This is a genomic window from Delftia sp. ZNC0008 (assembly GCF_000799035.1).
Taxonomy (GTDB): Bacteria; Pseudomonadota; Gammaproteobacteria; order Burkholderiales; family Burkholderiaceae_C; genus Comamonas; species Comamonas tsuruhatensis.
In genome coordinates this window covers 1-45,093 of sequence record NZ_JTKZ01000828.1, presented here as the reverse complement: position 1 = coordinate 45,093, position 45,093 = coordinate 1, and the positions used below count along the sequence as shown (strand labels likewise).

Below are 45,093 nucleotides of genomic sequence, written 5' to 3'. Positions count from 1 at the left end.
ATCCCACTGGCTGCGGACGTGGCCGCGCAAGCCGGTCACGCGGCCCGCCCCCGAGGCGCGGACTGCTACGCGGGCGCGGATGTGGCCGCGCAGGCCCGTGATGCGACCGCCGCCCTCGACAGTGACGGGCGGCGGTGTGCTTCCATCGTCGCGCCCGAACACCAGCGGCACGGGACTGCCCGTGTGCGGCGCGGAACGAAAGAGCAGCCTGGTGCCCTCTGTCATGACAGGGCCACCATGCCGAGCTGGACCAGGCCGCCCGTGTAAAGCATCGGCGATGACTCGCCCTCGGGCGTGGCGCCGCCGACGACGCGCAAGCCGCCGCCGTGGTCCATGTCCGTCACATCGCAGCGCGCCAGCACGGCGCCATCCGCCGCACGCCACTCGGCCCACCTCGGCAGGCCGTTGGACTGCACCATGGCGCCTGCAGGCGTCTCAACATACAGCACCAGGCTGCTGCCGATGATCGCGCCGCTGGGCTTGGCCAGGACGATCTCGGCCTGGGGCGCATCCGCATGCGGGTCCGTGATCAGCGCCGGCCTGGCTGTCGAGAAAAGCGCCAAGCTGGCCCGGCCTGGCCCGGTGTCTGCGCGTGTCAGCATCGCAGCCAGTTGCGCCAAGGCCGTCGTTTGCGTGATCTCCCAATCGCTGGCTGGCGCGCTCATGGCATCAGCTCCATTCCGCCCGTGACCAGGCTCAGGTTGTCGGCGATGACCGCGCGGTAGTTGTGCTCGTAGTCGTGGGCGATGACCGTGTAAGCGTGTTCGGTCTCGATGTACTGGAAGTCGTAGGCCCCGGTCGCTGCGTCGCTCCACTGCTGCTGGACGACCATCAGATCGATGTCGCGGAGCAGTGTCACGCGCCGGCGCAGCGGCACGTCTGCAGGCGACGCATCGCGCTCGACCGTGCCACGAATGCGGCCGTTGGCTGCCCTGTCGAACAAATAGTTGGTCCTGGACTTGCCTACAAGCCCGAGGAGAGTTTCGCCAGTCGGTGGCATAGCGCCGCCAGGTGAAGCTACGACAAACCCGGAAGACAAGGCTCGGCCTGCGACGCGGTTGAGCAAGATGGTCGATGCCTGGGCGCTGAGAGGCAATGAAGGCACAGCGAACGGCCCCGTGTACTCTGCGCGGGGGCTGAAGCAGACATCGTCGATCCAGCCGAGCCATCGGTCCGAAGAAACGCCATTGAACTGCTGCATACCGAGCGCGATGCTGCCGCTGGCAAACGCCGCAGGCCCTGCCGGACTCGACCCGGTAAAAGCCGCTTCGCCGTCCACGAACATCGTGTATATCGATCCCGCACGGACGAGCGCAAGGTGCACCCAGGTGTTGGGCTGCACGGCCCGCCCGGTACCAGGATTGAGCGTTGCCGAACCGTTGGTCGCATACAGCACGTACTTGCCGTTATAGACGCCGATGTTGGCCCGATTGTTGAGGTCAGAGCCGAGCTGAAGCAAGTGCGACCAGGTGGTTGCTGTCGGCCCCGTGAAGTACGACCATGCTTGTAGCGTGAAGTCCCCGCCTCCATAGCTGAATCCGTCGACCTGGATGCGGCTTGTATCGTTGCCTGCGAACCATGAAGCTGCGCCGAACCGGGCTTGTGCAGTGCTGCGGGCAGCTGACGAGCCGCCGTACTGGACAAGTTGAGCACCACCGAACGCCAGGTTGCGTGGCACCGAAGTATCTGCTTCAAAGTCGATGAGCAATTGCACAGCCTCGTTGGTTGGCGTGCGCGGAAAGCCCATGGCGCTTGCAGTCAGGGCTCGCGGGCCGGGCCATGCGATACCCCAGTAGCTGCATGCAGTGGTCCACAGCGCGCCATCGTCGGACCATTGCAGGGTCGCCATGAGAGAAAAGCGCAGCGGGTTGGCAGACGAGCCGAGGCGGATGTCTGTCACGTCCTGCGGCGACGCTCCAAAATCCCAGATCAACGTCACCCCGCGCGGCAGGCTGACCGACGAGACAGCCGAACCATCTGACAGCGCGGCGACGTTGGCGCCGTTGCTTGCCGTGAGCGTGGCTGAAGCATCCACGCGCGTTGTTCCGGCGAGAAGCTGGAACTCTGTCAGTTCGATCACCGCGCCGTTGTCGTAGGGCTCCATGCCCCAGGCGCGCCAGTAGCGATGTGCTGCCATGGTGTCAGCGCCAAGGCCCGGTCACGTCAATGAACAAGACGCTAGTGTTGCCGCTCGAAGAGGTGTTGTCGAAGTTGCTGCCGCCCGCGCCGTGCACTGCTACCAGAGTTTTTCCAGTGAGCGCACCCGTGCCGGGAACCTTGTCGCCATAGCGGAAGCTGTCGTAGCCGGCGGACTGCAGCATTTGATAGGACCCTGGGATCTCCGCCCTTGGCAAGTAGTTGTCAGTAGTAGAGATGACGCGTCGCGTCAGGTAGAGGCCGCCATCGATGGGGTTTGGAAATGCACCGTGAACGTTGGTGATGCCGCTAATTTGGGTAGGCGAGACACCCCCCGCTCCCCACACATTGAGCTTGTGCAGCACGCACGACCCAAGCCCCGAGTACGCGCGCGCGCACGCAGAAATCCCGGCCGAAGTGGAAGACAAGCAGTTGTCGTACTGGGAGTAGCTGGTGCCTGAAGTTGAGTAGTTGAGCAAGCAAGCGTATGCATCGCCCGATGGCCGTGTTACGACAGGATCACCGAACGCGCGGATATTCCCGATCTGCCGATTTGCAGCGTTGGCAGTGCCTGGCAGCGTTGAGATGTAAAAGAATCGACTGTCTGCCGCGAAAGCCCAGCCCACAGGATTGCTGTTGGCCGTGCTTGCCTTCGGCCAGTAGCCGCCGCCGCTTTGCTGGCTATCGAGTGGAAATAAGCCAGTGCCTGTGTTCGCATCTTGCATGGTCTCGAACCCGCGAACCCGCGCCCACTGGGCGCTTGTGTCATCGACGCGCAGCAGCATCTTGCTCGACTGCGGGTCCGCGCTCTGGTAAACGGCGATGTTCGTGCCTGTGTACGCCTTGATCCAGCCAGCTGGTGCCATCTTGATCGTGATCGTTCCCGTGTATGTGCCATCGGGCAGCGTCGTCGCAAAGCGCACCACGCCGGCCCCCACGGCCGTCACTTTCTGCTCGCCGTTGTGCCCGGCCCAGCCGGCCGGGCCACCAGCCACACCGGCAACAAGGATCACGGAGTCCACGATGGCGCTGTGCTGCCCGGGAAACGCAGCTGTGGCCACGCCGCCCAGGACCGTCAGCGACGTGAGCGTCTTGGTGTCAAAGCCGGTCACCAGCAGCGCGTCGAGCAGGGCGATGTACGAGCCGACGGTGCCGCTCAGCGCAGGGGCGCCGCTCATGGTGCTCAGGAAGTGTTTGACGGAGGTATCAACAGGGGATGCCATGGATGTGCTCTCTGAATTGATTTAGAAGGAGGCCTCGGGCGCGCGGCCCACGTCGCCGCGCTGGACAATCCAGCAACGGTCATCAATGCCTGCTGGGCTCGAAGGCTGCGTGCAGCGGACCATGTCGATTGCGGCCTCCGCGCCTATCGTGTCGATGAACACCACATTGCCCGAGACCCATCCCGCGCCCCAGCCCTCGGCACGCACACGCATGTAGGGCGCACCGGCCGCGCTGTTCATGGGCGCGAAGTCCACGTTGAGGCTGCCACTGGCGATCTGGCCCAGGTGCTGGCCAATCAAGTCAAACGTGCTGCCGTCTTGCCGGATGCGCAGCGCCCATCGCTCGGTGATGGCGCCGAGGTTGGAGACCTCGATAGGGAAATCGTTGTGCCGGTATGTGGCCGTGGCCTCGCCCTTGGAAGGGTCCAGGCCGTCATACCAGGTCGTGCCGTTCCAGCTCGCCTGGTCGTACACGCGGGAGACGCGGGCGAAGCGGTCGCCGAAGCGCAGCGCGGTCGAGAACACGGCCCCAGCAGGAAAGGCATAGCCCACGGGCTGCGTGAGCTTGACCTTGCCGTCGATGCGAACCTCTGCGATCTGCCGGTAGACCTCGGTGCGGCCGATGACTTTGACGGCGGCTGGGTAGCCGGCCAGGTCGGTGAATTTGACGGTGCCGGCGTCCAGGTCGGCGGTATAGCCCGTGCGGATCTCTGCGCCCGTGGCCGCGTCCAGCACTTGGACGAAGGACAGGCGCTGATGGCCCAAATTGAACGTCTGCCCGACTTCAGGGACGAACTGGACGCCGCCATGCGTGGTGCCGATGACGCACGTGTCACCAGGCCGGGCGAACGCGACGCGGCCGTCAGAGGGAAGCGCGGCCGGGTCGATGCCCATCAGCGTCACATCCACAGGCAGATAGATGTAGCTCACAGCGCTGTAGCGCAGCGTCGTCGGGTCCACCGGCCACGGCCGCCAGATGCGGCCTGGCTGGACGGCGCCCACATCGGCTGCGCTGTACCACCACTCGGCCTTGTCTTCGGCTGTGAGGCTGGTGTCGAGCACGAAGTCGCCGAACATGAGCTGGACGCCGCCACGGCTGAAGTCGACGCGGCCCCACATGTGCGAGCCCGTGATGTTGCCCTGCGCGTCGACGTTGGCCGTCAGCGTGTTGCCGCGCGTGTCCACCACCGTCAGCACGAAGCCGCCCGCGCCGGCCCGCAGCGGTGCCGCGTCCGTATTGAAAAACACGCTTGCGGTGGACCATTGCCCGGCCTGTGTCCACAGGCTCTGCAACTGAAAGTCCGTGGCCCCGGACCCACCCACGACATAGTCATACATGCCGACTGTGCCGGCCGCATAGTCGATCTTGCCGCTGGCAATGCCAGGATCGGTATCCGTGCGGCCGCGATAGATCACGCCCTCGAAGTCGACGTATGTCTGGCCCATCCAGCGAAACTGCACGCTGCCCGCGACGACGCGCTGTGACGTGTAGGGGCACAGGTCCATCGTGACCTCGGCAGGCTTGTATGTCTCGCTGTGGCTGTGCGGTACGCCGGCCCCGACGCGGTACCGCGCGACGATGCTGGAGCCCCCGAGCATCTCTTCCCCGACGCTTGCGGTCCCATATTCGCCGCCCTTCCGGCCGTTGTCCTGCCAGACGCCCGAGCCATCGCCCACCGCCCGCGAGAACTGTTTGGAGTCCTCGTAGTCGCTGCGGTAGGACTCCGTCTTGCGGTCGAACTCGATCATCTTGAGCGAGACCTGCTTGCCCGCATAGTCCACGGTGCCCAAGGCTGCGGCGAAGCGTCCTGCGCCGTCGTCGGTTACCGTCTTGATAGAGACCAGGCGGTTGTCGGCCGTGGTGCCACTCTGTTCAGAGAGGCTCGCGCTGCTGCCGTTTGTTGTTGTGACCGCCACGGGGCGGAGGATCATCTCGTAGGCCATGGGGCGTCCTATACGTATGCTGCACGAATGGCGATGTTTTGACCGGGCGACTGCGGCTCTTGCCATTCCGGCGTCGCTTTGAAGATGTAGTTCACGTCTGCGGTCTTGCTCGACGTCGTGGTGGTCAAGTTGCCGCCGGCGGTCTGGCTCACTGCCCGCGCGACGCACCACTCGATTTGCAACGTCCCGGCCGCAGGCTGCTGCGCAAGGCTGAAAGCGGCAATCCCTGTGGCGTCGGGCCCGGCATTGATGAACTCCGTCACAAGCGTTTCGAGCTGGCAGTCGACCTGCAGCTCAGCGCCGGGGTCTGGCATGAAGCTCGGCCGCAGCAGTACCGTGCGGCTGTGGTAGTCCACAACGCCCGTCGCGGCGCCCGCGAGCTTGCCCGCGCCGGCTTCTGTGACGGTCCGCACCTCGCCGCCGCTTGTGTACTTGACGACCAGGGTGCCCGGCACAATGCGGTCGTGCTTTGTCGCCTCGTCCTGGCCGCCCACAACCCAGCAGTACTCGGGGGGGCGGATGGCTGCGCCCTGGTGGGCGCGGTTGGTGTACGACACGCGGGCGCCATGGGTTAGTGCGATGGCACTGCCAATGTCCGGGATGGACTTGAGCGTCGCGCTGATGCTGCCTGTGAGGTAGTTGACCGCGCCGCCGCCCGCCCCCACCAGCTTGCCGTTGCCGTCATCGGTCAGGGTGTAGCGCTGGCCCAAGGCCCAGAAGTCGATGAAGATCGTGCCGGGCTCAGGCAACGGGTTGCATTGCCAGACGAAGGTCAGGCCCGCGCTGGCTTCATCGATCACATATCGCTGTGTATGAGGCGTGATGCCGACCTCCACACGGCGCGGCGCCTCTGCGAGCAGGACCGTGCGGCGCGCGGCCGGCATCTGGTCGACCGATGCAACTTCCGAGCGGCTGTTGGGCACGACCTGGGTGTAGATGCTGGCGAGCTGCAGCCAGGCGTCATTGATCTGGCTCGCCACGGTCAGACGAGTGGCGCTGTAAAAAAGGCCCGAGTCGCTGTAGACGGTCTCGCGCGTCAGCGTCTTGCCTGCGGCACGTGCGAAGGTGCGCGCTGCAGGCGAGCCCGGGAAGTCGTAGAGCAGGCCGTCGAACAGCTCGCACGTCGTGACCTGGGCCAGGAAGTCCACCAGCTGGCCACCTGAGGTCTCTGTGAACATGCGGGTCACGGTGTCCGTCGCTTTGATGCGAATGCGCTGCCGGCGCTCGCCGGCCTGGCCCTCGTTGTAGACCAGGACGAAGGTGCGCCCGATGGCCGGGGGCGGCATGCCAGGCCGCTGGAATATCTGGATGCTGCGCATCGTCGTGTAGTGGTTCTCAAGCAAGTAGCCAGAGAACTCACTGCCGGCAGCCATTCCCGATTCGATGCGCCTGGCGATATCGGCGCGCGTCGCAAAGGGGCTCTTGAGCGACAGCAGCGTGACAGAGACATTGGGGTCTGCAGGGGGCTCTGCCAGGATCACATTGCAGCCCATAAATGGCGTGCGATCCGTATTCCTGAGCACGCCGAAAACCTGATAAATCTCGACGCGGCCGGTAGTCCTGGTCTCTTCGGAAATGTCCGGGAAAATCTCGTTCGACCGGCCTGATGTGAGCAGTTGAGCGGATGGCGGGCCACCACCTTCGGGCACATCAGCCATGTTGGCTGATCGGGCAAAGCGAATGTCGCCAGCAAGCAAGGGCATTCTCAGATCTCCATGAACTTAAAGGACGGCACGTACTGCAGCTCTGCGGTGTGCTCGCCGTCGAGCAGGCGCCAGATGGGATCAGCCTGGAATTCCAGGAACAGCACGGCGCGGACAACGCCTCGGACAGTGAGCTGGAACGTCGAGCCAGGCAGCGCCTGCCAGGCACGGAGTTGGTCGCACAGCGCCCGGGGTATCCAGGCTTGAGAATCGCGGCCATCGAGCGTGATGGGCCGCCCGGCCTGGCGCAGGCCAACATGCACATGCAGCGCGCCGCTGGTGCTGTAGCGCGTCTCTGTGACGGCAGGACTCCATGCGTACTCATCTGTCCAGATGAGCCGGTCGGAAAGCTCAAGCGTCGTGCCTGCGCGGGTGAGCGTGATCATTGGGCCACTCCCTTGGCCTGGGCCAGCTTGCGCATGAGGTCAACTTCGGTATCGGCGCTTTGCTGACTGGTGTGGGTCGTCGTGCCACGCAGGAAGCCCCAGGGCTCGACACCGTTGATCGTGATGTTGTTGACGTATGTGTTGCCGCCCTGGCCAGGGGCTGGTGCTGGACCAGGTGCAGGTGCAGGTGCCGGGCCGGGCGCGGGCGTAGAGGGCTTGCCCTTTGACTGCTCCAGCATGTAGGCCGCTTCATGCTTACCGCTGTCGTCGTACTTGTAGTACTCGGCCATCTTGCCCAATGCTGATGCCAGCGTGCTGTTCCTGCCGCCCCACCGGATTTGTACGTCCGAGGCCTCGTAGGGCACGTCACCGTTTGCGTCGAGGAATTGCTTCGACAGCTCGACAGCGACCGCTTCATCAAGTCCGGCCTGCTTGAGGTAGTCGATGATCATCGCGCGCGTCCAGACGAACTGCGACTGCACATTGCCCTTGGCATCCGAGCTGAATCCGTCTTTGTTGCGGTACCCCGAGCCGATGCGCTGCACGCCTTCGCCCAGCTCCTCTGGCTTGTCGCCTTCGCCGGGCCGGCCATACTTTTCCTTGACGCGCTGCTGGTAGGCCGCCAGGGCGGCGTCCGCTTCCTTGACAGCCGATGCAACGCCCTTCCAGTCTCCGGCCATCGAGCCGCCTGCACGTCGGCTTGCATCCGCAGCGCTGCCGATGTTGTCGCGCACCTTGAGGACGCTCTTGCCAGCCTTGTCGACCTCCAGGTCGAAGCCACGGATGGCGGCTTCACTGCGGACCCATGCCGGTGCTATCCCGTTACCGGCCTCGATGGCGGCTTCCGCAGCACGCTTGAAGCCAGCAGACAACTCACGCGCGCTCGCCGTTCCGCTGGTGCGGATGACCTCATATGCTTCTTTTGAGGTAGCCGCCGTTTTCTTGAGACTCTCGTCGGATGTGATGCCCAACTGCTTCATCGCCTCGCGGACATCATCAATACCAGGCTTGATCTTGTTGATCGCGTCCTTGAGCTCATCGGCTTTCACCTTGGCCTGTTCAAGCAGGCCGTCGGCGACCTTGTCACCGAGTACCTTGCGCACCTGCTCAATCTGGGAGCGCACTGCCGACAGTGCCTTTTCTGAGTCTGCGGTGTTGATCGCCTTGGACAGAGACAACGACAACACGCGTCCAACATCCGCCCCCGTCTCTTTCAGACGGTCCAGGTTCTGGATGATCAGATGGGTATCGTTGATCGCACTTTGCGCCGCCTTGCCCATCCCCCCAGAAATCACATCGAAGTCGCCGCCGGCCCTGCGCACCGCTTCGCGCAAGCCCGCATCAATGATTTCCTTCAGGCGGCCAACGCCTTCCCACGTTTTGTCCAACGCACTGCGCGCACGCAGCTCGAAGTCGGACAGATCGATGTCCTTGAGCTGATTCGCCCACTCGTCGCGGAACTGCTTTGCAGTGATCTTTCCTTGCTGCAGCAACCCATCGAGCACCACAGCGGCATCACGTATGCCAGGGGCTGTGCTCAGGTCGAAGTCCTTGCCGATCTTGGAAAGTGCTTCGCTGGTTTTCCCGCCTTGCTCCATCAGGCGATCAAACGCCGTGAGCGCATCCGTAGCTTTGAAGCTGGTTTTTTCCAATGACGCGTTGACGTCTTCCACAGCTTTCTTGGGCTGGTTCGTTGCTGGGGGCGTCTCCAGCATCTTGCGAACTGCTGCATCACCTTCTTCCGCCGCACGCTTGGCGCGAAAGAACTCCTGAGCCAGTTCTGCTACCCCCAAGGCCAGGCCAATGCCCGTCAGCGACCGCAGTATCCTCAATGCAATCGCCATGCGCCCGCCAGCGGCAGCCGCAGCGTCCATCTGCACTGCTGCCGTGGCGCTGGCCACCCCAGCAGCCGTCATGCCGGCGCCGGCAGCACGCGCCCCGGTGGCCACGGCCCACAGCGTTTGCGCGGCATTGACAGCTTTCAGGGCCAGCAGCACCTTGACGCCCAGTTCGATGGCAGGCGCCATCGCCACCAATGCCTGCGTTGCCGTTTCCGCCATGGTGGCCAGTTGCAGGAAGGCATCGGCAATCTCCTTGGCCTTCTTCTGCAGCTCGCCGCTTTCCTTCATCCGTTCGAACTCAACCAGCAGCTCGCGCACCTTGTCGGTCAGCCAGTCGAGCACTCCGGCTTGCGCCACCATGTCAAAGAACTCGGCCAGCGCGTCCTTGGCATTTGCGACCGCACCCGCATAGGTGCGCATCAGCCTGTCGCTGGCACCCTCGTTCATGCGACCCAGCTCGTCGATGAGTTTGCTGATCACGTCGCGGCCCAGCAGTCCGGCCTCGCTCATGCGCTGCAGCTCGGGCACGGTTCGCCCTGTCGCCCGCGCAAGGGCATCCCATACCGGCACGCCGCGTTCGGCCAGCTGGAGGATTTCCTCTCCCTGCAGCTTGGTCTTGGTCCATGCTTGGCCCAGGGCAAGCGTCACGCCCGTCAATTTATCCGTGCCGCCACCCAGGTTAGCAGCGACATCTGCGATGGAGCGCATCTGCGCCTCGGTCGGCTTCATGCCGAAGGAGGTGAGCGTGACAAACGACTCGGTGAGTCCTGCCACATCGAATGGCGTGGAGGCGGCCAACTGCTTGAGCATCCCAAATGCTTGCGTTGCCGACTCGGTGCTGCCCAGCAAGTTGCTCAGGCGCACCTGGAGGTTTTCAAACTGGGACCCCGTCTCGACGACACTCTCTGCCAGTGACTTGAGTTGGCCGAGCCCGACCAGGGCTCCGCCCCAAGCCGCCGCCTTGCGCGCAGCATCGGCCATGGAGGTGCCCGTGTTCTGCGTGGCAGTGCCCAGTTGCTGGGTGGCATCGGTCGTTTTATCGGCCTCAGCGCGCAGTTGCCCTATGCGCTGGGTGAAGGCGGCTACGGCGGCAGCCTTGTCCGCAGGAAGAATGTCCGCCGAGTTGCGGATTTGCGCCAACGCCACCTGCAGTTCGTGCACGGCAGCCTCGGCCTGACGAACACCGCCCATGCCCAGCTTGCGAAACGCCTGCTCCAGGCCTGCAGGTGCCTGCACGCCATCCATGCCGAGCTTGCGCAGATCCTGCTCAAACGCCCGCGCCGCCTGGGCTGCATCTGCCTGGCTTTGCGCAATGCGCCGGGCGCTCTGTGCAGCGCCTTCAAGACCCTGCTGGGCCTGACGTGAGGCTGCGTCCACCTGCTTTTGCGCCTCGCTCAGGCTGGTGGTATCCAAGCCCAGCTGGCGGGCTACCTCGCGCGTCGTCTCCATGGCCCGGCGTTTGTCGCCCAGGGCTGCCGATGCCTTGCCGGCAGACTTGGTGGCACCGTCGTACTCGCGCTGCAGGGCCTTCTCTTCGTCAGCCGCCGTACGCGTAGCTGCCGCAGCTTGCGATTGACCCTCTTTCTGGGCTTGCAGTTGTTGACGCAGCTCGGCAATCGCCGATTGCGCCTGCGCCACTGAAGCCTTGTATTCGGACGTCGCACGTGTGGCTTGGTCGCTGCCGCTGCGCAGTTCGCTCAGGGCCTGCTGCATGCCCTTGATGTCGGCCTGAGCCGCCTGCACCGCTTGGCCCGCCTGGCGTTCGGCCTGTGCCAGCGCCTGGGTTTTTGCTGCAGCGTCAGGAAGAGCGGCAGCCAGCCGGTCCACGTTGGCGCTCGCCTGTTCGAGTTGCTGGCTGCAAGTGCGGCTTTCTGCGCCCAGGCTGCGCAGCGTATCTATGGCCTGCTGCTGCTGCGCCACGTCCTGGAGCTGGCGGGCGACCTCTGCCGCCTGGGCCTTGAGCTCGGCAGCCTCGGCGCTGGCTTCATCCAGGCCACCGGCCAGGCGTGAGAGGTTGTTCAATCCCTCGCTCTTGACGCCAATCGTGTAATCAACGCGCTTGTCCTGCTGGCTCATGATGTGCGGCGCTACGGCCCTCGTCCTCTTCTACAACCCTGTTTTGCCTTTGATGGCTGGCGCGGCCTTCCACCGCGCCAGCCCAATCACGCCATGCTGGTCTTGTAGTAGCGGCTGATGCTCGTGCCCACCTTGGTAGGGTCCATCAGCACCGAGCCCTCGACATCGAGCGCCCCGAAGCCCTTGCTGATCAGGGCCAGGGTCTTGGTGATGCCCTGGCTTGCGCGCCAGATCTCCACGAGCACGGGCTTGCCGCCATCGGCTTCGTTGAGTCCACCAAAAGTCAGCTCCAGCTCAGGCGCCTTGGACGTGAGGGCCTCGATGGCGGCGTAGGCGCCGTAGGTGTAGCTCGCCCACAGCTCGTCGCTGTTGGCGATATCCGTAGCGTCGGGCAGCAGGTAGATACCCTCCGGCCGCACCTCGTAGTTGCCTGCGGCCGTGACGGGAGTGGCCGTGGCCTTGTCAGCACCTTTTTTCAGGGTGACAGCCGTGGGTTGGATGTGCGCCAGGCGCAGCAGGCCGCCGAGGAAGGCGTGGTGAGGCTCATCGACCACGGCAGCGCCTTCGATGGCCTGGGTGGTGCCCAGCACGCTGCGCGCATAGTTGATCACGTTCAGGTCGGCCAGCTTGAGCTTGACCTTGACCTCCTTCACGCGCCGCACTTCTGCATGCGTGCCGCCACCCAGACGCGTCATGTCTTCCTGCGTCTGTACATCCTCGGTGTGCTCCAGGGACAACTCCAGAACGTTGCCGATGGGCATGGGGGCGATGGCCGCGCCGTAGGGGCGGGCATAGACCTGGCCCACATTCATGCTGGGCTTGTAGATTTGCTTGATGATTTCGGCCATTGCGGGCACTCCTATCGGGTGGGTTTGCGAAAGATCGTCTCGACCTGGAAGGCCGATGGGATGTACTGAAAGCCTGCGCTGTACTTGGCAGGTGGCGGTGTGATGAGCTCCAGCGTGCGGCTTGCACCTGGCAGTGCGGCTCCAGCGAGTGCACCCGTGACACGCGCCCCCAGCGTGCCGGCATCGAGCAGCGCGGCTTGGCCAGAGCGGGCATTGGAGACATTGCGCACGGCGGCGACCACGTACCAGCGGTGCAGCAGGCGCCACTGCACCCCCATCGCCTCGGCAACCGAGTAGCCGGCATAGACCACGTGCACGGCCGGCGTGTGCTGCCCAGCCTCCTTCACGTCGGCCAATTCAGCGGCAGTCAGCACATGCACGGCGGGACTCATCCCGGCGACGGCCTGGCGGACCAGGTCCACCAGGGCCGGCTGCAGCGCCAAAAAGTCATTGGCCTGCTCGATGGTCAAACCCTGGTTGCTCATACGAACCCTCGCAGGCTGTCGTCGGTGACCTGGCGCGGGCTGAAGTGGCTGTAGACCTCGGCATCACCTGGTGCGTCGCCCGCGAGCTGTAGGCCCGGCGAGCCGCCCCAGGGGCAGGACAGGACGGCCTTGCCGTCGCCAATGGCCTGCAGCTCGCGCTCGGCCGCCTTGTAGCGCAAATACACCTCATGCTCGGGCGCGAGCTGGTGGTACAGGTAGTAGCGCGCCACGTCGCAGACGATGCGCGTGAGCTGGGGCGGAGGCACCATCTGCACCGCACCGGGCTGGCCCGGTACCGGGGCGGGCTTGGCGCAGCCTGCCAGCGGCAGCCGGTAGACGCGCCCGACGAAGCCATCGGCGAAGGCTTGTGCGTCGTCCAGCGCACGCACGGCTTTCGCCTCCAGCACGGCGACCAGGTCGGGGTCGGTCAGTTGGACCAGCTCGGCCTCGCCGTAGCGGTCGACCATGTCCTGGACAGTGGCGTAGTTCATTGTCGACCAGGTCAGGCGTGGACGTGCTTGCAGATCTGCACTTCGATCAACTGGCCCGCCTGGACAGCGGCACCCAGCGCGACACCGCAGTGCTCCGCCGTGGTGGCGACTTTGGCCCGGCCCGTGGCATCGGAGAGGACACGGTCCCCGAAGGCGATGGGCTCGGCCGCTTCGACCAGGTAGCTGTAGCTGGTGACCACAGAAAGGGCTTCGCCAATCTCCGCACTGGTCTCAGAAACCCCTTGCGAGTCCTTTGCGCCACCGCCTGCAGCGGGATAGCCGCCATCGTAGGCAACGAAGCGATGGGCTTTCAGAATCGCCGTGGCCACGATCGTGACAGCGTGCTGCTTGTCAAATTGGCGGCCTGTGTTGTTTTGCGATGCCATGGCTTTTTTACTCCTGGGCTGGGTTGGACTTCTTGCCACCCTTGGCGGCAGGTGCAGCGGCCTGGCTCGTCTCAGTTGCGGCGGAATCTGTGCCGGCTTGCTGCTGCGCCTGGGCGGTGTCAGCAGCCTGGCCGGCCTGACCAGACCCGGAGGCATCTGCTGTGCCAGCACTGGACTGGCCGTCTACGCCCGCATCGGCCGAGCCTGGAACCGTGGTGGATGCGCGCTCTTCCTGGAAGCGTTGACGCGCTTCTTGGAAGGCTCGCTGCGCCACGGCCTCCTCCTGTTTGCGGGCTTTTTCAGTGGTCGCCTGCGCTGCGGGGTCCATGGCGGCGCCACTGTCCAGCAGTTCCTTTACGTCATGGCGGCTCAGGTCTGGCAGCTCCTCGCCAGGCTCAATGACGGTACGCACCCCGTCCAGCATCACGGCGGTGGCGACCAGTGCAATCAGTTTGCTCATTTCAGGTTCCTTAGGTTGCGTGCTTCGGACGACCCCACGAGCCAACGGGGGCTCGTGGGGCTTGTCCAGGCCATTGCTGGCCTTCTCTCACGGCAGGGTGTTCGGTGGGCTACTTGGCGTTGGTGAAAAGGAAAGCAGCGGCGTTGTAGGCAACGTTGGGCTGGCGTTCATAGGTCGCGCCGTAGATCCAGGACTTGGTGCCGTCCGTGGTGAAGTACGGGGTCTCGGCGAACGGGTGGCCTTCAATCACGTTGGTGAAGCCGAACGCGGGCTCGGCCAGGCTGATGTCAGAGCTGCCGCCCGCGCCGATCTTGGGCACGTAGGCGAGGACAGCGTTGTTGCCCCAGACGTCGCGGCCGGTGTCGGTTTCGTCTATCCAGACCGCATCGCCCACGTTGATCTCGCTGACGTTGAGGATGGTCTTGAGCTGCTCGATGTTGGCGGGGCCGAGGTTGGTGGTGGGCAGGTAGCTCTTGACCTCCTTGTTGGTGCTCAAAGCCGTAAAGGCATCTGCGCCGAGGTCCAGCTGGTTCGGACGTTTGCCGATCTTCTTGCGAATCACATCGGCCGCCGCCCGGATGTCGGTCACCGGGGTGCCCGTTTCCGCGCTCCACTTGGTGGAGCCCGCAAGTGCCAACACATGGCCCGGCGCATAGGTGTCGGGCGAGGTCGCCAGTTGGGCCACTTCGAGCTCGTAGTCCAGGCCCAGAATGTCGTTGGCAGTCGCCATAGCGATGCGGGACACATCCAGGTAGCTGCCAACGTTGAGCCTGCGGCCTTCATCGGCTTCACGCAGCAACTCGCGCGGCATGGGGACGTCCACGGCATATTGCTTGACCGAGTAGACCTTGCCCTCGTATTTGATGTTGACGCGCTTGGTGGGGCCACCAGGCGCGCGGCGCAGGTTGTAGCGACGCAGCCGCTCGTCGCCCAACTGGGCCAGCGTGACGCTGGACAGCGCCTGCGGCAGGCGCGGAAACAGTTTTTCCCCGATGTAGGTGCCCTGGCCCATGCCCAAGAGCAGGTTGGTCAGGATGGGGTTTTGTTTGAGCCGGATCTCGGCAAGGGTCATGGTCATCTGGGCAGTTCCTGGTGATGAGGTGATAGGGGACGCCGCTCAGCTGGTGAACGACGTGGTGACGGCGGTGACCGCTTCGGAGTAGTTCACCTTGTGCTTGCGCATGTACTCTTGCGCGGCCTTGTCGATCTCGGCATCGCTCTTGCCCTTGGCCTGGCCGGCCTGGTCACCCTGACCCGCGTTGCCGCCCGCGAACTCGCCGAAGCTCACGGCGGGTTGGCCGCTGGAGATGAGTCCCTGCAGCCAGGCGGACGGCGAGATCTTGGTGGTCGTGTCGCCCTCGGCGAACTCAACAGGCTTGGCATCGGCCAGCGCCTCCAGCGTGGCAACGGCCATGGCTTTGTCTTTGGGCAGCAGGCGGCCGGCTTTGACCTCCGCTTCGGCGAAGCTCACGAAGTTGGCCTTGCGGTCGGCGCGGGCCTGCTCGGCAAAGGAAGCGGCTTTCGCATTGGCGTCCTTGGCGGCCTGGGCTTGCGCGGCAGCTTCGGCCTCAGCCTTGGTGCGGGCGTCCTGTTCAGCTTTGAGTTTTGCATTGGCTTCGTCCAGTTGGGCTTGCAGTTCTTTGCTCATGTCATCGGGCTCCTGATCAGTGGTGACGGGTTCGGAAAAGCAGACAGCGCGCTCGGCGTCGTCTTCGGAGAAATTGACGTCCTTGAGCCCCTTGACGGCAGGCGGCTGCGCACCGAGCCATGCGACATGGCGCAGGTACCAGATGCCGGGCTTGGGGTTGCTGGGGTCTTGCGGGTGGTAGAACGAGGCGCTGCGTTTTTTCACGCGGCCGGCAGCGGCGATCTCGGCGAACTGGGGCTCGACCTGCTTGTTCTCGGCGATCTGCAGCGAGCCGTCTTTCACGGCCAGGCGGGCGACCCAGCCGTAGGCGGGTGCGTTGTGCTTGGGGTGGCCGACGGTGTGCGGCGCCTCATGGACGGCCGGGTCGTATGCCGCCACGGCAGCGGCCAGGTCTGCTTCGCTGATGTGGTGCACGGTGCCGTCATCGGCCATGCGTGCGCCAGCGCGGAAGATCTCGATGCCCTCAGGCAGCGTAGCGGCGGGAGTGTTGCTGGGGGATGGGGTGGCGGCTTGTGGCATAGCCGCCAATGTCGCGCGAGGCCGTTGCGGCCCCGCATTGAAGCAATTCAGTTTTTCGCTTCAGGTCACTGCGACAGATGTGACCTATGCGTCTTCCAGTGGCAGGCAGCCTTGGGTGCGGGCGAACACCTCCTTTTGCCAAGCCTCGACGATCTGCCGTACGCGACGTTCCGTCAGACCCTCAACGCGTGCGATGGACTGCCAAGGCTGCCCAGCCCGCCAGGCGACCACGATGCGCGCCGCCTTCTCGCCTGCCGCGAACAATGTACCCACATTGATGTAAGGCTGCGCGCCTCCCATGTCTTGGGCAATGCCCTGTGCCAGATCAGCCGCTAATCTGGCGCAGCTTGACAGGCGTTGCGGGCTGCGATCAGGTTGCTGTGCCAGCAGCGTCAGATAGTGACTGCGCGCGAAATCTTGCCACGACTCAGGCCATGCACTCACCAGGGCCTCCAGCGGTGCAATCTGCTCGGACGTGAGGTCCGTCAGGTCCGGGCGCTCAGTCATGCTACGGTCTCGCGGTTCTGCCAGGACTTGAGCGCTTCAATACAGGCGTCCAACTGGGCTGCAGTGCAAAAGCGCAGCGACGACACGCCGACCTGGCGCTCGACCCAGGCATCCAGCGCCTTGCGCCGCGTGTCCTTGACCACGCCATCACGGTGCAGTTGCATCCACAGCGCCCAGACCTTGCGCTCGCGGGGACTCGCCTGGCGCTTGGCCTGGTCGAACTGCTGGCCAGACATCGGGCGGCGGCGAGTGGCGGTGGCCACGCCCATGCGCACGGCCAGGTTGTGCATGTGCTCGCGCACCTGCTGCTGCTGGGCCTCGGACATTGCCTTGGAACTGGTCTTGCCGGTGAGGGTGCACAGCAGAGCCCGATAATCCTCCTCGGTCAGCTGCAGCTTGCCCTTGAGCGTATGGATGGCGGCGATGTGATTGGCGGTCATTGCAGGCTCCAGACTTGGGCGATTGCATCGGTGGGGCGGACGATTGGCGGCAGCGGCTGCTTGGTGCGATTGCCTGTCGGGCGATAGCGGCTCTTGTAGCAAGCCCTGCAACAAAAGCACAGCCCATCTTTCTTGGCGATATCCGGGTAGAAGAACTCCGTATCTGCCGGCCAGCTCTCGTCGCACAGCGGGCAGTGTTTTTCGGCGTCGGATGGCATGTTTGGATTTCCGGCGATCTGAGCGGGGGAGCGCCCTGACAGCGGCATCCCCCTGGATTTTTCTTTTGGAACGATTTGGAAGGCCTCTGCGGGCCTCGCAGGCCTAAAACGGAGCGCTATCGGGATCGGCATCCGCAGGTGCTTGGCGCGGCCCGGTCATCGCGCCAGCTTTTTGCAGCGATGCCGGCAGGACCGGGCCCAACCCCGTCCGCCCCTCTCCGCCCAGCGCGTCGACCAGGTCGGGGATCAGCCGGGACAGCTCGCCCGTTGTGATCGCCACATCGGCATCGAAGCCGCCATCGTCCTGAGACTGGTTCTCGGTCACTGCATCCAGCAAAGTGATCTTGCGCACCTGCAGCTGCTCGGTCAGCACGAAGCTCACTCGGCCATCCCAGGTCAGCGCCAGGCGGGTGGGCAGCTTGCCGTGCTCGATGTGCTGGCGTACCTCGGCGATGTCCAGAGGGTGCCGTCCGTAGCGCACCACGGCCTTGGATTCGTCCGCAGCCTTGAGTTCGCACTCGCGGTCGATGGCGAAGTCGGCAGGGGGCTCCTGCGTGGTCAGCCAATGCGCCATGGCAGCCTGGGGGCTGGTCTGCGTGTCCAGCAGGGCCAGCGCAAAGCCTGTCATGCCCTCCACCAGCGCGCTCACCACCTCGTCGGCGCGCGCCTGGCTGCCGGTGTCTAGCACCAGGATGCGGGCCTTGGGGTCCAGCCAGACCCACATGGCTCCCTGCTTGGTGAAGGCCATGGGCAGCAGGTCCAGCTTGGCCTCGTCCTTGAGCTCCTTCTTTTCCTTCTTGCCGGGCCTGCGGCCTTCGCTCTTCTCGATGGCATCGGCCTTTTCTTCCACGCGGCGGTTGAGCACGCTGGCGGGCAGCACCTTGGCCTCGGTCATGAAGCGCATGACCCATTGCCCGGCCACGGACTCGACCAGTAGACCATGCTCCTCGCCACGCGGCGGCACCCAGCCAGCGCTGCGCTCCTGCGTGGCGCCGCACGCGGCAAACGGACTCTTGGCCAGCGCGGCTTCGAGCGCCTGCAGGTCGGGCATCCAGGACTCCGAGATGCGATAGATGATGGCGTTTTTGATCATGAGCGACCTTCGATTTGCTTGAGTGCCACGCTATCCGCGATACCGTGATTGAGTTCAGCGCTTCGGCCAGCCTTGTGGCCACGCTCGAAGTCGTCGTGCTTGACGTTCTTTCCCGTGGTGCGGTCTTTGAACTTGGCCTTCTCCATTGCCGGATACTGGTGGGCCATATAGCGCGTCACCAGCGCCTGGTCACCTGAGTTACCGGCGAAGGCCTGCAGCAGGGCGCGCACGCCTGAAACCCAGCCCGTGGCATACAGGTCTCCCCGGGCTACCTTGGTCTTCGGTTTGCAGTTCTTAGACTGCAGTCCCATATGCGCGCGGCGGTCCCTGGCGCATTGGCGAGCCAGCACGTCAAAGGCATAGCCGGCGACTTCTGCAGCCATGCCCACACCGACGAAAACGAACTGCCGCTCTTTGCGGTGTGACCCGCTCGGAGCCAAAGTCAGATGCGCGCGGGTGAAGTACTCGCACGCAAACACCTCAGCCACAGCGTGCGCCAAAGCGGCCTCCCATATCACCAACGGCACGCTAGGAGCCTTGCGAGGCGACTCAGACACATCAGCCAAGCTGACCTCTGTCTCCGACAGGCCAAACTGCTCCATGAGCTTTTGAGCCTGGCGCAATGCTGCTGCGGCCTCGTGTGGTTCGGGACTCGCCGCAAGAGCCAGGCACTTCTTGATTTTCAGGAGTGCTTCATCACGCGTCATTTGACCCCCTTGGAGAACACCACGCCATCGCGCGATTTGCATCGCCCCCGCCACTCCAACCACTGCTGCAGGGCACGTAATCCGGCAGCCTGGTCGGATGCCTCGGGCACGCCAGGCACCAGCAACTGGTTGGAGGCAGCGCCTTTCCCGTGGCGGGCGGCGACGGAGATGGCTACTTCCAGCGCGTACTTGGGGCCTCGCGCGATCTCGATTGCCTCTGTACTCGGCAGAGCCTCGCCGAGTTCAATCAAGCCCGATGCCCAGCACCAGGCAACATAAGGCGTGCAGTCGTAGTAGCTCTTGCCGCCGCAGCGCGGGCAGACAGATTCGGTCCCGCCACTGCATTGCTTGGCAAGCCGCTCCGAAAGCCGGTGCGAGTTGCGGCAGCGAGTGCATTTCACAAGGGTGGTGTCTGCCGTCACTGGTTGACCTCCTCAAGCTCCATCTCGTCGTAGCCGCACATGCCCACCGACGCCTCAATGATCAAAATTCCCAGGTCTTTGCATTCAGGCCAGCCCTCGTCGTCTTCCGACAAGACAGAGCGAGTCCAGAAGTCGTCGCCAGCCAGGTTGCTGACCTCGGCACCACCGATACCCATCATGTAGACAATTGCCTTGTGGCCGAACATGCGCACGACGGTGCGCACTACGTCGCCACTCTCTTTCCCAAGCCGCCAGTCGGCATCACTCCAGAACTGGTTGATCTCGGTGGCCAGGGCCGGAGTCAGGATGTCCAGATCTACTTGGAGCGTGACCTGGGCGTACTCGTCCCAGGTGGATGTCACAGTGAAGGTCTTCTTGTTCATACAGCGGCGGGGAATAGTTTCGGGAATGGTTTGTTGTGACATTTGCAGTCCAGGTCAGTGGGTTGTCCTGGAAGCGGGGATGTGGTCAGCGAAGCTCGGCGAAGCCTTCGCGGAGCTCTCCAGCAGCTCGCCTGCAAGCGATCCGGCAAGGAACGCCACATCGGCCACGCCTTCGGGCGGCAGCTGCCGAGAAAAGCCCCTGATCAGCAGGAACAAGCTCGACAGCACCACCGTTGTGCGTCGGGGTTCCTTCTGCAGGGTTTCAAGAAGCTCCTGAATGAGCGCGCATTCCAGCGCGTGGTGCTCCTGCGGCGTCAGGTTCGGTTTCTGGGTGTTGGTGTTGGGCATTGCAGCTACCAGTTGAATCAGCAACGGACGCCCCGGCTAGGGCAAGCCAGGAACGCCAGCGCACCAGGACGGGATGTGCCCATTCGGGGGATGGCAGGAAGGACCATGGGGCCAGGGGTGAACCGCTCGACAGGCATAGGCGCAGACACCAGCTCCAGCGCGGGTGCGGCAGGAGCGGCCGGGGGGCCATCCTTTGCCGGGGAGCGCGAGACCTTGCTCGGGCGCGCATCCAGCTCGGGGAACAGGCCACGCACGCACGGCTTGATGGCGTACAGGACGGGCATGCCGTCGGCCTCCTCGGTCTGTACCCAACCATTGGCGCGCAGGTTGGACAACCGCTTGACCAGGCCACCCGGGGTGTCGGTGGGCACGACCTCGCTCAGCTTCTGGCGGGTCTGCGGGCCGTTCTTGCGCAGGTACGCCACGATGGCGGCGCTCTCCGCACTCATGTTGGATTTGCGGGCCATTTCATTGCTCCTTGCACATGGCGTTGCCCTGTGCGAGACCGTCCAGGAACACGGCGTTGAAATCAGGGGGTGGTGTCTGGCGGGCGACCACGAAGACCAGAGCGCACAGCGCGGCCATCAGGGCGACGGCCAGCCACAGCACCAGGGAAACCAGGGGATGCTTGCGGCGGGCCATCACATGACCTCCCGGCGCGGCACGGCCGACACGGCGCCTTCGAACATGGACAGGCCCATGTCGATGGCAGACCAATCATTGGCAAACAGGCCGTGCATCACGGCGCGCGTGCCATCGCTCAGAGCGATCAGGACCAGGTACTTCTTCATGACGTGCGTTCCTCAGACGGCACGGATGACATCGCGGTCCACGCGGGGCGCGCCCAGCTCGGCGGCTGTGTTGAGCGCGGCGATCATCCAGTTGTTCACGTTCAGGGGGTACAGCAGGCTCTTGAAGCCCGAGCGGTCGCCGGCATTGACCGTCATGCGGCTGCGCAGCTCATCGACGCCATCGGGCGTGATCAGCTCCTCGAGCTTGCGGCCGACGCGCTGCACGCGCACCTGCAGGTAGGCGCCAAGGTCAGCCTCCAGGGGGCGCAGGCGGGCGATTTCCGTGCGCTGCATGACCTCGCGCACATCGTAGCGGCTGAGCTTCTTTTCCAGCTCGGGATGGCCCAGCAGCAGGATGCCCAGCATGGGGCGGCGCCCCATGCGCATCTTCTCGTGCAGGCGCTTGAGGTGGTTGAGCGTGGGCACCGGCAGCGCGTGCGCCTCTTCGATGATGAGCAGGTGCGAGCGGCCCGAGGTCGTGGATTCCTCCAGCATCCGGTACACCTGGCGCGAGCGCTTCTCGGCGCCCAGGGCGACGGTCGCCTGGTGGTCCAGCGTGTAGACGATGGCAGCCTGGATGTCGGCCGACTTCATGCTCTTGCCCCGGTGGTCGTTGTCCTCCATGCCCTCGACCGAGGGTTCGATGCAGACGATGGGCTTGTGCTGGCGGGTGATCTTCTCCTTGAGATCGTCCAGCATGGTGGTCTTGCCCGCACCGGACTCGCCGATGATGGCGACCATGCGCGCGCCGATGGCAGCCTGCCAGGCAGCCTCCTGCACAAAACGGATCTCGCCGTTGGTGAACATCTCCTCGTCGCTGGTGACTTCGCCAGCGAAGGGGTTGACGAACAAACCGAACTTCTTGCGTGCAGATTCAGTCAGGGTTTGCTTCGGCTGTAGCATTGCATCCTCCTCGGGGTTATGCGTGGTTGCTTCTTCGGGGACGGCCTCGGTCGCTCTAACGACCGGGGCCAACTTCTTTGCGGGGGCTGCCAGCGCAGCCTCCACCTGGTCAGGCGTGACACCGCACGCCAGCAGGAAGGCCAGGACCTTCTTGCGGGCTGCCGCAGCGGCACGCGCCGGCCACTTGCCATCGACCACCAGGCGGTGCACGGCCGAGCGGCTGATGCCCGTGCCTCGGGACAGGTGGCCTTGGGTCAGTTCCAGATTGCTCAAGAGCGTGGCCAAGGGGGTCATGTGGTTCACATGGCTCATGCACCACCTCCCACTGCACGCAGGCCACCCATGCGCGGGGTCGGGCTGCCGTCCTGGTCGCTGCCCTGATGTTCGTCCTGATCGCGGCGCGCGGCCACCAGGCCCTTGATCACGTCCTCGGGCACGCCGGCACTGCCGTATCGCTCGGTCAGCCAGGTGTAGGTGCTGGGGTCGTACAGATCGCCCAGTGCCAGGCGGGCGCGCTTGCAGGCCTCCGCCACCGACACCCGCGCAGCCTCGACCGAGGGGGCTGCAGCTGCGTGCTGCACGCCCGTGCGCTGTAGGAACTGCGGCAGCGTTGCGGCATTGGCCTTGATGTCGGCAAAGGGGTCGAACTGCCCCTGGTAGGGGGCGACCTTGGCCTTGACAGCGTCCTTGACCTCGGCAGGCGTAGCGTCCTGGCCGTTTCGGCCATAGGCTTTGGCAGCGATGCGGGCGCGGCGCTCGTCGGCGGGTGAGGCCGGCAAGGCCCGGTATTCGTCCTTGCCCAGCACCGGGGCGCTGGCGTCGTATCCCATCCAGCCTTCCTCCACTGGCGGCACCTCATGCCAGACGATCTCGCCCGTCTCCAGGTCGGTCACGCCCACGCGCACGGCGGGCGCGGCAAAGGGGTTGACCGCGACCAGCACCTTGTCGCCCGAGGACACACCAGGCACATAGCGCAGGTCGTAGTCGCGGCTGGGCTGCTTTTTCAGTGCAAAGCTCACGCGACGCTCGCCGGTCACCGTGCGCGTTTGCGCCAGGCTCACCGGCAGCTCGCGCATGATCTCCATGGAGGGGGCAATACGCAGGTGCTCGCTGGCGATGGTGCTCCAGGCTGCATAGGGAAACATGCCATGGCGGCTGTGCTTCTTGGTGCCGTTGCGGCTGTGCATCCACAACTCGGCCATCGCGTTCATGCGCGCCACGGTGATCGTGGCAGGGTCGAGAAACCGCAGGCGCGATTCAAAGCCACGCTCCGAGATGTTTTGCGCCACCTCCACCGAGCCCGTGGCCCGGCTGTTGCGGGGCGCATGCATCTGATGGCGAATCTCCATGGCACTGCAGAAATTGCGGAAGGCACCGTTCTTGAATTCCCCGCCCTGGTCGGTGTAGAGCGTGAAGGGCACGCCATGGAACGGCATGGGCGTGCCGGCCGCATCGGTGCGCTGCGTCATGAGCCACATCAGGAAGTCCAGCGCGTTCTCGGCCGTGGCGCCTCCTGTGTAAAAGCGCATCCCGATGGAGCCGCTGGCGTGCTCCACCCCCACAAAACGCACCAGCAGCTGGTCCATGACCTGGACCAGGTTGTCGGGCTTGTTCTTGTAGTGGACGCCGTCGACCTCCAGCAGCTGCAATTCGCCCTTGGGCGTCTTGTAGAGCACGCACACCGAGGCATCGATTTGCCAGACGGCATTGATGTGCTCGGTGCGCATGCGCACGTGCGATATGGGCGCCGCCAGTTGCTCCGGGTGCATCCCCTTGGCGCGCAGCAGCCGGCCCACGTGGCTGGCCGACAGGCAGGCGCTGAGCTTGCCACCGGCATACAGCATCTGGATGGTTTCCTCCAAGGGGATCATCCATTTGCCAGCGCGGCGGTCGAGCAGCATGGTTCCGGCAATGATCTCCAGCTCGGCATCGCTGATGGCCGACTCGCCCGCGTCAGCGCGGCGCTTACGGGGCTTGTTCAGCCTCAGTTGCTGGGCCGCTTTGGAGATCAGCGTTTGCGTGCGCTGCGTGGAGAGGTTGAGCAGCTTGGCTGCGCGCTGCACGATGACAGCGCCCTGACCCCAAGGGGCCTCTGCGCACTCTCGCGCAGCCTGGTTGATGACTTCCGTACGGATAGCGTCCATGGCCCAGCCTCACTGCCCTGCAGATTCGCGCTCGGCCTGGCGCGCGGCCATCGCCTCTATCGCCTCGGCAGACATCCAGACCGGCTTCAGGCGCTCCTCGAAGTTGACGGTAATACCGAACTCGGCGGAGATATCGACCAACTGCTGGCAGAGCATCTCCACCGATTGGCGAGCCATCACCTGCATGGCATCGCGCGCTGCGCCTTCGATGGCTGCGTCGGCCACCTTGAACACCCGGCGGAGGGCGATCAGTGACGCGGCGGAGGCTTCCCGGATCTCGGTTTCCAGGGCTTCTTCTTCCAGGCTACGGGCTTCGCTGCCCTTGCGCGGCTTGAACTTCTTGGTGGTCTGCTCCTCTAGGCGCGTGATCATCTCGGCCTTGGACTCCAGCACGCGGTCCTTGGCCTCAATGGTCTCCTGGGCCTCCTGCACCTGGGCCGTGAGGGCTTCTTTCTCCTTGGCGTGGCGCGCGATGATCTCTTCGGCCAGGTCGACGAACGATTCCTTGTCGCCCGCCTTGGCCGCTTCGACCAGGGCCAGCTTCTGGTCCTCGGGCAGCTTGCGGTACTGCCGCATCTCGCGGTAGCCAATGCCCATGCGTGACATGGATTCGAGGGCTTCTTCGCCAAGGGATTTGAGGTTCCGAAGGTCTTCATCTACCTGCTGGTGAGAACGCCCGAGCAGTCCACAAAACTCCTCCCAAGTGCCTGACATAAACCGCTGACCGTCAGCAGTTTTTTGCCCCTTCAGCGCCTTGTACAGCTTGGTTTCCTTGACGTGCGCAAGCTTGGAAGTGCTGACCGTCAGCGAAAAATTGGCGAAGGCATCGGCCATCTGCGCCTGCCCCAGCAACTGGTTCAGCAGGTCGCGCTCTTCGCTATAGCCAGCCTGGATGGCCTGGAACTGGTCTGCGGCATGGGTTGCGGTTTGCAGCGCGCCTTCGATCACACCTGCGTCGCGCAGGGTCGCTGCGGCTATGGGTTTGCGCCCGGCATTGCTCATGTTGATTCTTCCTATCAATTCAGGGGGTCAGGTGCGGCTGAAGCGCTGCACCACGTCTTGGAGGTTCTGCTCACCGGCGCGGATGGCGGCGGCATGGCGCAGCGATATCTGGACCACGTGGGGACTCAGGCGCCAGCGGTCGCCATCGGGCGTGCGCTCAGCCCAGCCTGCGGTGTGCAGATTTGCCATGTCCCGAGTCACAACGCTGGTGGAACAGCCCATGGAGCGTGAAATCGCGGTAGGGGCCAAACCCTGCAGTTCATGACCGGCAAGCAAATTAATGAGCCGTAGCACGCGCTGCTGAGCGGCATTTGTGTAATCAGTAGACCGGCTCATACAGAAGTGCTCGTGTGACGCGACGCTATTGCCGGCTCGCGCTTGCGGCGCAAGGTAGGCTGCCCAGAGCTCGGCCACATAGCCTCTACCGTCATTCCGGTGACATCAGAGATCTTCTTGGCAATGCGCTCAGATTTCGCATGCCCATTGATCACGTGGGAAACCATGGAACGGGAGACTTCCAACTCTTCGGCTATAGCCGTGGGCGTTGTGCCGCACATACGAATGGCTGCTTTGATCTGTTCGGGGTGCATCGTCTGTTACCCTTTGACTCAACTTGTTTAGGTGACAACAGCAATTTGCTGTGTGGACTCAATTATGGGAAAGAAAACTTTCCCTTGCAAGCAATTTGGGAAAATTTTCATGACCATCGGAGACCGCCTGCGGGAGGAGAGAACCCGCTTAGGGATGAGCCAGCCCGCTTTCGCCGCGCTGGCAGGTACAACGAAGCAGACGCTGTTTTCATGGGAGTCAGGGCGTACAGCGCCAGATGGCTTCCAGTTGGCTGCTCTAGCTGCGCAGGGTGTGGATGTCCTCTACGTGCTAACCGGCAAGCACCAGGAAACCGTTGGGGAGCAACCTGACGACGAGCGCAAGCTGCTCAACGGTTTCCGGCTTTGTGCCCCAGAAGCGCGGCAAAACCTCATCCAGACTGCAGCGCTTTTCGCCGCTGGTCTTGCTCCTCAAACCTCGCCCTCATCAATGCCAGGCAGCATGGTGATGTCCAACTTGGGCAACAACAACGTTCAAGTCGGGCACAGCGCTAACGTGCGCATTAAGAAATCGAAACCATAGGAGACAGGTTGATGCTGGAGGGAGTGTTGGCGCTGCTGGCGAAACTGCTACCACGCCAAAGGATGTCCGAATTGGGCTCGGGCAACATGCAGGTAGGAAGTGCACAAGGCGATGTGGTGAGTAGCGTGACACACCACACGCAGCACATAACCATCATTCAAACTCAAGGGACCGTGCCAGAAGCTGCGCCTCCAATCAGCGCACCCAGCGCTGCGGAGCAGTCGGCGGTGCTACGCCGTATGGGACAACTGCGTGATCGGATAGCAGTCTTGAACTTCATGGAAGACCAGTTCGGCACTCGGATGGTCATACATCTGAAGCCCGAACAGCTGTATCGACTTAACCGATACCTAGACGTCGTTCTGCGAGACCCGCGAAACGTGAAGCATCCACCTAAGACACCTGCCGCGAAATAAATGAAAGAAGAGATTCAATAAATTCTCGATTCCGCATTGACGTCGCTGGTGATTCTGCTGGTTCGCGCCTGAATTTGAAGGCAAGCAGGATTGGTCGCCACATACGAAAAATGACAGTTTGGAGAGTGGACAAAATTGTCCGTTTCCAGGAGGAAATAATGGTAAAGCATGCTGCAATCTTGGTAATTTTGTTGATAGCCGCGCCCGCTTGGGCGGTCAACAAATGCAAAGGGTCTGACGGCAAAGTCATCTTTCAAGATGCACCATGCCTTGGTGAAGGCGCAAAGATTGACGTGCGTCCTGCAAGTGGAGCGGCCGGGGGTACTTCAACTGCCGAGAGTCAAGCGGCACTTGATCGCCTCAAGCAAAGTAACGCACTGTCAGAAGCGATAAGGACTCATAAGCCGATGGTGGGCATGACGGTGGCACAGCTTGAAAAAGCGATGGGGCTGGCAACGAAAGTCAATGCAGACAACTACAACGGGACCACGCGGGAGCAAGTGATTTACGAGCGTCCGAGCGAAACTTGGCTTGTGTACACCCGCAACGGCATCGTGGAGTCGTTCCAGCATCGACCTGGTGCACCAATCGGTATGCCCAATCCGCGCATGTCTGGACCTTGCCCTACCCAACATGAGATCAACAGCGCAATCACGTCGGCCTCAAGCATGACGCTCTCTGACCTGGAGCGAGCCGAGCGCTGGAAAGCGATCAAGGCGATGCAGGCCTGCAAATAGCTAATGCATCGGTGTTGATGCTTATCTCTCGCGCGCCTGCTTAAGCGTCGCGGTCAATCAAACCCTGGGAAATGACATGGCTAAAAACACCGCAGACCAACTTGATCCAGAGGCTCAGCAATACATTGCTTTCAAGCGCTGGCTACGTCAGCCTGGCGGGCTACCGGCGCAGCCTTTGACGAATGACGCAGCAGGAATGTTTGCCTACATCGAGGACGCGCTGTGGGTCGCTTGGAGCGCGGGCTATAGAGAGGGTGCGCGGCTCAATCGCAGCGACGGGGGAATCTCGAATGAAGCGTGACATGGACTTCATCCGCCGCATCGTTTTGGCGGCCCGAGACGGAACAACGCCCGTGCGTAGCCTAGACGGTGTGGCCCCCGAGGTATTCGCAGAGCATGTGCGCTTGCTGGACGAAGCCGGATTGGTGGGCGCGGCGATTCAGGTGGTGCAGCAACGAGCCACAGCTGCGCTGGTGTGGCGGCTTACCTGGGCAGGACATGAGTTTGCCGATGCCGTCAGCAATGACACGCTTTGGCACAAGGCCAAGGATTCGGTGATCAAACCAACGGGGTCATGGACCTTCAGCGTCCTGCTCGATTACCTCAAGTCCGAGATCACCAAGGGGTTGCCCGGCTTGCCCTTCTAGCGTGCCCCTGAGTTCCATCGCACAGTTGTAGATGCATATTGCGCCGCACTCGATAAGGCGTCGGCCTGTCTCCGAATCTTCCTGCTGCGCGTTCTCCATGCGTTTTTTTATTTGCTGGTCCCAGCGCTGAAGTAGCACTGCAAGTGCCCGGCGCATATCAGGCGAAACGGGTGCTCGTTCACTCATAGGGGTTTCTGCAGAAATACTGTCGCAGAGCCCGCGCGGTATAGATGAGTCATGCATTGCAATTGGAGCTGTCAGTTCATGGTCCGCCCATGGTGATGTCTCGCTCCCCATCGCAGTAATTGAAGCGTTTCATTGAAAGCGCCTCGCGCGCGCGCGGCACCATGCCGGGCATGAAACTACGCGACTCCATCCCCCTTTGGCTGCGCGCTCCGCGCAATTCTCTTTGGCTGCTTTCTGCGGCGCTGCTATTGGCGTTGATTGCGCTGATCTCACCGCAGCAATTGCCAGTGGCCCTTTACAAGGCATCGCTGATCTCGCTGGCGGCGGTGCTGGGCTATTGGCTCGACAGGGCGCTGTTCCCCTATGCGCGCCCCGATAGCTACCTGGTGCGTGATTGGCGCCTGGGCTCGACCGAGCCCGAAGGCGATGTGGACCATCCCGTGGTGCCTGCCTACACGCGGGTGTTCTCGGCTGCAATGCTGCGCCGCGCCCTGGTCGTTGCGGCCGTGGTGCTGGGCGTGGCCATGGGGCTGTGATGCGCCGGGGCAGCCGAGTTCCTTCCTGGGTGTGGTGGCTGGTTGCGGCTGCATGTCTGGCATCGCTGGTAATGGACCCAGCCCAAGCCCAGATCCCGCCTGCCGCTCAGCAGCATCGGGCATTGCTGACACGCACGGCGCATGCGGTCTGGGGCCTCGATGCCCCCATTGCGGTGTTTGCCGCGCAGGTGCACCAAGAGAGCGGATGGCGGCCCGATGCCGTCTCACGCGTGGGTGCTGCAGGCCTGGCCCAGTTCATGCCCGCCACCTCGCGCTGGATCTCCACGACTGATGCGCAGTTGCGCGACAACCAGCCCTTCAATCCCGCATGGGCGCTGCGCGCATTGGTCCTGTATGACCGCCACCTGTTCCAGCGTGCGCCGGCCCACTATTCGGCACGCGACCGCATGTGGGTGGCTCTGCGGGGCTACAACGGCGGGGAGGGCCACTGGCGCGCAGAGGCGGCAACCACGGGGCTGACCAGGCCGACGCGCGACCAGGTGGATGCGGCATGCGGCAAGGCTCGTCGCGCCGTGCTGCACTGCCACGAGAACCTCGGCTATCCCCACCGCATCCTGGTCGTGCTGCAGCCGCACTATCTGCAATGGGGACCGGGACTATGAACCGGCCAGCGCTTGCTCTTTCCATCGTGCTCGCCGGGCTGCTGCTGACCGCTGCGGCCGGCGTCGTGGGCTATCGACGCGGCCATGTCGCGGGCCTGGCAGCCGAGGCGGCTCGTCAGGATGCAGCCGCTGTGCAGGAGCTCACCGGCCTCATCACATCGCAGCGCGATCTGATCGACCAAGCCAACACCGCCAGCGCAGGCCTGCGCGAGACCATGGCCGCCCGCGTTGTGCAGGACCAGCGTTTTTCCAAGGAGTTTCGTAATGCGCTCAAGCTTTCGGCTGCTGCCCGTGCTGGCTGCCGCTTTGATGATGACAGCGTGCGCCAGCTCGGCGCCGCGCGCGACCGCGCCGCTGCAGCAACCTTCGGCAGTGGTTCCGGCAGCAGCAATGCAGCCATGCCCGGTGCCTCCAATTCTCTCCAGCGGTGAGGCCGACGACGTGGCCGCTGCTCTGATGGACATGTATGGCCTCTACGGGCAGTGCGCCGCGTTGCATGCCGACCTGGTGCGGGTGCTGGAGGGCGGTCGATGAAAGAGGAAATCAGCCTGGGGCTGCAAATCATCGCCGGGGTGCTGCTGCCCGTAGCGACAGCCATCTACACCTGGATCGCCACCCGCGACAAGGACAACACGGTGCACATAAAGGCCGTGGAGGAGGCCATGGGCAAGCAGATGGCGGCGCTGCTCAGCCGCACTGACAAGCTGGAAACCCAGGTGAAGTACATGCCGACGCCGCAGCAGTTGTCCGAGCTGCAGGGCGACATGCAGGCCATGCAGGCGACTCAGGAGGCCATCCAGCGCGACATGACCACCGTGCGCATTTCCCTGAACCGGATTGAAGACTATCTGCTGAAGAAATAGACCATGAACGATTTTGCAACTCATCTGGCCGAGGACCGGCGCCTGGTGATCCTGCGCGTGCTGCTGGAGAGCGCGGGCTACACGGCCAACGAGTACCTGCTGCACTCCATGGTGGAGCGGCTGGGCCATGTGGTCTCGGCCGACCGCATCCAGACGGATCTGGCATGGCTCAAAGAGCAGGGCTTGATTGCCGTGGACGAAGTCGCAGGCGTGCGCATTGCCAAGCTGATGGGCCGTGGCGAGGACACGGCGCGCGGTCGGGTCGAGGTGCCGGGCGTCAAGCGCCCTCGGGCGGGTTGAGCCATGGCGCGCAAGTCCACTGTGGCAATGCAGGACGATGCCATTCTGCAGGAGGTTCATGCTCTCATTCGCAGGGGGCGCACCATCAACGAGATCACCGAGGCGCTGAAGGCGTTGGGTGCCGACGTTTCGCGTTCTGCCACGGCGCGCTATGTGAAGTCCGAGCGCGAGAGCATGAGGCAGATGGTCAAGGCCCAGACCATGGCGCGCGCCTGGGTGGAAGAATTCGGAAAAGAGCCGGACGGCGATGTGGGCCGGCTGCTGCCGCAGATGCTGGAGGCCATTGCGCACCGCACTCTGGACGATATGGCCGAGGCTGAAGCCACCACGCCAAAGGAAGTGCATGTGATGGCGCGGGCGCTCAAAGACCTGAGCGGCACCAAGCGGGAAAACATCAACATGGAGCTGCTCTTGCGCAAGGCGCGTGAGGAGGAGCGGCTACAGCTGCTGGCAGAGCAGAAGGCCGCGTTGGATGCAATGCCCAACAAGGGCGGCGTCACTGCCGACACCAAGGCCAAGATCCGCGAAGCATTGGGGATCGTATGAAGCTCAAGGGCCGAGCCAAGTGCATCCCCCGCGACCGCGAAGCCATTTTCCTGCCGTTTCAGGCGGAATGGATCAAGGATGGCTCCCGCATCAAGCTCATGGAGAAGTCGCGGCAGATCGGCATCAGTTGGTCCACGGCCTATGGTGCGGACGAGCGCGCGGCTGCTCAGGGCGCGCGATTTGACGAATGGGTCAGCAGCCGCGACGACATCCAGGCACGGCTGTTCATTGAAGACTGCAAGCTGTGGGCCGGCATCATGGGAATGGCCGCGCAGGACATGGGCGAAGTCGTGCTCGATGCCGACAAGAAGCTCAGCGCCTATGTGCTGCAGTTCGCCAGCGGCCGACGCATCCACAGCATGTCCAGCAACCCGGATGCCCAGGCTGGCAAGCGAGGCAGCCGCGTTCTGGATGAGTTCGCGCTGCACCGTGAGCAGCGCAAGATGTGGGCCATCGCCTATCCAGGCATCACCTGGGGCGGCAGCATGGAACTGATCAGCACGCACCGGGGCTCGTACAGCTTTTTCAACCAGCTGGTGCGCGAGGCCCGCCACGGCGGCAATCCCAAGAAAATCAGCCTGCACCGGGTCACCCTGCAGGATGCGCTGGACCAAGGCTTTCTCTTCAAGCTGCAGCAGGCCTTGCCCGCCGATGCCGAGCAGCAGGACATGGACGAGGCCGAGTACTTCGACTTCACCAAGTCAGGCGCAGCAGATGCGGAATCGTTCGACCAGGAGTACATGTGCATCCCGGCTGACGACGACGCCAAGTTTCTGGAGTACGGGCTGATCACGGCGTGTGAGTACCCGGGTGGTACCGACTGGCGACGCGGCCTGCAGGGGCCGTTCCAGGGCCGTTTGTTCGCTGGCGTGGACATTGGCCGCAAGAAGGACTTGACCGTGCTGTGGGTGGTCGAGCAGCTGGGCGACGTGTTCTACACGCGGCACGTCGAGGTCATGGAGAAGATGCGCAAGAGCGACCAGGAAAAGATTCTTTGGCCCTGGTTCGAGATCTGCGACCGCATCTGCATCGACTCCACGGGCCTGGGCATCGGATGGACCGACGATGCACAGGATAAGTTCGGCGAGCACCGCGTCGAAGGGGTGAGCTTCACCGGCCAGGTCAAGGAAGCCTTGGCCTACCCGCTCAAGGGCGCCATGGAGGATCGCAAGATCCGCATCCCCGAAGACCCGAAGATCCGCGCCGACCTGCGCAAGATCCAGAAGACCACCACTGCGGCCGGGAACATTCGCTTTGTCGCAGATGGCGACGACAGCACCAAGGTCAACGGCCACGCCGACCGCTTTTGGGCGCTCGCGCTGGCCCTGCACGCGGGCAGCAATCCATCCGCCCCCATCGAATTCATGAGCGGCGGCCCGCGTGATGGCAGCCAGCCGCTGGGAGATTTCATCTATGGCTAGAAACCGCCGCAACCGGCAATCAACCTCGGTCCAGCCCTTGGCCACAGTGCCGGCCGCAGAGCTCAATACCGAGTTCGCCAACCGCCTGCGCGACCCCTTCGAGCAGAACTACATGGGGGTGTTGTGCACCAATGACCCTCTGCTGCTGGAGCGGGGCAATGGCGGTGTCGAGCTGTACCGCGACCTGCGCCGCGACGGCAAAGTGTTCTCCGGTCTGCAAAAACGCCAGTTGTCCTTGATCGGCAAGGCCTGGCAGGTGGAGCCGCGCGTCAAGGACAACGCCAAAGCCACTCAGGACGCCGAGACCCTCACCACCATCCTCAAGGGCTTTGCCTTTGACAAGCTGTGTGCGGATCTCCTCGAGGCGCTGCTGGCTGGGCACGCCATCGCCGAGATCATCTGGACCATCCGCGACGACCTGGTCGTGCCCGCGCGTGTCGTCAAGCGCGCCCAGCGGCGCTTTGTCTATGTCCAGGACGACGAGCACAGCCCACCCCGGCTGCAACTGCTCACGCGCGAGAACATGCTGACTGGCTTGCCCGTCCCTGAGCGCAAGTTCATCGTCCACCGCGTCAACCCCGAGGACGACAACCCCTACGGCACTGGCCTGGGCCTGCAGCTCTTCTGGCCCGTGTTCTTCAAGCGCAAGGGTATCGTCGCCTGGAACAAGCTGTGCGACCGCTTCGGCTCGCCCACGCCGCATGGCAAGTACCCTCGCCAGGCCAGCCCGAAGGAAAAGGGCACGCTGGCCGACGCGCTGCGAGCCATGAGCAACGACGGGTATCTGATGACGCCCGAAGGCATGGAGATCGCGCTGCTGGAAAGCAAGCTCAGCGGCAACGTGACCACGCAGCAGCAGCTGTGCGAGTACATGGACGACTGGATCAGCGAGGTGCTGACGGGCCAGGAGCCCGCGCGCTCGGGTGGAGGTGCGCTCGCTGCGGCCAGCAAGGAGCGCCAGAACGTGCGCCAGGACTTGACCCAGGCCGACAGCGATCTGCTGTCCGAAACGCTCAATGAAACGCTCATCGCCTGGATCTGCGAGTACAACGGCTTGGAGCCCTGCCAGGTGTCCCGCCAGATCAAGGAAGAGGAAGACACCAAGGCCCAGGCCGAAGCCGACAAGATCGTCTCCGACATGGGCTTCGAGCTGGACGAGAACACGGTCAGGGCCAAGTACGGCGAAGGCTGGAGCAAAAAGGCAGCCAGCCCACCTCCCATCAGTACGCCTGCAGCCAACATCCCGCCAGGCAATGGCCTGCCGCCCATGGCACCGAGCAACTTTGCGGAGCCGACAGCAAAACCGAACGCACCCGATGCGCTCGACGCGCTGATCGACCAGGAGCAGGCGCAGTGGCAGCCAGTCATGGACCCGCTGGTCGCGCCCCTGCGTGCGTTGCTTGCCGACGCCGCCGCCCGAGGCCAGACGGCGGGTGAGCTGCTGGCCCGGCTGCCCGAGGTTCTGGCAGCAATGGACGCCGATCCGATGGCCGCTTCATTGACACGCGTGGCGTTTGCAGCCCGGTTGGCTGCAGATGCTGGCATTCCAAATGAGTAAGCCATGAGCGCAGCCAGCGATTTTGCAGAACTCCACAAGCTCACGCCGGCCGAGGCGGTGGCCTGGCTACAAGGCCGGGGCAAGTTGGCCCGCTCGTACGCCTGGCAGGACGTCTGGGAGGATGAGCACAGCGTGCAGTTCACCATCAGCCGCTTGGCTCGGCTGGATCTCCTGCAGGGGGTCTACGACGCCATTGTCGAGTCGGTGCAAGGCAATCTGAGCCGCCGAGACTTCATGCGCGACGTTGAAGAATTGCTCACACGCGCGGGCTGGTGGGGTATCAAGGCCGTGAAAGACCCGCTCGACGGGGAAATCAAGCGCACCCGTTTCGATCCGGCCCGCCTGAAGCTGATCTACGACACAAACACGCGCCAAGCCTATGCCACAGGGTTATGGGAGCGCATGGAGCGGTCCAAGCGCACCCATCCCTATGTGCGGTACATCACGCGCCGCGACGAGCGCGTGCGGGCCAGCCACCGGGCCTGGGACAACCTGGTGCTGCCCGTTGATGATCCATTCTGGCGCACCCACTGGCCGCCCAACGGGTGGCGCTGCCGCTGCCGGGTGATGTCCATGAGCCAGCGCGACTACGACAAGGGCTACACCCTGGAGAGGCCCGGTGCCGAATACGACTCGGACGCCCCAGCGGTGCGCAAGCCGCTCAACAAGCAGGCCCCCGAGGTCCGTATGCACGAGTACGTCAACCCCCGTTCCGGCGAAGTGCAGGAAGTGCCGCTGGGGATCGATCCCGGGTTTGCCTACAACCCCGGCCAGGCGCGCAAGCAGGCGCTGCAGGGCCAGGTCGACGCCAAGCTGCGGGCAGCATCTCCCGATCTGGCCTCGGCCGCCCGGCGCGCCGGCCTGGGCAAGGAGTAGCAATGCTGGACGTTCGCATTGATGACCGGGCTTTTGTGGACTATCTGGCGCAGGTCCGGCAGCGGCTCAGTGACCTGACGCCGGTGATGCAGGGCATCGGCATGGAGATGGAGGGGCGCATCAGCGCAAGATTCGAGAGCCGCACGGACCCATGGGGCAATAGCTGGGCGCCGTGGGAGCCGGCTACCCGTGAGTCATACCCGGAGGATGGCAATCGGCGCCTGCTCGACCGCTACGGCGATATGCTGGCGAGCCTGAACCATTCAGCCGATGCAAACAGTGTGCGGGTCGGATTTGGGGACCCTGTCGCCGTCTACCATGAGTGGGGCACGAAGCACATGGCGCGGCGGGGCATGGTGTTCGGTGAACCTGATGCGGGCACGTTGGCCGATGAGGATGCGCAGGCGGTGCTGGACATCATTTCGGTGTGGCTGGACCAAGCCTGACCAGTTTCCAGGTGTGCAAATGAATTGCAAAACCCTGTGCCACTTCATCCCGCCTGCGTGCCACCAAATCCCAAATATCTCATCTCTCCTTCTTTCTTTATCTCACCTCCCTTCAGGAAGAGCGCGAGTACGTGCACCGCGCGCTGAGCACGCGTGACCGCCGCCAGCACCAGCTCACGCTCACCGAAAAGGGCCGGGCCCTGCTGGCCGCCAGCGTGCCGCTGGTGGACCAGGCCTATCACCGCCTGGTCTCTCCGCTGGAAGACGAGGAACTGCAGGAGCTTTTGCGCCTGCTGACCAAGCTGGAGTCCGGCCTGGGCGCCAGCGCCCGCGTGAAGCTGGAGCCGCTGCACAAGCCCGCCGCCCGCGCCGTACACCACTCCAGCCCCGCTGCAGACGACCGCCTGCCGGCCACCGGTACGGACTGAGCCTTCAAGCCCTGAACCCGCATGGCCTGCGAACACCGCAGGCCATGTTTTTTGGCGTGGCCGAGTTGGCATGCCGATGTGCAAAAACGCACACGCATACTGCAAACATCTCCATTGCTTGCGAAAAACCGCACAGCTACCATGCGATGAACGCCCGGCGCACGGCATGCCGGGCTGACACCACCGCAACAGGAGACAAGCCATGAATGCATCCACGTCCGCCAAGGTTTTGGCGCCCACGGTCAAGCTGCTGATCAACGGCAAGCTGGTCGAATCCCAAAGCACCCAATGGCGCGATGTGGTCAACCCGGCCACGCAGGAAGTGCTGGCCCGCGTGCCCTTTGCCACGCCCGACGAGGTCAACGCCGCCGTCGCCAACGCCAAGGAAGCCTTCAAGACCTGGCGCAAGACCCCCATTGGCCAGCGCGCCCGCATCTTCCTGAAGCTGCAGCAGCTGATCCGCGAGAACATGAAGGAGCTGGCCGCGCTGCTGACCGCCGAACAGGGCAAGACCCTGCCTGACGCGGAGGGCGATGTCTTCCGCGGCCTGGAAGTGGTGGAGCATGCGGCCAACATCGGCTCGCTGCAGCTGGGCGAGCTGGCCAACAACGTGGCCAACGGCGTGGACACCTATTCCGTGCTGCAGCCCCTGGGCGTGTGCGCGGGCATCACCCCCTTCAACTTCCCGGCCATGATTCCGCTGTGGATGTTCCCCATGGCCATTGCCACGGGCAACACCTTCGTGCTCAAGCCATCCGAGCAGGACCCCATGGTCACCATGCGCCTGTGCGAACTGGCCCTGGAAGCCGGCATTCCGCCCGGCGTGCTGAACGTGGTGCACGGCGGCGAGGACGTGGTCAACGCCATCTGCGACCACCCCGACATCAAGGCCATCAGCTTCGTGGGCTCCACCAAGGTCGGCACCCATGTCTACAACCGCGCCAGCCTGGCCGGCAAGCGCGTGCAATGCATGATGGGTGCCAAGAACCACGCCATCGTCATGCCTGACGCCAACAAGGAGCAAACGCTCAACGCCCTGCTGGGCGCAGCCTTCGGCGCGGCAGGCCAGCGCTGCATGGCGCTGTCGGTGGCCGTGCTGGTGGGCGATGCACAGAAGTGGATTCCCGAGCTGGTGGAAAAGTCCAAGACCCTCAAGGTCAGCGGTGGCACCGAGCCCGGTACCGACGTGGGCCCGCTGGTGTCCTGCGCGGCGCTGTCGCGTGTGGAAAGCCTGATCGAACGCGGCCTGGCCGACGGCGCCAAGCTGGAACTGGACGGCCGCAAGCCCCAGGTGGCCGGCTACGACAAGGGCAACTTCGTCGGCCCCACCGTGTTCAGCGGCGTCAAGCCCGGCATGAGCGTATATGACCAGGAAATCTTCGGCCCCGTGCTGTGCCTGGCGGCTGCCGACAGCCTGGACGAGGCCATCGAGTTCATCAACGCCAACCCCAACGGCAACGGCACGGCCATCTTCACGCAGTCGGGCGCTGCGGCGCGCAAGTTCCAGGAAGACATCGACGTGGGCCAGGTCGGCATCAACGTGCCGATTCCCGTGCCGGTTCCGCTGTTCTCCTTCACGGGCAGCCGCGCCTCCAAGCTGGGCGACCTGGGCCCCTACGGCAAGCAGGTCGTGCTGTTCTACACGCAGACCAAGACCGTCACGGCGCGCTGGTTCGACGACAGCACCACCAGCCAGGGCGTGAACACCACCATCAGCCTGCGCTGATGCACGGGTGGGCGGGCCTGGACTGATCCGGGGCAGGCCCCGGCTCTGGGATGATGGCGGCATGCGTTTTCCAATGACCGCCTCCCTCTCCCGGAGCCTGGGTGCCGCCTTGCTCACCGCCCTGGCCGCCCTGCCCCTGACCCTTCACGCGCAGGCCGGTGCAGCCTGCGACCCGGCCTCCACCGCCGCCGCCAGCCGCAATGCCTGCGCGGTCCAGGCCTTCCAGGAGGCCGACACCGCGCTCAACATCCGCTACCTGGACGTCATGCAGCAACTGCCCCAGGGCAAGCGCACGGGCCTGCGCCACGACCAGAACGGCTGGATCAAGGGCCGCACGGCGCGCTGCAAGGCCGCCACGCGCGACAGCGAAACCCAGCCCGAAGGCCCGCGCCTGTACCACGAATGCCTCACGGCCGCGACACAGGAGCGCATGCAGGCGCTGGAGCGCTGGCTGCAGCACTGACCGCCGCAGCACCCACAGCCATCGAAAGCCCCCCAGAACAACAAGGGCCCCAGAGCCCAACGCAGGAGACAAGCCAGCCATGGACTTCGAACTCAACGACGACCAGCGCGCCTTTGCCGAATCGGCCCGCGCCTTTGCCCAGGCCGAACTCGCGCCCCATGCCGCGCACTGGGACCGTGAATCCATCTTCCCGCGCGAGGCCATCGCCAAGGCGGGCGAACTGGGCTTTTGCGGCCTGTACGCGCCCGAGAACGCAGGCGGCCTGCAGCTGCCGCGCCTGGACGCCACCATGGTCTTCGAGGAACTGGCCGCCGTCGATCCCTCCACCACCGCCTTCATCACCATCCACAACATGGCCACCTGGATGCTGGGCACCTGGGCCACCGACGCCGTGCGCGCCGAATGGGGCGAGGCCCTGACCAGCGGCCGCAAGCTGGCCAGCTACTGCCTGACCGAGCCCGGCGCGGGCTCGGACGCCGGCTCGCTCAAGACCCGGGCCGAACTGGCGGGGCATGAATACATCATCAACGGCGCCAAGGCCTTCATCAGCGGCGCGGGCAGCACCGACATGCTGGTGCTGATGGCCAGAACGGGCGACGCAGGCTCGGGCGCCAGCGGCATCTCCGCCTTTGCCGTGCCCGCCGACCTGCCCGGCATCAGCTACGGCAAGAAAGAAGAGAAGATGGGCTGGAACAGCCAGCCCACGCGCGTCATCAGCTTCGACAACGTGCGCATTCCCGCGCACAACCTGCTGGGCCGCGAGGGCGAAGGCTTCAAGATCGCCATGAAGGGCCTGGACGGCGGGCGCATCAACATCGCCACCTGCTCCGTGGGCGCCGCCCAGGGCGCACTCACCCAGGCCCAGCAGTACATGCACGAGCGCAAGCAGTTCGGCAAGCCGATTGCCAGCTTCCAGGCCCTGCAGTTCAGGCTGGCCGACATGGCCACCGAACTCGTGGCCGCGCGCCAGATGGTGCGCCTGGCCGCCTCCAAGCTCGATGCCGGCGCGCGCGACGCTTCCACCTACTGCGCCATGGCCAAGCGCTTTGCCACCGATGCCGGCTTCATGGTCTGCAACGAAGCCCTGCAACTGCACGGCGGCTACGGCTACATCCGCGAATACCCGCTGGAGCGCCTCATGCGCGATGCCCGAGTGCACCAGATCCTCGAAGGCACGAACGAAATCATGCGCGTCATCATCGCGCGGCGCATGCTGGAAGGCGATGCGCCGGACATGATCCGCTGATCCATCCACATCCAGTCCGCGCCATGCCCGCCCGCCCGCTCTCCGACACCACGCTGCATCTCATAGACGCCGTGCGCGAAGCCTTGGCCGGCTGCGACGACGTGCAGGAAAAGCGCATGTTCGGCTGCCATGTCTTCATGGTCAACGGCAAGCTGTGCCTGGGCGTGGAAGACGACGAGCTGCTGGTGCGCCTGCCGCCCTCGCAGCACGCGGCCGTGGCCGAGACGCCGGGCCTGCGCCCGCTATCGTCCAAGGGCCAGATGGACGGCTACTTCTTCATCGGCCCCGCCGCCTACGCCACGCGCCAGCAGTGGCAGCACTGGATTGCCCAGGCCCTGGCCTTCAACCCCCACGCCAAGGCCACTCCCCCGAAAAAGCGCAAGGCCCAGGCCAGCAAACCCGCGCCCGCCGACGCAAAGACACCGCCAGAGCCGCCCGCCCCGGCCGGGCGCCGCACACGCAAGCACCCCATCTTCGGCGACGAATAAGCCCCCTTTGCAGGAGAGCCCCATGCCCATCCGCATCGTCCAGCTAGGCAGCCCCCGCCACGCCGATGAAGGCCTGCGCATAGGCACCGTGCGCCGCCCGCCGCGCGGCGTGCCCAAGGCCGAATTCGCCAGCCGCGACTACTACGACGTCTGGTACCCCGAACTCTCGCCCCAGCCCGACACCATGCACACCGCGCTCGAATCGCACCGCCTGCAGGACCACGGCCAGCAGGCCGAGGCCGACAAGCTCTGGCAGCAATTCGTGCGCAAATTCCGCAAGGAAATGGCCGAACCCGCCGCCAGCCGCACCCTGGACCTGCTGGCCGCCCTCTCGCAGCACAGCGCCTTTGCCATCGGCTGCTACTGCGAGCAGGAGGCGCGCTGCCACCGCGGCATCCTGCGCTCCCTGCTCAAGGAACGCGGCGCCGACATTGCGAACGGTGACAAGGACACCGGCGACATGGACCCCGGCGAAAACTACACCGGCGACACCGGCCACTGAGACACACCACAAGCTTCACAACACAGGAGACAAGCACATGCAGATCGCATTCATCGGACTCGGCAACATGGGCGGCCCCATGGCCATCAACCTGCACAAGGCCGGCCACACGGTCAAGGCCTTCGACCTCTCCAAGGACGCCTGCGCCAAGGTCGCTGCAGAGGGCGTGAGCATTGCCGCCAGCGCCGAAGACGCCGTGCAGGGCGCAGAAGCCGTGGTCTCCATGCTCCCCGCCAGCCAGCACGTGGAAGGCCTCTTCCTCGGCCGTGACGGCGCGACCGGCCTGCTGCAGCGCGTTGCCAAGGGCGCGCTCATCATCGACAGCTCCACCATCGCCGCCGCCACCAGCCAAAAGGTCGCCAAGGCCGCCGAAGCCGCAGGCATCGCCTTCATCGACGCCCCCGTCTCCGGCGGCACGGGCGGCGCCATTGCAGGCACCCTCACCTTCATGGTGGGCGGCAGCGACGCCGACCTGGAGCGCGCCCGCCCCCTGCTCGAAAAAATGGGCGCCAACATCTTCCACGCCGGCGCCGTGGGCGCGGGCCAGACCGCCAAGATCTGCAACAACATGCTGCTGGGCATCCTCATGATCGGCACCAGCGAAGCCATCGCCCTGGGCGTGGCCAACGGCCTGGACCCCAAGGTCCTCAGCGAAATCATGCGCCGCAGCTCGGGCGGCAACTGGGCCCTGGAAAAATACAACCCATTCCCCGGCGTCCACGAAAACGCCCCCGCCTCCAAGAACTACGCAGGCGGCTTCGGCACCGACCTCATGCTCAAGGACCTGGGCCTGGCCCAGGAAAACGCCATGGCCGTCAAAGCCTCCACGCCCCTGGGCGGCATGGCCCGCGCCATGTACGCCATGCACTCCATCGCAGGCAACGGCGCCCTGGACTTCTCCAGCGTCATCCGCTCCCTGCAAAAGAACGGCTGACGCCCCCGGCCCCGCCCCATCTCCCCGCCCCCAATCCCGTATGCCCGCGCCTGCGTCGGGCCGCCTGCGGGGTTGCAGTCCTGCCGAAGGACAGGACTGCTTCGTCAACTGACTCGCCGCAGTTGTCTGAACGGAGCGCGCAGCGCGCAGTGAGTTCTGCGGCGAACCCCGCAGGCGGCCCGACGCAGGTTGCCCCGCAGCGCAGCGAAGGGGTCGCGGGCATTCGGGCGCGTTTCTTTGCCTACTTTACGCAGGTTGCCCCGCAGCGCAGCGAAGGGGTCGCGGACATTCGGGTCGTCTTTCTTTTGCCTCCTTTTCTTCGGCCGGCGTACCGGTGACGAATCAAAGAAAAGGAGGTCGGCCGCCGGGCCGAGACCCGGCCTCGAAAAACAACCCCCCGGCAGGGACCAAAAAGTTCAGGCCCCTGCAATAGCAGCCTCAGAACGGCAACGTCCCCTGCACATACAACGTCCGAGGCATCCCCACATACTTGCCCCCGTTGTTGTCCGTAGACCGCGTGTAGTACCTGCGATCAAACAGATTCTTGACCCCCACGGCCATCCGCAGATTGCCCAGCGACTTGCCAAAGTCATAGCCCGCACGCAGGCCCACGGTTGCAAACCCGGGAATATCGCCCAGCCGCCCCGCAGCATCTTCCTGCGTCACATACTGCGTGCCCGACCCCGGAGAGCGCTGCTTCGATTGCGCGGCCAGGTCCGCATTCAGCGTCCACTGCCCCAGCGCATAGCGCGCCCACAGCTGGCCCGTGTGGCGCGAGTACAGCGGCAGGTCGCGCCCCGCGAAATCGCCGGCGCGCGAGACGGCCTCGGTATAGGTATAGGACACACCCGCCGTCAGCCCCTTGAGCGCGGCATTCCACTGGCCCAGGTCGTAGCGCAGCGAGGACTCGATGCCGCGGTGGCGCGTGGCGCCCAGGTCGGTCCAGATACCGTCCACGCCCACGCGGGTCAGCAGCAGTTCCTTGTCGAAGTCGATGTTGAACAGCGTCAGCTCGGCGTTCAGCGCCGGGCTGTTGTAGTGCGTGCCCACCTCATAGGTCTTGGCCGATTCGGGATGCAGGCCGCGCTCGGTCTGGGCCAGCTGCGCATACTGCTGCGGTCCGAAGGACTTGCCCGCGTTGGCGAACAGCGACCACTGCGCATTCATGCGGTAGAGCACGGACAGCGTGGGCAGGAGCTCGCGTGCATCGGCCTTGGGGAACAGCTGGCTGGTGACGGTGCTGCCGTCGGCGCCCAGGTTGCTGACGTTGTTGAAGGAGTTGATGCGTTCGTAGCGCACGCCGGGCGTGATGGTCCAGTTGCCGATGTCGATGCGGTCATCGATGTAGAAGGCATGGGCCGTGGTGCCGCCCTGGCTGGTCTGGTAGGGCGTGATCGGCAGGGCCATGGCGTTGGCCATGGTGGCGGGGTTGTAGTAGGCGGTGCGCAGCGCGACCTCGGAGCTGCTTTCCTTGAGGTAGCGGTAGCCCACGCTGACTTCCTGCACCACGGAGCCGGTCTCGAACAGGCGCGAGTAGCGCGGCTCGATGCCGAAGTAGTGGTAGCTGCGCGGCGCGGCGGTCAGGCGGCGCTGGTTGGCGTTGTCCTGCTCGATGTGGCTGCCGCGGAACGAGTCCACGTAGTAGCCCAGCACCTCGAAGTTGTTGCGCCCGTCCTTGTGGTTGTACTTGAACGAGGCATCGGTGCGGCGGCCGTCGAAGCTGTCGTAGGAGCGCGTGGACTGGAACGGGTTGGCCGCGTACTGCGCCGTGGTCAGGCCGCCGGGCATGCGGCCCGAGCCCTCGAAGTGGTGCAGCGACACGGCGATGTCGTCCTGGGCCGAGATGCGGTAGGCGCCCTTGAGCAGGATGTCGTCGATATCGGTCTTGTCATTGCCTGCGCGCCAGCCGTCGCCATGCGTGCCCGAGTACAGCAGGGCCAGGCCCAGGCCGGATTCGCTGGTGCCGCCCACGAACAGGCTGGGCGTGGTCTTGGCATTGCCGCCGTGGCTGTAGAACTCGGTGCCCACCGAGGCCTCGGCCGCGAAGGTCTTGGGAATGGCGCGCGTGACGAAGTTGATGATGCCGCCCACGTTCTGGGGGCCGTAGCGCACCGAGCCCGCGCCGCGGATCACGTCCACCGACTCCAGGTTGCCCAGCGAGACGGGCGCCAGCGACAGCTGGGGCTGGCCGTAGGGCGCGTAGGAGACGGGCACGCCGTCCATCAGCACATACGAGCGCGGCGACAGGCGTGCCGTCAGGCCGCGCACGCCGATGTTCAGCGACACATCGCTGCCGCCCGTGCCGTTGCTGTCCTGCACCTGCACGCCGGGCACCAGGCGCAGCACGTCGCGCAGGCTGGAGGAGCCGGTTTCCTCGATGCGCGCCCGCTCGACGATGGTGCGCGCGCCGGCATGGTCCAGTACTTTTTCCTCGCTGGGGTTGTCCAGCCAGTTGCCCGTGACGGTGATGGTGGACAGGCCGGCCTCGGGTGCGGTGGTGGTGGGCGATGGTGCCTGTGCCGACGCCTGCAGCGACAGCAGGGCGGCGGCGACAGCGGCCGCGCAGCGTGTGAGCGTGGCGCAGTGATTGCTGGAAACCATGGAAAACTTCCTTTGTGCCTCTGGGAATGGTGCAGCGCTGAAGGGTCGGCTGGCAGGCTGCAGGACGCGTGGCGGCGGGCGAGGCGGAAGCAGGAGACAAGGACCGGTCAGCATGCATGGCGGCAATGCCGGTTCGGTGCGCGAGTCTAAATGAGAATCATCCAGCCGGCACCAGGCTGGCAGCAGCTGCGTGGGGTCGCGTTGCCCAGGCGCTACAGCGCAGGTGCCGCCAGCGCAGCGGGCGCTTACCCTGCTGCTTTTGCTGCTGGAAGGGACTGCATTGCGCGGGCCAGCTCGCCCAGCGTGGCCAGGGCCTGCCCGGTCTCGTCGCTCCAGTCATGGCCGTAGTTCAGCCGCAGGCAATGGCCGAAGGCCTGCGAGGCCGAGAAGATCGGCCCCGGCGCCACGCTGATGCCGCGCGCCAGCGCTGCGCGGTGCAGGGCCAGCGCATCGCAGTACGGCGGCAGCTCTATCCACATGAAGTAGCCGCCCTCGGGCCGCGTGGCCCGCGTGCCTTGTGGAAAGTGGCGGGCAATGGCCGATGCCATGTGGTCCCGCTGCAGGGCCAGGCTCTGGCGCAGGCGGCGCAGGTGGCGGTCCACGCCACCGCTTTCCAGGTAGTCGGCCAGCGCCTGCTGGCTGGGGGCATTGGTGGCCAGCGTGGTGGTGAGCTTTTGCCGCGCCACGGCGCGCGTGAAGCGGCCCGGAGCGGTCCAGCCCACGCGCCAGCCGGGCGCCAGGCACTTGGAGAAAGAGGCGCAGTGCAGCACCCAGCCCTCGGTGTCGAAGGCCTTGGCCGGTGGCGGGCGGTGTTCGCCAAAGTACAGCTCGCCGTAGACATCGTCCTCGATCAGCGGCAGCTGGTGGCGCGTGGCCAGTTCCACCAGGGCCTTCTTGCGCGCCTCGGGCATCAGGCTGCCCAGCGGATTCTGGAAGCTGGTCATCAACCAGATGGCCTGGGGCCGGTGGCGCTGCACGGCGGTCTCCAGCGCGGCCAGGTCCATGCCTTCGCCGGGATGCGTGGGCACCTCGATGGCGGACAGCCCCATGCGCTCCAGAGCCTGCAGCGCGCCATAGAAGCAGGGCGATTCGATGACCACGGCGCCACCGGGCCGCGTGACGGCGGCCAGACACAGGTTCAGTGCCTCCAGCGCGCCATTGGTAATGACCAGGTCGGACGGTGACAGTGCCAGACCGTCGGCCAGGTAGCGCCGCGCGATCTGGCGTCGCAATGCCATGCTGCCGGGCGTGAGGTCGTCGAGGGCGCTGCGCGGATCGGCCTGGCGCGCGGCGCGGGCCAGGGCCTGGCCCAGGC

At 64.6% G+C, this 45,093-nt stretch carries 54 protein-coding genes and 1 pseudogene; 22 read left to right on the top strand and 33 right to left on the bottom strand.

Annotated elements, in window-relative coordinates:
- From L995_RS32475 to L995_RS34935, 31 genes and pseudogenes are all read right to left on the bottom strand, one after another.
- Positions 1-225, bottom strand: a pseudogene (locus L995_RS32475) (hypothetical protein); the annotation flags it as partial.
- Positions 222-665: a hypothetical protein gene (locus L995_RS26625; RefSeq protein WP_047474328.1), complete on the bottom strand. Its 444-nt coding sequence runs from the start codon at positions 663-665 to the stop codon at positions 222-224. The pseudogene L995_RS32475 and the gene L995_RS26625, both read right to left, overlap by 4 nt.
- The gene (locus tag L995_RS31510) at positions 662-2,137 is read right to left on the bottom strand and encodes a LamG domain-containing protein (RefSeq protein WP_082001639.1); all 1,476 of its coding nucleotides are present in this window, start codon (positions 2,135-2,137) and stop codon (positions 662-664) included. The genes L995_RS26625 and L995_RS31510 overlap by 4 nt, the downstream gene beginning before the upstream one ends.
- A gap of 4 nt (positions 2,138-2,141) precedes the next feature.
- The gene (locus L995_RS26615) at positions 2,142-3,359 is read right to left on the bottom strand and encodes a hypothetical protein (protein ID WP_052195874.1); all 1,218 of its coding nucleotides are present in this window, start codon (positions 3,357-3,359) and stop codon (positions 2,142-2,144) included.
- A 21-nt stretch (positions 3,360-3,380) separates the two neighbouring features.
- Positions 3,381-5,303, bottom strand: coding sequence for a hypothetical protein (locus tag L995_RS26610; RefSeq protein ID WP_047474326.1), 1,923 nt, complete (start codon positions 5,301-5,303; stop codon positions 3,381-3,383).
- 8 nt (positions 5,304-5,311) lie between these two features.
- Positions 5,312-7,006, bottom strand: coding sequence for a hypothetical protein (locus L995_RS26605; protein ID WP_156136142.1), 1,695 nt, complete (start codon positions 7,004-7,006; stop codon positions 5,312-5,314).
- Between the two features lie 2 nt (positions 7,007-7,008).
- Positions 7,009-7,392, bottom strand: coding sequence for a hypothetical protein (locus L995_RS26600; RefSeq protein ID WP_047474325.1), 384 nt, complete (start codon positions 7,390-7,392; stop codon positions 7,009-7,011).
- Positions 7,389-11,309 carry a tape measure protein gene (locus L995_RS26595; protein ID WP_047474323.1) on the bottom strand — a complete coding sequence of 1,307 codons (3,921 nt, stop codon included), beginning with the start codon at positions 11,307-11,309 and terminating at the stop codon, positions 7,389-7,391. The genes L995_RS26600 and L995_RS26595 overlap by 4 nt, the downstream gene beginning before the upstream one ends.
- 86 nt (positions 11,310-11,395) lie before the next feature.
- Complete coding sequence (locus tag L995_RS26590) at positions 11,396-12,157, bottom strand: hypothetical protein (protein WP_016446682.1); 762 nt, start codon at positions 12,155-12,157, stop codon at positions 11,396-11,398.
- 11 nt (positions 12,158-12,168) lie between these two features.
- Positions 12,169-12,642 carry a phage tail terminator protein gene (locus L995_RS26585; RefSeq protein WP_016446683.1) on the bottom strand — a complete coding sequence of 158 codons (474 nt, stop codon included), beginning with the start codon at positions 12,640-12,642 and terminating at the stop codon, positions 12,169-12,171.
- The gene (locus tag L995_RS26580; RefSeq protein WP_016446684.1) at positions 12,639-13,133 is read right to left on the bottom strand and encodes a gp436 family protein; all 495 of its coding nucleotides are present in this window, start codon (positions 13,131-13,133) and stop codon (positions 12,639-12,641) included. The genes L995_RS26585 and L995_RS26580 overlap by 4 nt, the downstream gene beginning before the upstream one ends.
- A gap of 11 nt (positions 13,134-13,144) precedes the next feature.
- Positions 13,145-13,519, bottom strand: a complete 375-nt coding sequence (locus L995_RS26575; RefSeq protein ID WP_016446685.1) for a DUF2190 family protein — start codon at positions 13,517-13,519, stop codon at positions 13,145-13,147.
- 7 nt (positions 13,520-13,526) lie between these two features.
- Positions 13,527-13,979, bottom strand: a complete 453-nt coding sequence (locus L995_RS26570) for a hypothetical protein (RefSeq protein WP_016446686.1) — start codon at positions 13,977-13,979, stop codon at positions 13,527-13,529.
- 109 nt (positions 13,980-14,088) lie between these two features.
- The gene (locus L995_RS26565; RefSeq protein WP_016446687.1) at positions 14,089-15,057 is read right to left on the bottom strand and encodes a major capsid protein; all 969 of its coding nucleotides are present in this window, start codon (positions 15,055-15,057) and stop codon (positions 14,089-14,091) included.
- A gap of 39 nt (positions 15,058-15,096) precedes the next feature.
- Entirely contained in the window at positions 15,097-16,146 is a 1,050-nt protein-coding gene (locus L995_RS26560; protein ID WP_016446688.1) for a hypothetical protein, read from the bottom strand.
- A gap of 84 nt (positions 16,147-16,230) precedes the next feature.
- Entirely contained in the window at positions 16,231-16,653 is a 423-nt protein-coding gene (locus tag L995_RS26555) for a Mor transcription activator family protein (RefSeq protein WP_016446689.1), read from the bottom strand.
- The gene (locus tag L995_RS26550) at positions 16,650-17,093 is read right to left on the bottom strand and encodes a regulatory protein GemA (protein WP_016446690.1); all 444 of its coding nucleotides are present in this window, start codon (positions 17,091-17,093) and stop codon (positions 16,650-16,652) included. Before L995_RS26550 ends, L995_RS26555 begins: the two co-directional genes overlap by 4 nt.
- A complete protein-coding gene (locus L995_RS33535) occupies positions 17,090-17,311 on the bottom strand; it encodes a hypothetical protein (protein WP_016446691.1) in 222 nt (73 codons plus the stop codon). Before L995_RS33535 ends, L995_RS26550 begins: the two co-directional genes overlap by 4 nt.
- A 103-nt stretch (positions 17,312-17,414) precedes the next feature.
- The gene (locus tag L995_RS26545; RefSeq protein WP_016446692.1) at positions 17,415-18,404 is read right to left on the bottom strand and encodes a recombination-associated protein RdgC; all 990 of its coding nucleotides are present in this window, start codon (positions 18,402-18,404) and stop codon (positions 17,415-17,417) included.
- Complete coding sequence (locus L995_RS26540; protein ID WP_016446693.1) at positions 18,401-19,111, bottom strand: DUF2786 domain-containing protein; 711 nt, start codon at positions 19,109-19,111, stop codon at positions 18,401-18,403. The genes L995_RS26545 and L995_RS26540 overlap by 4 nt, the downstream gene beginning before the upstream one ends.
- Entirely contained in the window at positions 19,108-19,533 is a 426-nt protein-coding gene (locus tag L995_RS26535; protein WP_016446694.1) for a hypothetical protein, read from the bottom strand. Before L995_RS26535 ends, L995_RS26540 begins: the two co-directional genes overlap by 4 nt.
- Complete coding sequence (locus L995_RS26530) at positions 19,530-19,916, bottom strand: DUF2528 family protein (protein WP_051170601.1); 387 nt, start codon at positions 19,914-19,916, stop codon at positions 19,530-19,532. The genes L995_RS26535 and L995_RS26530 overlap by 4 nt, the downstream gene beginning before the upstream one ends.
- Before the next feature lie 54 nt (positions 19,917-19,970).
- Positions 19,971-20,264: a hypothetical protein gene (locus L995_RS26525; RefSeq protein ID WP_016446696.1), complete on the bottom strand. Its 294-nt coding sequence runs from the start codon at positions 20,262-20,264 to the stop codon at positions 19,971-19,973.
- Between the two features lie 17 nt (positions 20,265-20,281).
- Positions 20,282-20,731, bottom strand: coding sequence for a hypothetical protein (locus tag L995_RS26520; protein WP_016446697.1), 450 nt, complete (start codon positions 20,729-20,731; stop codon positions 20,282-20,284).
- A 1-nt stretch (position 20,732) separates the two neighbouring features.
- Positions 20,733-20,906 (bottom strand): hypothetical protein, encoded by a 174-nt coding sequence (locus tag L995_RS33530; RefSeq protein ID WP_016446698.1) that lies wholly within the window; start codon positions 20,904-20,906, stop codon positions 20,733-20,735.
- The gene (locus tag L995_RS33525; protein ID WP_016446699.1) at positions 20,906-21,055 is read right to left on the bottom strand and encodes a hypothetical protein; all 150 of its coding nucleotides are present in this window, start codon (positions 21,053-21,055) and stop codon (positions 20,906-20,908) included. Before L995_RS33525 ends, L995_RS33530 begins: the two co-directional genes overlap by 1 nt.
- A gap of 12 nt (positions 21,056-21,067) precedes the next feature.
- On the bottom strand, positions 21,068-22,270 hold the full coding sequence (locus L995_RS26515) for an ExeA family protein (RefSeq protein WP_016446700.1): 1,203 nt from the start codon (positions 22,268-22,270) through the stop codon (positions 21,068-21,070).
- Entirely contained in the window at positions 22,267-24,102 is a 1,836-nt protein-coding gene (locus tag L995_RS26510) for an integrase catalytic domain-containing protein (protein WP_016446701.1), read from the bottom strand. Before L995_RS26510 ends, L995_RS26515 begins: the two co-directional genes overlap by 4 nt.
- Before the next feature lie 9 nt (positions 24,103-24,111).
- On the bottom strand, positions 24,112-25,104 hold the full coding sequence (locus L995_RS34035; RefSeq protein ID WP_016446702.1) for a hypothetical protein: 993 nt from the start codon (positions 25,102-25,104) through the stop codon (positions 24,112-24,114).
- Positions 25,105-25,131: 27 nt separating this feature from the next.
- Positions 25,132-25,293 (bottom strand): hypothetical protein, encoded by a 162-nt coding sequence (locus L995_RS33515; protein WP_156136141.1) that lies wholly within the window; start codon positions 25,291-25,293, stop codon positions 25,132-25,134.
- A gap of 143 nt (positions 25,294-25,436) precedes the next feature.
- Entirely contained in the window at positions 25,437-25,694 is a 258-nt protein-coding gene (locus L995_RS34935; protein ID WP_080650103.1) for a helix-turn-helix domain-containing protein, read from the bottom strand.
- A 109-nt stretch (positions 25,695-25,803) separates the two neighbouring features.
- On the opposite strand from L995_RS34935, the gene L995_RS26500 reads away from it, so the two are divergent.
- The 22 genes from L995_RS26500 to mmsB all read left to right on the top strand — a co-directional run bounded on the left by L995_RS26500 (position 25,804) and on the right by mmsB (position 41,177).
- Positions 25,804-26,235: a helix-turn-helix domain-containing protein gene (locus tag L995_RS26500; protein WP_016446704.1), complete on the top strand. Its 432-nt coding sequence runs from the start codon at positions 25,804-25,806 to the stop codon at positions 26,233-26,235.
- Positions 26,236-26,776: 541 nt separating this feature from the next.
- The gene (locus L995_RS34030) at positions 26,777-27,388 is read left to right on the top strand and encodes a hypothetical protein (protein WP_197065193.1); all 612 of its coding nucleotides are present in this window, start codon (positions 26,777-26,779) and stop codon (positions 27,386-27,388) included.
- Between the two features lie 76 nt (positions 27,389-27,464).
- Positions 27,465-27,689, top strand: coding sequence for a hypothetical protein (locus L995_RS33510; protein ID WP_133073428.1), 225 nt, complete (start codon positions 27,465-27,467; stop codon positions 27,687-27,689).
- Position 27,690: 1 nt separating this feature from the next.
- A complete protein-coding gene (locus tag L995_RS26490; RefSeq protein WP_231574538.1) occupies positions 27,691-28,035 on the top strand; it encodes a DUF2513 domain-containing protein in 345 nt (114 codons plus the stop codon).
- 347 nt (positions 28,036-28,382) lie between these two features.
- Positions 28,383-28,757 carry a putative holin gene (locus L995_RS26485; RefSeq protein WP_016446708.1) on the top strand — a complete coding sequence of 125 codons (375 nt, stop codon included), beginning with the start codon at positions 28,383-28,385 and terminating at the stop codon, positions 28,755-28,757.
- A 71-nt stretch (positions 28,758-28,828) separates the two neighbouring features.
- Entirely contained in the window at positions 28,829-29,380 is a 552-nt protein-coding gene (locus L995_RS26480; protein WP_016446709.1) for a transglycosylase SLT domain-containing protein, read from the top strand.
- Positions 29,381-29,406: 26 nt separating this feature from the next.
- Entirely contained in the window at positions 29,407-29,811 is a 405-nt protein-coding gene (locus tag L995_RS31505; protein ID WP_052195872.1) for a hypothetical protein, read from the top strand.
- Positions 29,786-29,914 (top strand): hypothetical protein, encoded by a 129-nt coding sequence (locus tag L995_RS34740; RefSeq protein ID WP_262985015.1) that lies wholly within the window; start codon positions 29,786-29,788, stop codon positions 29,912-29,914. The genes L995_RS31505 and L995_RS34740 overlap by 26 nt, the downstream gene beginning before the upstream one ends.
- The gene (locus L995_RS26470; RefSeq protein ID WP_016446711.1) at positions 29,911-30,243 is read left to right on the top strand and encodes a DUF2730 family protein; all 333 of its coding nucleotides are present in this window, start codon (positions 29,911-29,913) and stop codon (positions 30,241-30,243) included. The genes L995_RS34740 and L995_RS26470 overlap by 4 nt, the downstream gene beginning before the upstream one ends.
- Positions 30,244-30,246: 3 nt before the next feature.
- A complete protein-coding gene (locus L995_RS26465) occupies positions 30,247-30,543 on the top strand; it encodes a VpaChn25_0724 family phage protein (RefSeq protein ID WP_016446712.1) in 297 nt (98 codons plus the stop codon).
- A 3-nt stretch (positions 30,544-30,546) separates the two neighbouring features.
- Positions 30,547-31,089, top strand: a complete 543-nt coding sequence (locus L995_RS26460; RefSeq protein ID WP_016446713.1) for a phage protein Gp27 family protein — start codon at positions 30,547-30,549, stop codon at positions 31,087-31,089.
- The gene (locus tag L995_RS26455) at positions 31,086-32,510 is read left to right on the top strand and encodes a phage terminase large subunit family protein (protein WP_016446714.1); all 1,425 of its coding nucleotides are present in this window, start codon (positions 31,086-31,088) and stop codon (positions 32,508-32,510) included. The genes L995_RS26460 and L995_RS26455 overlap by 4 nt, the downstream gene beginning before the upstream one ends.
- A 46-nt stretch (positions 32,511-32,556) precedes the next feature.
- Positions 32,557-34,068 (top strand): DUF935 domain-containing protein, encoded by a 1,512-nt coding sequence (locus tag L995_RS26450; protein WP_231574539.1) that lies wholly within the window; start codon positions 32,557-32,559, stop codon positions 34,066-34,068.
- A gap of 3 nt (positions 34,069-34,071) precedes the next feature.
- Positions 34,072-34,944 carry a phage head morphogenesis protein gene (locus L995_RS26445; RefSeq protein WP_016446716.1) on the top strand — a complete coding sequence of 291 codons (873 nt, stop codon included), beginning with the start codon at positions 34,072-34,074 and terminating at the stop codon, positions 34,942-34,944.
- A 2-nt stretch (positions 34,945-34,946) separates the two neighbouring features.
- Positions 34,947-35,390 (top strand): phage virion morphogenesis protein, encoded by a 444-nt coding sequence (locus tag L995_RS26440; protein ID WP_016446717.1) that lies wholly within the window; start codon positions 34,947-34,949, stop codon positions 35,388-35,390.
- Between the two features lie 131 nt (positions 35,391-35,521).
- On the top strand, positions 35,522-35,818 hold the full coding sequence (locus L995_RS26435) for a hypothetical protein (protein ID WP_231574537.1): 297 nt from the start codon (positions 35,522-35,524) through the stop codon (positions 35,816-35,818).
- A 202-nt stretch (positions 35,819-36,020) separates the two neighbouring features.
- Positions 36,021-37,544, top strand: a complete 1,524-nt coding sequence (locus L995_RS26430) for a CoA-acylating methylmalonate-semialdehyde dehydrogenase (protein ID WP_012205523.1) — start codon at positions 36,021-36,023, stop codon at positions 37,542-37,544.
- A 61-nt stretch (positions 37,545-37,605) separates the two neighbouring features.
- Complete coding sequence (locus tag L995_RS26425) at positions 37,606-38,007, top strand: lysozyme inhibitor LprI family protein (RefSeq protein ID WP_052195871.1); 402 nt, start codon at positions 37,606-37,608, stop codon at positions 38,005-38,007.
- Positions 38,008-38,086: 79 nt separating this feature from the next.
- A complete protein-coding gene (locus L995_RS26420; RefSeq protein ID WP_047474305.1) occupies positions 38,087-39,253 on the top strand; it encodes an acyl-CoA dehydrogenase family protein in 1,167 nt (388 codons plus the stop codon).
- Between the two features lie 23 nt (positions 39,254-39,276).
- A complete protein-coding gene (locus L995_RS26415; RefSeq protein WP_047474303.1) occupies positions 39,277-39,741 on the top strand; it encodes a TfoX/Sxy family protein in 465 nt (154 codons plus the stop codon).
- A 22-nt stretch (positions 39,742-39,763) separates the two neighbouring features.
- Positions 39,764-40,243 (top strand): DUF488 domain-containing protein, encoded by a 480-nt coding sequence (locus tag L995_RS26410; RefSeq protein WP_047474301.1) that lies wholly within the window; start codon positions 39,764-39,766, stop codon positions 40,241-40,243.
- Positions 40,244-40,280: 37 nt separating this feature from the next.
- Entirely contained in the window at positions 40,281-41,177 is an 897-nt protein-coding gene (mmsB, locus tag L995_RS26405; RefSeq protein ID WP_047474299.1) for a 3-hydroxyisobutyrate dehydrogenase, read from the top strand.
- A gap of 438 nt (positions 41,178-41,615) precedes the next feature.
- On the opposite strand, the gene L995_RS26400 is transcribed toward mmsB, so the two are convergent.
- Entirely contained in the window at positions 41,616-43,778 is a 2,163-nt protein-coding gene (locus L995_RS26400; protein ID WP_047474297.1) for a TonB-dependent receptor family protein, read from the bottom strand.
- A gap of 245 nt (positions 43,779-44,023) precedes the next feature.
- Positions 44,024-45,093 (bottom strand): aminotransferase-like domain-containing protein (locus tag L995_RS26395; protein ID WP_047474294.1); only part of this gene is annotated, 1,070 nt, incomplete at its 5' end.

Excerpts from the sequence above, each read along its gene's own strand:
- L995_RS26595 (WP_047474323.1), bottom strand. The coding sequence starts at position 11,309 with ATGAGCCAGCAGGACAAGCGCGTTGATTACACGATTGGCGTCAAGAGC.
- L995_RS26470 (WP_016446711.1), top strand. The coding sequence starts at position 29,911 with ATGAAAGAGGAAATCAGCCTGGGGCTGCAAATCATCGCCGGGGTGCTG.
- L995_RS26580 (WP_016446684.1), bottom strand. The coding sequence starts at position 13,133 with ATGAACTACGCCACTGTCCAGGACATGGTCGACCGCTACGGCGAGGCC.
- L995_RS26530 (WP_051170601.1), bottom strand. The coding sequence starts at position 19,916 with ATGAACAAGAAGACCTTCACTGTGACATCCACCTGGGACGAGTACGCC.
- L995_RS26515 (WP_016446700.1), bottom strand. The coding sequence starts at position 22,270 with ATGAGCCATGTGAACCACATGACCCCCTTGGCCACGCTCTTGAGCAAT.
- L995_RS26570 (WP_016446686.1), bottom strand. The coding sequence starts at position 13,979 with ATGAGCAAACTGATTGCACTGGTCGCCACCGCCGTGATGCTGGACGGG.
- L995_RS26480 (WP_016446709.1), top strand. The coding sequence starts at position 28,829 with ATGGACCCAGCCCAAGCCCAGATCCCGCCTGCCGCTCAGCAGCATCGG.
- L995_RS26490 (WP_231574538.1), top strand. The coding sequence starts at position 27,691 with ATGGACTTCATCCGCCGCATCGTTTTGGCGGCCCGAGACGGAACAACG.
- L995_RS31510 (WP_082001639.1), bottom strand. The coding sequence starts at position 2,137 with ATGGCAGCACATCGCTACTGGCGCGCCTGGGGCATGGAGCCCTACGAC.
- L995_RS33510 (WP_133073428.1), top strand. The coding sequence starts at position 27,465 with ATGGCTAAAAACACCGCAGACCAACTTGATCCAGAGGCTCAGCAATAC.
- L995_RS26465 (WP_016446712.1), top strand. The coding sequence starts at position 30,247 with ATGAACGATTTTGCAACTCATCTGGCCGAGGACCGGCGCCTGGTGATC.
- L995_RS26420 (WP_047474305.1), top strand. The coding sequence starts at position 38,087 with ATGGACTTCGAACTCAACGACGACCAGCGCGCCTTTGCCGAATCGGCC.
- L995_RS26430 (WP_012205523.1), top strand. The coding sequence starts at position 36,021 with ATGAATGCATCCACGTCCGCCAAGGTTTTGGCGCCCACGGTCAAGCTG.
- L995_RS26445 (WP_016446716.1), top strand. The coding sequence starts at position 34,072 with ATGAGCGCAGCCAGCGATTTTGCAGAACTCCACAAGCTCACGCCGGCC.
- L995_RS26585 (WP_016446683.1), bottom strand. The coding sequence starts at position 12,642 with ATGAGCAACCAGGGTTTGACCATCGAGCAGGCCAATGACTTTTTGGCG.
- L995_RS26545 (WP_016446692.1), bottom strand. The coding sequence starts at position 18,404 with ATGATCAAAAACGCCATCATCTATCGCATCTCGGAGTCCTGGATGCCC.
- L995_RS26400 (WP_047474297.1), bottom strand. The coding sequence starts at position 43,778 with ATGGTTTCCAGCAATCACTGCGCCACGCTCACACGCTGCGCGGCCGCT.
- L995_RS26625 (WP_047474328.1), bottom strand. The coding sequence starts at position 665 with ATGAGCGCGCCAGCCAGCGATTGGGAGATCACGCAAACGACGGCCTTG.
- L995_RS26605 (WP_156136142.1), bottom strand. The coding sequence starts at position 7,006 with ATGCCCTTGCTTGCTGGCGACATTCGCTTTGCCCGATCAGCCAACATG.
- L995_RS26550 (WP_016446690.1), bottom strand. The coding sequence starts at position 17,093 with ATGACCGCCAATCACATCGCCGCCATCCATACGCTCAAGGGCAAGCTG.
- L995_RS34035 (WP_016446702.1), bottom strand. The coding sequence starts at position 25,104 with ATGAGCAATGCCGGGCGCAAACCCATAGCCGCAGCGACCCTGCGCGAC.
- L995_RS26565 (WP_016446687.1), bottom strand. The coding sequence starts at position 15,057 with ATGACCATGACCCTTGCCGAGATCCGGCTCAAACAAAACCCCATCCTG.
- L995_RS34935 (WP_080650103.1), bottom strand. The coding sequence starts at position 25,694 with ATGCACCCCGAACAGATCAAAGCAGCCATTCGTATGTGCGGCACAACG.
- L995_RS26410 (WP_047474301.1), top strand. The coding sequence starts at position 39,764 with ATGCCCATCCGCATCGTCCAGCTAGGCAGCCCCCGCCACGCCGATGAA.
- L995_RS26520 (WP_016446697.1), bottom strand. The coding sequence starts at position 20,731 with ATGGCCCGCAAATCCAACATGAGTGCGGAGAGCGCCGCCATCGTGGCG.
- L995_RS26560 (WP_016446688.1), bottom strand. The coding sequence starts at position 16,146 with ATGCCACAAGCCGCCACCCCATCCCCCAGCAACACTCCCGCCGCTACG.
- L995_RS26610 (WP_047474326.1), bottom strand. The coding sequence starts at position 5,303 with ATGGCCTACGAGATGATCCTCCGCCCCGTGGCGGTCACAACAACAAAC.
- mmsB (WP_047474299.1), top strand. The coding sequence starts at position 40,281 with ATGCAGATCGCATTCATCGGACTCGGCAACATGGGCGGCCCCATGGCC.
- L995_RS26600 (WP_047474325.1), bottom strand. The coding sequence starts at position 7,392 with ATGATCACGCTCACCCGCGCAGGCACGACGCTTGAGCTTTCCGACCGG.
- L995_RS33530 (WP_016446698.1), bottom strand. The coding sequence starts at position 20,906 with ATGGCCCGCCGCAAGCATCCCCTGGTTTCCCTGGTGCTGTGGCTGGCC.
- L995_RS26425 (WP_052195871.1), top strand. The coding sequence starts at position 37,606 with ATGCGTTTTCCAATGACCGCCTCCCTCTCCCGGAGCCTGGGTGCCGCC.
- L995_RS26590 (WP_016446682.1), bottom strand. The coding sequence starts at position 12,157 with ATGGCCGAAATCATCAAGCAAATCTACAAGCCCAGCATGAATGTGGGC.
- L995_RS26540 (WP_016446693.1), bottom strand. The coding sequence starts at position 19,111 with ATGACGCGTGATGAAGCACTCCTGAAAATCAAGAAGTGCCTGGCTCTT.
- L995_RS26455 (WP_016446714.1), top strand. The coding sequence starts at position 31,086 with ATGAAGCTCAAGGGCCGAGCCAAGTGCATCCCCCGCGACCGCGAAGCC.
- L995_RS26525 (WP_016446696.1), bottom strand. The coding sequence starts at position 20,264 with ATGCCCAACACCAACACCCAGAAACCGAACCTGACGCCGCAGGAGCAC.
- L995_RS26460 (WP_016446713.1), top strand. The coding sequence starts at position 30,547 with ATGGCGCGCAAGTCCACTGTGGCAATGCAGGACGATGCCATTCTGCAG.
- L995_RS26575 (WP_016446685.1), bottom strand. The coding sequence starts at position 13,519 with ATGGCATCGCAAAACAACACAGGCCGCCAATTTGACAAGCAGCACGCT.
- L995_RS26555 (WP_016446689.1), bottom strand. The coding sequence starts at position 16,653 with ATGACTGAGCGCCCGGACCTGACGGACCTCACGTCCGAGCAGATTGCA.
- L995_RS26440 (WP_016446717.1), top strand. The coding sequence starts at position 34,947 with ATGCTGGACGTTCGCATTGATGACCGGGCTTTTGTGGACTATCTGGCG.
- L995_RS33515 (WP_156136141.1), bottom strand. The coding sequence starts at position 25,293 with ATGGCAAATCTGCACACCGCAGGCTGGGCTGAGCGCACGCCCGATGGC.
- L995_RS33535 (WP_016446691.1), bottom strand. The coding sequence starts at position 17,311 with ATGCCATCCGACGCCGAAAAACACTGCCCGCTGTGCGACGAGAGCTGG.
- L995_RS26485 (WP_016446708.1), top strand. The coding sequence starts at position 28,383 with ATGCCGGGCATGAAACTACGCGACTCCATCCCCCTTTGGCTGCGCGCT.
- L995_RS26510 (WP_016446701.1), bottom strand. The coding sequence starts at position 24,102 with ATGGACGCTATCCGTACGGAAGTCATCAACCAGGCTGCGCGAGAGTGC.
- L995_RS26500 (WP_016446704.1), top strand. The coding sequence starts at position 25,804 with ATGACCATCGGAGACCGCCTGCGGGAGGAGAGAACCCGCTTAGGGATG.
- L995_RS26415 (WP_047474303.1), top strand. The coding sequence starts at position 39,277 with ATGCCCGCCCGCCCGCTCTCCGACACCACGCTGCATCTCATAGACGCC.
- L995_RS26615 (WP_052195874.1), bottom strand. The coding sequence starts at position 3,359 with ATGGCATCCCCTGTTGATACCTCCGTCAAACACTTCCTGAGCACCATG.
- L995_RS33525 (WP_016446699.1), bottom strand. The coding sequence starts at position 21,055 with ATGAAGAAGTACCTGGTCCTGATCGCTCTGAGCGATGGCACGCGCGCC.